Annotated in this window: 56 protein-coding genes and 5 tRNA genes (1 of these 61 cut by a window edge); 25 read left to right on the forward strand and 36 right to left on the reverse strand. The window is 72.7% G+C overall.

The genetic code is table 11. The features are described 5' to 3' along the window. Nucleotides 1–590 precede the first annotated feature (590 nt). The 3 genes from sigK to QSK52_RS03550 all read left to right on the forward strand — a co-directional run bounded on the left by sigK (nt 591) and on the right by QSK52_RS03550 (nt 3089). Nucleotides 591–1175 carry an ECF RNA polymerase sigma factor SigK gene (gene sigK / locus QSK52_RS03540; RefSeq protein ID WP_285733471.1) on the forward strand — a complete coding sequence of 195 codons (585 nt, stop codon included), beginning with the start codon at nt 591–593 and terminating at the stop codon, nt 1173–1175. Continuing rightward, nucleotides 1172–1915 (forward strand): anti-sigma factor, encoded by a 744-nt coding sequence (locus tag QSK52_RS03545; protein ID WP_285733473.1) that lies wholly within the window; start codon nt 1172–1174, stop codon nt 1913–1915. Before sigK ends, QSK52_RS03545 begins: the two co-directional genes overlap by 4 nt. 106 nt (nt 1916–2021) lie before the next feature. Continuing rightward, nucleotides 2022–3089: an SDR family oxidoreductase gene (locus QSK52_RS03550; RefSeq protein WP_285733476.1), complete on the forward strand. Its 1068-nt coding sequence runs from the start codon at nt 2022–2024 to the stop codon at nt 3087–3089. Here the strand turns inward: QSK52_RS03550 and QSK52_RS03555 are convergent. From QSK52_RS03555 to QSK52_RS03585, 7 genes are all read right to left on the reverse strand, one after another. Further along, nucleotides 2990–4093: a helix-turn-helix transcriptional regulator gene (locus QSK52_RS03555; protein WP_285733479.1), complete on the reverse strand. Its 1104-nt coding sequence runs from the start codon at nt 4091–4093 to the stop codon at nt 2990–2992. The genes QSK52_RS03550 and QSK52_RS03555 overlap by 100 nt on opposite strands. Nucleotides 4094–4526: 433 nt before the next feature. Further along, nucleotides 4527–4979: a hypothetical protein gene (locus QSK52_RS03560; RefSeq protein ID WP_285733481.1), complete on the reverse strand. Its 453-nt coding sequence runs from the start codon at nt 4977–4979 to the stop codon at nt 4527–4529. A 29-nt stretch (nt 4980–5008) separates the two neighbouring features. Next, a complete protein-coding gene (locus QSK52_RS03565) occupies nt 5009–5335 on the reverse strand; it encodes a ribbon-helix-helix protein, CopG family (RefSeq protein WP_285733483.1) in 327 nt (108 codons plus the stop codon). Between the two features lie 237 nt (nt 5336–5572). Continuing rightward, complete coding sequence (locus QSK52_RS03570; protein ID WP_285733485.1) at nt 5573–7807, reverse strand: Lsr2 family DNA-binding protein; 2235 nt, start codon at nt 7805–7807, stop codon at nt 5573–5575. A gap of 331 nt (nt 7808–8138) precedes the next feature. Then, nucleotides 8139–8211 (reverse strand) — tRNA-Lys (locus QSK52_RS03575). A 122-nt stretch (nt 8212–8333) separates the two neighbouring features. Continuing rightward, nucleotides 8334–9005 (reverse strand): nucleotidyltransferase domain-containing protein, encoded by a 672-nt coding sequence (locus QSK52_RS03580; protein ID WP_285733487.1) that lies wholly within the window; start codon nt 9003–9005, stop codon nt 8334–8336. A 212-nt stretch (nt 9006–9217) separates the two neighbouring features. After that, nucleotides 9218–9835 carry a transglutaminase-like domain-containing protein gene (locus tag QSK52_RS03585; protein WP_285733490.1) on the reverse strand — a complete coding sequence of 206 codons (618 nt, stop codon included), beginning with the start codon at nt 9833–9835 and terminating at the stop codon, nt 9218–9220. 100 nt (nt 9836–9935) lie between these two features. On the opposite strand from QSK52_RS03585, the gene QSK52_RS03590 reads away from it, so the two are divergent. Then, a complete protein-coding gene (locus QSK52_RS03590) occupies nt 9936–10712 on the forward strand; it encodes an SDR family oxidoreductase (RefSeq protein ID WP_285733495.1) in 777 nt (258 codons plus the stop codon). Between the two features lie 175 nt (nt 10713–10887). Beyond that, a complete protein-coding gene (locus tag QSK52_RS03595; protein WP_285733497.1) occupies nt 10888–11586 on the forward strand; it encodes a tyrosine-protein phosphatase in 699 nt (232 codons plus the stop codon). 41 nt (nt 11587–11627) lie between these two features. On the opposite strand, the gene QSK52_RS03600 is transcribed toward QSK52_RS03595, so the two are convergent. After that, nucleotides 11628–12872 (reverse strand): low temperature requirement protein A, encoded by a 1245-nt coding sequence (locus tag QSK52_RS03600; RefSeq protein WP_285733499.1) that lies wholly within the window; start codon nt 12870–12872, stop codon nt 11628–11630. Nucleotides 12873–12999: 127 nt separating this feature from the next. On the opposite strand from QSK52_RS03600, the gene QSK52_RS03605 reads away from it, so the two are divergent. Beyond that, the gene (locus QSK52_RS03605) at nt 13000–13299 is read left to right on the forward strand and encodes a hypothetical protein (RefSeq protein ID WP_285733501.1); all 300 of its coding nucleotides are present in this window, start codon (nt 13000–13002) and stop codon (nt 13297–13299) included. A 31-nt stretch (nt 13300–13330) separates the two neighbouring features. Here the strand turns inward: QSK52_RS03605 and QSK52_RS03610 are convergent, their stop codons facing one another. The 5 genes from QSK52_RS03610 to crcB (QSK52_RS03630) all read right to left on the reverse strand — a co-directional run bounded on the left by QSK52_RS03610 (nt 13331) and on the right by crcB (QSK52_RS03630) (nt 18257). Beyond that, a complete protein-coding gene (locus QSK52_RS03610; protein WP_285733504.1) occupies nt 13331–14149 on the reverse strand; it encodes a TIGR02452 family protein in 819 nt (272 codons plus the stop codon). Nucleotides 14150–14262: 113 nt separating this feature from the next. Further along, nucleotides 14263–16575, reverse strand: coding sequence for a DEAD/DEAH box helicase (locus QSK52_RS03615; RefSeq protein WP_285733506.1), 2313 nt, complete (start codon nt 16573–16575; stop codon nt 14263–14265). 226 nt (nt 16576–16801) lie between these two features. Beyond that, nucleotides 16802–17350, reverse strand: coding sequence for a hypothetical protein (locus QSK52_RS03620; protein ID WP_285733508.1), 549 nt, complete (start codon nt 17348–17350; stop codon nt 16802–16804). An 89-nt stretch (nt 17351–17439) separates the two neighbouring features. Next, entirely contained in the window at nt 17440–17799 is a 360-nt protein-coding gene (crcB, locus tag QSK52_RS03625) for a fluoride efflux transporter CrcB (RefSeq protein ID WP_285733509.1), read from the reverse strand. Further along, nucleotides 17796–18257, reverse strand: coding sequence for a fluoride efflux transporter CrcB (gene crcB / locus QSK52_RS03630; RefSeq protein ID WP_285733511.1), 462 nt, complete (start codon nt 18255–18257; stop codon nt 17796–17798). Before crcB (QSK52_RS03630) ends, crcB (QSK52_RS03625) begins: the two co-directional genes overlap by 4 nt. Nucleotides 18258–18361: 104 nt before the next feature. On the opposite strand from crcB (QSK52_RS03630), the gene QSK52_RS03635 reads away from it, so the two are divergent. The 4 genes from QSK52_RS03635 to QSK52_RS03650 all read left to right on the forward strand — a co-directional run bounded on the left by QSK52_RS03635 (nt 18362) and on the right by QSK52_RS03650 (nt 19132). Next, the gene (locus QSK52_RS03635; RefSeq protein ID WP_285734396.1) at nt 18362–18703 is read left to right on the forward strand and encodes a metallopeptidase family protein; all 342 of its coding nucleotides are present in this window, start codon (nt 18362–18364) and stop codon (nt 18701–18703) included. Between the two features lie 139 nt (nt 18704–18842). Next, nucleotides 18843–18915 (forward strand) — tRNA-Glu (locus QSK52_RS03640). Between the two features lie 42 nt (nt 18916–18957). After that, nucleotides 18958–19031: transfer RNA gene (locus QSK52_RS03645), tRNA-Asp, on the forward strand. Nucleotides 19032–19058: 27 nt separating this feature from the next. Beyond that, nucleotides 19059–19132: transfer RNA gene (locus tag QSK52_RS03650), tRNA-Phe, on the forward strand. A gap of 87 nt (nt 19133–19219) precedes the next feature. Here QSK52_RS03650 and QSK52_RS03655 read toward each other — a convergent pair. The 12 genes from QSK52_RS03655 to QSK52_RS03710 all read right to left on the reverse strand — a co-directional run bounded on the left by QSK52_RS03655 (nt 19220) and on the right by QSK52_RS03710 (nt 28746). After that, nucleotides 19220–20422 carry a site-specific integrase gene (locus tag QSK52_RS03655; RefSeq protein ID WP_285733513.1) on the reverse strand — a complete coding sequence of 401 codons (1203 nt, stop codon included), beginning with the start codon at nt 20420–20422 and terminating at the stop codon, nt 19220–19222. Next, on the reverse strand, nt 20422–20610 hold the full coding sequence (locus QSK52_RS03660) for a helix-turn-helix domain-containing protein (RefSeq protein WP_285733515.1): 189 nt from the start codon (nt 20608–20610) through the stop codon (nt 20422–20424). The genes QSK52_RS03655 and QSK52_RS03660 overlap by 1 nt, the downstream gene beginning before the upstream one ends. Nucleotides 20611–21046: 436 nt before the next feature. After that, complete coding sequence (locus tag QSK52_RS03665; protein ID WP_285733518.1) at nt 21047–22522, reverse strand: ATP-binding protein; 1476 nt, start codon at nt 22520–22522, stop codon at nt 21047–21049. Next, on the reverse strand, nt 22519–23379 hold the full coding sequence (locus tag QSK52_RS03670) for a bifunctional DNA primase/polymerase (RefSeq protein ID WP_285733520.1): 861 nt from the start codon (nt 23377–23379) through the stop codon (nt 22519–22521). The genes QSK52_RS03665 and QSK52_RS03670 overlap by 4 nt, the downstream gene beginning before the upstream one ends. Before the next feature lie 185 nt (nt 23380–23564). Then, nucleotides 23565–23837 (reverse strand): hypothetical protein, encoded by a 273-nt coding sequence (locus QSK52_RS03675; RefSeq protein ID WP_285733522.1) that lies wholly within the window; start codon nt 23835–23837, stop codon nt 23565–23567. After that, nucleotides 23834–24052: a hypothetical protein gene (locus QSK52_RS03680; RefSeq protein ID WP_285733524.1), complete on the reverse strand. Its 219-nt coding sequence runs from the start codon at nt 24050–24052 to the stop codon at nt 23834–23836. The genes QSK52_RS03675 and QSK52_RS03680 overlap by 4 nt, the downstream gene beginning before the upstream one ends. After that, entirely contained in the window at nt 24049–24243 is a 195-nt protein-coding gene (locus QSK52_RS03685) for a hypothetical protein (protein ID WP_285733526.1), read from the reverse strand. The genes QSK52_RS03680 and QSK52_RS03685 overlap by 4 nt, the downstream gene beginning before the upstream one ends. A gap of 56 nt (nt 24244–24299) precedes the next feature. After that, nucleotides 24300–24554, reverse strand: coding sequence for a hypothetical protein (locus QSK52_RS03690; RefSeq protein ID WP_285733527.1), 255 nt, complete (start codon nt 24552–24554; stop codon nt 24300–24302). A 138-nt stretch (nt 24555–24692) separates the two neighbouring features. Beyond that, entirely contained in the window at nt 24693–26918 is a 2226-nt protein-coding gene (locus tag QSK52_RS03695; protein WP_435053151.1) for a cell division protein FtsK, read from the reverse strand. Between the two features lie 100 nt (nt 26919–27018). Continuing rightward, nucleotides 27019–27390, reverse strand: a complete 372-nt coding sequence (locus QSK52_RS03700) for a hypothetical protein (RefSeq protein WP_285733528.1) — start codon at nt 27388–27390, stop codon at nt 27019–27021. After that, on the reverse strand, nt 27387–28364 hold the full coding sequence (locus QSK52_RS03705; protein WP_285734400.1) for a DUF2637 domain-containing protein: 978 nt from the start codon (nt 28362–28364) through the stop codon (nt 27387–27389). Before QSK52_RS03705 ends, QSK52_RS03700 begins: the two co-directional genes overlap by 4 nt. Nucleotides 28365–28473: 109 nt before the next feature. Further along, nucleotides 28474–28746 carry a hypothetical protein gene (locus QSK52_RS03710; protein ID WP_285733530.1) on the reverse strand — a complete coding sequence of 91 codons (273 nt, stop codon included), beginning with the start codon at nt 28744–28746 and terminating at the stop codon, nt 28474–28476. Between the two features lie 466 nt (nt 28747–29212). On the opposite strand from QSK52_RS03710, the gene QSK52_RS03715 reads away from it, so the two are divergent. Beyond that, nucleotides 29213–30007, forward strand: a complete 795-nt coding sequence (locus QSK52_RS03715) for a GntR family transcriptional regulator (protein ID WP_285733532.1) — start codon at nt 29213–29215, stop codon at nt 30005–30007. Then, on the forward strand, nt 30004–30660 hold the full coding sequence (locus QSK52_RS03720; protein ID WP_285733536.1) for a YdcF family protein: 657 nt from the start codon (nt 30004–30006) through the stop codon (nt 30658–30660). The genes QSK52_RS03715 and QSK52_RS03720 overlap by 4 nt, the downstream gene beginning before the upstream one ends. Before the next feature lie 305 nt (nt 30661–30965). On the opposite strand, the gene QSK52_RS03725 is transcribed toward QSK52_RS03720, so the two are convergent. Further along, the gene (locus QSK52_RS03725) at nt 30966–32219 is read right to left on the reverse strand and encodes a hypothetical protein (RefSeq protein WP_285733539.1); all 1254 of its coding nucleotides are present in this window, start codon (nt 32217–32219) and stop codon (nt 30966–30968) included. A 457-nt stretch (nt 32220–32676) separates the two neighbouring features. Between QSK52_RS03725 and QSK52_RS03730 the strand changes: the two genes are divergently transcribed. After that, complete coding sequence (locus QSK52_RS03730) at nt 32677–33390, forward strand: SMI1/KNR4 family protein (RefSeq protein WP_285733541.1); 714 nt, start codon at nt 32677–32679, stop codon at nt 33388–33390. A 143-nt stretch (nt 33391–33533) separates the two neighbouring features. On the opposite strand, the gene QSK52_RS03735 is transcribed toward QSK52_RS03730, so the two are convergent. After that, nucleotides 33534–34307: a TetR/AcrR family transcriptional regulator gene (locus QSK52_RS03735; RefSeq protein ID WP_285733543.1), complete on the reverse strand. Its 774-nt coding sequence runs from the start codon at nt 34305–34307 to the stop codon at nt 33534–33536. A gap of 110 nt (nt 34308–34417) precedes the next feature. Between QSK52_RS03735 and QSK52_RS03740 the strand changes: the two genes are divergently transcribed. Continuing rightward, nucleotides 34418–34804, forward strand: coding sequence for a VOC family protein (locus QSK52_RS03740; RefSeq protein WP_285733545.1), 387 nt, complete (start codon nt 34418–34420; stop codon nt 34802–34804). Between the two features lie 63 nt (nt 34805–34867). Here the strand turns inward: QSK52_RS03740 and QSK52_RS03745 are convergent, their stop codons facing one another. After that, nucleotides 34868–35497 (reverse strand): TetR/AcrR family transcriptional regulator, encoded by a 630-nt coding sequence (locus tag QSK52_RS03745; RefSeq protein WP_285733548.1) that lies wholly within the window; start codon nt 35495–35497, stop codon nt 34868–34870. Nucleotides 35498–35663: 166 nt separating this feature from the next. Here QSK52_RS03745 and QSK52_RS03750 point away from each other — a divergent pair, with 166 nt between their 5' ends. The 3 genes from QSK52_RS03750 (at nt 35664) to QSK52_RS03760 (ending at nt 38205) form a co-directional block, all read left to right on the forward strand. Beyond that, the gene (locus QSK52_RS03750) at nt 35664–35963 is read left to right on the forward strand and encodes a hypothetical protein (RefSeq protein WP_285733550.1); all 300 of its coding nucleotides are present in this window, start codon (nt 35664–35666) and stop codon (nt 35961–35963) included. A gap of 140 nt (nt 35964–36103) precedes the next feature. Then, on the forward strand, nt 36104–37960 hold the full coding sequence (locus tag QSK52_RS03755) for an N-acetylmuramoyl-L-alanine amidase (RefSeq protein WP_285734402.1): 1857 nt from the start codon (nt 36104–36106) through the stop codon (nt 37958–37960). A gap of 38 nt (nt 37961–37998) precedes the next feature. Then, entirely contained in the window at nt 37999–38205 is a 207-nt protein-coding gene (locus QSK52_RS03760) for a hypothetical protein (protein WP_285733552.1), read from the forward strand. Nucleotides 38206–38212: 7 nt separating this feature from the next. Here the strand turns inward: QSK52_RS03760 and QSK52_RS03765 are convergent, their stop codons facing one another. Then, nucleotides 38213–39244, reverse strand: a complete 1032-nt coding sequence (locus QSK52_RS03765) for a glycosyltransferase family 2 protein (RefSeq protein WP_285733554.1) — start codon at nt 39242–39244, stop codon at nt 38213–38215. Nucleotides 39245–39697: 453 nt separating this feature from the next. On the opposite strand from QSK52_RS03765, the gene QSK52_RS03770 reads away from it, so the two are divergent. Genes QSK52_RS03770 through QSK52_RS03785 form a run of 4 tightly spaced genes read left to right on the forward strand, consistent with a single transcriptional unit; the run spans nt 39698 to nt 42612 of the window. Next, nucleotides 39698–40135 (forward strand): helix-turn-helix domain-containing protein, encoded by a 438-nt coding sequence (locus tag QSK52_RS03770; RefSeq protein WP_285733556.1) that lies wholly within the window; start codon nt 39698–39700, stop codon nt 40133–40135. 14 nt (nt 40136–40149) lie between these two features. Next, on the forward strand, nt 40150–40707 hold the full coding sequence (locus QSK52_RS03775) for a hypothetical protein (RefSeq protein WP_285733558.1): 558 nt from the start codon (nt 40150–40152) through the stop codon (nt 40705–40707). Beyond that, a complete protein-coding gene (locus tag QSK52_RS03780; RefSeq protein ID WP_285733559.1) occupies nt 40700–41932 on the forward strand; it encodes an MAB_1171c family putative transporter in 1233 nt (410 codons plus the stop codon). Before QSK52_RS03775 ends, QSK52_RS03780 begins: the two co-directional genes overlap by 8 nt. Beyond that, the gene (locus tag QSK52_RS03785; RefSeq protein ID WP_285733561.1) at nt 41929–42612 is read left to right on the forward strand and encodes a DUF2236 domain-containing protein; all 684 of its coding nucleotides are present in this window, start codon (nt 41929–41931) and stop codon (nt 42610–42612) included. Before QSK52_RS03780 ends, QSK52_RS03785 begins: the two co-directional genes overlap by 4 nt. Before the next feature lie 284 nt (nt 42613–42896). On the opposite strand, the gene QSK52_RS03790 is transcribed toward QSK52_RS03785, so the two are convergent. From QSK52_RS03790 to QSK52_RS03800, 3 genes are read right to left on the reverse strand one after another with little or no spacing between them, the layout of a single operon-like run. Continuing rightward, on the reverse strand, nt 42897–43331 hold the full coding sequence (locus QSK52_RS03790; RefSeq protein ID WP_285733563.1) for a PGPGW domain-containing protein: 435 nt from the start codon (nt 43329–43331) through the stop codon (nt 42897–42899). Between the two features lie 59 nt (nt 43332–43390). Further along, a complete protein-coding gene (locus QSK52_RS03795; protein WP_285733565.1) occupies nt 43391–44506 on the reverse strand; it encodes a hypothetical protein in 1116 nt (371 codons plus the stop codon). Between the two features lie 43 nt (nt 44507–44549). Further along, nucleotides 44550–44894 carry a hypothetical protein gene (locus QSK52_RS03800; protein WP_285733567.1) on the reverse strand — a complete coding sequence of 115 codons (345 nt, stop codon included), beginning with the start codon at nt 44892–44894 and terminating at the stop codon, nt 44550–44552. Between the two features lie 215 nt (nt 44895–45109). On the opposite strand from QSK52_RS03800, the gene hrpA reads away from it, so the two are divergent. Both hrpA and QSK52_RS03810 read left to right on the forward strand, forming a co-directional pair. Further along, nucleotides 45110–49084 (forward strand): ATP-dependent RNA helicase HrpA, encoded by a 3975-nt coding sequence (hrpA, locus tag QSK52_RS03805; protein WP_285733569.1) that lies wholly within the window; start codon nt 45110–45112, stop codon nt 49082–49084. A gap of 128 nt (nt 49085–49212) precedes the next feature. Further along, nucleotides 49213–49286, forward strand: a tRNA-Asp gene (locus QSK52_RS03810). 348 nt (nt 49287–49634) lie between these two features. On the opposite strand, the gene bldC is transcribed toward QSK52_RS03810, so the two are convergent. Both bldC and QSK52_RS03820 read right to left on the reverse strand, forming a co-directional pair. Further along, complete coding sequence (gene bldC / locus QSK52_RS03815) at nt 49635–49841, reverse strand: developmental transcriptional regulator BldC (RefSeq protein ID WP_030459248.1); 207 nt, start codon at nt 49839–49841, stop codon at nt 49635–49637. A 484-nt stretch (nt 49842–50325) separates the two neighbouring features. Then, nucleotides 50326–51237: a hypothetical protein gene (locus QSK52_RS03820; protein WP_435053152.1), complete on the reverse strand. Its 912-nt coding sequence runs from the start codon at nt 51235–51237 to the stop codon at nt 50326–50328. Between the two features lie 161 nt (nt 51238–51398). On the opposite strand from QSK52_RS03820, the gene QSK52_RS03825 reads away from it, so the two are divergent. Continuing rightward, complete coding sequence (locus QSK52_RS03825; protein WP_435053153.1) at nt 51399–52541, forward strand: Glu/Leu/Phe/Val dehydrogenase dimerization domain-containing protein; 1143 nt, start codon at nt 51399–51401, stop codon at nt 52539–52541. A gap of 372 nt (nt 52542–52913) precedes the next feature. Next, complete coding sequence (locus QSK52_RS03830) at nt 52914–53153, forward strand: DUF3073 domain-containing protein (RefSeq protein WP_033217334.1); 240 nt, start codon at nt 52914–52916, stop codon at nt 53151–53153. A gap of 138 nt (nt 53154–53291) precedes the next feature. Here QSK52_RS03830 and purM read toward each other — a convergent pair whose 3' ends face one another. Beyond that, nucleotides 53292–54368, reverse strand: coding sequence for a phosphoribosylformylglycinamidine cyclo-ligase (gene purM, locus QSK52_RS03835; protein ID WP_285733575.1), 1077 nt, complete (start codon nt 54366–54368; stop codon nt 53292–53294). Between the two features lie 68 nt (nt 54369–54436). Next, nucleotides 54437–55153, reverse strand: the 3' end of a protein-coding gene (purF, locus tag QSK52_RS03840; RefSeq protein WP_285733576.1) for an amidophosphoribosyltransferase. The gene runs 864 nt beyond the window's last position; only the last 717 of its 1581 coding nucleotides appear in the window; its start codon lies beyond the right edge, outside the window; its stop codon occupies nt 54437–54439.

Consider the following 55153-nt stretch of genomic DNA (forward strand, 5'->3'; position numbering starts at 1 on the left):
CCGCTGCTGCTGCACGCGCCCAGGGTCAGGGCGAGGGCCCCGGCGGCGAGCAGGGCGGTGAGGGTGCGGCGGTTGCGGGTCTGCGCGGACATGGCGGATCTCTCCTCGGTGCTGGGGTGACGTGGTGGGTGGCTACGGATGGGGTGGCGGCCGGACGGTCAGGTGACGGTGGCGACGCCGGACGACCGCGGCAGTCCGCGGGACGGCGCGGCAGGAGGAGTCGGCCGGCTGCTCACACCCCCGGTTCGGGGCCTGGACGGACGCGGATTGGTGGCACCCTCCGACTCACCCGATCGGGTGAGGCCGGACATCGACGCCCGCACGCACCCGGCGACCGGCCGGAGCGACCTTCCCGCCCCCGGCCGCCTGCTCCCCTTCGATCGCCCCGGCGGTCGGAACCCCGCGGAAACGGTGGCGTCCCGTGCACGGAGCGACCAATCCGGGCACCGCGCGGCGTCGAACGCCGATCGGGAGCAGGTCCCTGCTCACCTGCCGCACGAGCCGCCGAACGCGGCCCTCCGACGGAAGGCGCCCATGTCACCCACCACCCCGGGAGCACTCCCCGCCCGACACTCCGGAGCCGCTCCGTGGTGAGCAGTGTCGTCCGCCTCCCCGATCCCGGCCGCCCCGGGCCCGACCTCGAGGAACTGATCGGCCGGGTCGCCCTCGGCGACCAGGACGCCTTCTCCCGCCTGTACGACGCGGTGGCCGGTCCCGTGCTCGGGCTGGTGCGCCGGGTGCTGCGCGATCCCGCGCAGTCCGAGGAGGTCGCCCAGGAGGTCCTGCTGGAGGTGTGGCGCACCGCCCCCCGCTACCGGCCGGAGCACGGGAGGGTCATGCCGTGGGTGATGACCATCGCCCACCACCGCGCGGTGGACCGCGTCCGGGCCGCCCAGGCCGCGGCCGACCGCGACCGACGCGCCGCGGCCGCCTCCCACACGACGGCCTTCGACGAGGTCGCCGAACAGGTCGAGGGCCGCCTGGAACGCGAACAGGTCCGCCGCTGCCTGAGGACGCTGACCGAACTGCAGCGGGAGTCCCTCACCCTGGCCTACTACCGGGGCTACACCTACCCGCAGGTCGCCGAGTCCCTCGGCGCCCCGCTCGGCACCGTGAAGACCCGCATGCGCGACGCCCTGATCCGCATGCGCGACTGCCTGGGAGTTGGCACATGAACGCCACCGCCGACCTGCACACCCTCACCGGCGCCTACGCCGCCCACGCCCTCGACGACACCGAACGCGCCGCCTTCGAGCACCACCTGGCGCACTGCGCCTCCTGCGCGCAGGAGGTCGCCGAGTTCGCCGCCACCCTCGCCAGGCTCGGCAGCGCCGAAGCCACCACTCCCCCGCCCCACCTGAAGGCCAAGGTCATGGCGGCCCTGCCCACCACCCGGCAGGACGCCCCGCGGGTCGCCCCCGCCTCCGTTGCCCGCCCGGGCGGCCGACTCTCCCGGCGGTGGCAGGGGTTCGCCCTGGCCGCCTGCCTCACCGTCGCGGTCGGTGCGGGCGCGGTGGCCGTCCAGCAGCACCGGGAGACCGAGCGGGCCCGGACGGAGGCGGCAGCAGCACGACAGCAGCAGGCCACCCTCACGGCCCTGCTCACCGCTCCCGACGCCCACCTCTCCACCGGCCGCGTGACCGGTGGCGGAACCGGCACCACGGTGTGGTCGCCCACGCTCGGCCGGGCCGGGTTCTGGGCCTCCGGGCTCCCCGCCCTGCCCGGCGACCGCGCCTACCAGCTCTGGTTCGACGACGCGGGCACCATGCGCCCCGCCGGACTGCTCCCCTCCGACGGCGCACTGGTCCTGGCCGGCCCCGTCGACGCGGCCTCTGGAGTCGGCGTCACCGAGGAACCGGCAGGCGGCTCCCCGCACCCCACCGGCGCCCCCCTCCTCCTGCTGCCCCTGACCTGATGCCCGGAGCACCGTCGGTGGCGGACGGTCCCGGCTCCGGAGCCCGGGACGAAACACCCGGAAAAGGTGACGTGTTCTGTCAGTTTTGCCGTGAACGATGGATGACATGAGCAACGAGGAGATCACCGAACGGAACACTTCGACGACCGCGGGAGCAGCCGCGGCGGGCCCGCTCGCGGGGCGGGTCGCGCTCGTCGCGGGCGCCACCCGGGGAGCGGGGCGGGCGCAGGCCGTGGAGCTGGGCCGGGCCGGTGCGACCGTGTACGTCACCGGCCGCACCACTCGGGCCCGGGCCAGCGAGGTCGGCCGGACCACCGAGACCATCGAGGAGAGCGCCGAACTCGTCTGCGCGGCGGGCGGGACCGGGATCGCGGTTCCCACCGACCACCTCGACGAGGCCCAGGTGCGCGCCCTGGCCGAGCGGATCGACCGGGAGCACGGGCGGCTCGACGTCCTCGTCAACGACCTGTGGGGCGGCGAACACCTGCTGGCCGCCTCGGTGTTCGGGAAGAAGAGCTGGGAGACGCCGCTCGCGGACGGCCTGCGGATCCTGGAGCTCGGCGTCCGCTCGCACGTGATCACGGCGGCGCTGCTGCTCCCGCTGCTGATCCGCTCCGACGCGCCCTTGCACGTGGAGGTCACCGACGGCACCGCGCGCTACAACCGCCGCTACCGGGAGAACATGTACTACGACCTGGCGAAGAACGCCCCGATCCGCCTCGCGTTCGGGCTGGGGCAGGAGTTGGCGCAGTACGGGGGCACGGCGGTCGCGGTCTCGCCGGGCTTCCTGCGCTCGGAGCAGATGCTCGCCCACTTCGGCGTGCGCGAGGAGAACTGGCGCGACGCGATCGCCCAGGAGCCGGCGTTCGCGATCGCGGAGTCCCCGCGCTACCTGGCCCGCGCGGTCGCGGCGCTGGCCGCCGACCCGGACCGCGCGAAGCGGTGGAACGGCGCGTCCACGTCCAGTGCGGAACTCGCCAAGGCGTACGGGGTGACGGACGTGGACGGCAGCCAGCCGGACGCCTGGGCGTACTTCGAGGACGTCGCCCGTGGCGGGGAGATCTCCCCCGAGGACTACCGCCGCGCCGCGCCCTCCGCGGGTTCCGCCGCCCCGGCTCCCGACTCCTCGGCTCCCGGCTCCGCGGGTTCCACCTCCGCGGAGTCCGCCCCGTAGAGGGCGGCCAGGGCGGTGGCGCGCTCGCGGAAGCGGGCGCGCAGGCGCGCGGGGGCCAGGACCTCGGCGTCCGCGTCGAGCCTGGCCAGCTGGTCGAAGGCGACGTCCTCGGACTCCACCGGCAGGTCGAGGGTGACCAGGCCGGCCGGGTCCGGGGCGCTCGCCGAGGCGAGCGCGTCCGCGACGGCGGCCCCGTCCACCACCGCGGGCAGCCGCCGCAGGCCCCGCTCGGTCAGCCGGACGGTGACGGTGGTGCGCAACAGGGCACGGGCGAAGGCGAGGGACCTGGCCTCCCAGTGGGCGGCCAGGTCGAAGGCCGGGTCGCGCGCGAACGGCCCCTCGGTTCCGGCAGCGGCGGCGAGCGCGGTGATCCGGTCGACGCGGTAGGTGCGCCAGCCGCCGTCGCGGTCCTCCTGCGCGCCGGGGACGCGGGCCACCACGTACCAGGTGCCGGCCTTCAGCACGAGCCCGTACGGCTCCACCACCCGCGCCACCACGGTGGGCGGCGCGCCGTCCCGGCCGGGCCGCGCGTACGACAGCTCGACGGGCCGGTCCGCCCACACCGCGCGGGCCAGCTCGGGCAGCAGGTCCGGGGCGGCGGGTTCGCGGAACCAGGCCGGGGCGTCGAGGTGGAAGCGGCGCACGGAGGACTCGGCGGCCCGGCGCACCGAGGGGAGCAGGGTCGCCGTCAACTTCAGCCGGGCGGTCTCGGCCGCGTCCGAGAGCCCCAGGTCCTGCAAGGCCGAGGGCACGCCGGACAGGAAGAGCGTCTCCGCCTCGCCGGGACGGAGCGTGGTGAGCCTGGTCCGGTACCCCGCGGCGAGGAAGTACCCGCCCACCCGGCCGCGCTCCGACCGCACCGGGACGCCCGCCTCCTGCAGGGCCTGGGCGTCGCGGATCACGGTGCGCTCGGAGACCTCCAGCTCGCGGGCGAGGGCGGCCGCGGTCAGGCCGGGGCTCGACTGGATCAGGAGGGCCATGCGGATCAGGCGGGCGGCACGCATCCCCCAAGGATCACCGACCCGGCGGACAACCGACACCTCCGCCGCCGGGCGGCCCGGAACCGGCCCCGCAGAGGAACACATCGGACGCGATTCCGGGTCGTCGTGGCCCATCGCCCGAGCGCCCGGTGGGGGAGGAGCCGGTCAGGCAGCGTCGGGCCTGGCTCTGGTGCGGTGGGCCGCCAGGGGTTCGAACCCTGAACCTACGGATTAAAAGATCAAGCCCGATCGTGCCCCGCACAGCTGTCATCGCTCACTACGTACTACCTCTGCAGGCTGGCATGTGGTGGCGTGCCGCTTGATCCGCCTGCGAGGCGGCTCTGCCGCGCGGTCCGCTCACGCACCGGCAGCGGGCCCGGACTCCTCATACCACCGATGACGCGGCCGGGCGCAGGGTCCGACGCCCTCCCTCCGCTGTTCTGTTCCGCGTTCGGGATCAGACCTGGACCACATGAACGTCCTGGGCGTCCAACGCCTTCAGGTAGGCCGTGAGGTCATCCGGGTCACTGGTGAGAACAACCGCGCTGCCATGCCGGGCCGCTGTCAACGCGACCAAGGCGTCCACGGCGTCCGGACGCTTCTTCGGAGGCAAATCGGCCACAGCAAGTGCGCTACCGATGCGTTGCCACTCCGCCAGATCCGGCCCGGTCGCGCACATGATGCAGACCGTCTGTCCAGCAGTGGTGGGGCGCATCGCCAGGGCCGAACTCCGTGCCTGCGGAACCGTACAGTCCTTGAGGGCCGCGGCCATGGCGTGCACAGTGGCCGGACTGGGCCTCCACACCTGGGCCAGTACCGGCCCGAGCACAACCGCGCGATGCGGCGTGTCCTTGAGGCCGTCGTGCAGCCGCACCGCCTTGGGCTTTCGGTCAGCAAGCGCGATCAGCATGCCGGTGTCGTAGACCGGTACCCGCGCGGTCACGCGGCGTTGCCCGGACGGGCCGTAGGAGCATCCGCGCCATAGATGAGCTCCATGGCGTCCGCGACCTCCCGGCGTTCCTCCTCCGTGAGGTCTTCATCGGCGACGTCGGGCAGCGGAGGCAGTTCGGCCGCCTCCGCCTCCGCTGCGGCGATTACCGCGTCGATCCGCGCGAACTGCGCCTCAGCGGCTTCCGCCTCGGCCATTTGCCGGGTAGCAGCGTTGACGAGATAAGCCGAAACATCCAGACCCGCCCGCTCGGCATGCTCCCGAATGCGCTCGGCGTGATCGCTGTCGAGGCTGATGCTGATCCTGGTCTTGGCCATGCCCTCAGCTTATTACGCGTATTACGACTCGCCAAGCGCCTTCCTCCCGACGGTCGCCTTCAGGGCCCGCCTTCGGTCCAGGCTCCGGGGCGAGGGACCCTCTCGTTGCCGGAAGCGGTTGCTCGGGCGCCTGGGACGTGACCGTTCCAGGGGCCCTGCACCGTCGAGCAGCACGACCGCCTTCGTGCCCCGACTCAGACTCGGCGAGCCGTTGAGCCAGTGCACCCACCAGCCGGATCACCCACCCCCGCGGCGTCGGTCACCCACCGGTTCATGGGCGCGCCGGTAGTCCTTGATCAGCCCGCTGGACAGGCGTCCACGCTCGCTGACCACCCGCCCCTGGCTCTTGGCCCACTTCCGGACCAGCCTCGGATCCACGCCCTCGGCCACCGCTGCGGCCGCGACCCCCCGCTCCCGTGGCGCTGGCACGGGGACGGGCTGCGGGGACGGCTCGGGCGGGTCCGTGACCGTCCCTTCCGCAGCGACGCCCGAACCACCAGCCGCATCGATCACCGCAGCCAGCGCCCGCAGCCGAGCGGCGACCAGAGCCGGCGGCACCGTGATGACGTGATCGCAGTGGTGCTGCGCTACCGCGGCCACGAACGGCGACGCCATGAACTCCAGGGCCTCTTCGATCTCTTGCCGCTCCAGCGGGGTCTCCAAGGCCCCTTTGGTCTCCCGCCAGATATCGCGCACCCCCAGCGCACCGGCGTTGTGCTCGATGTCGGCGGGGTCGTTTCCGCTCCGCCACAAGGCGAGCAGCACCTGGCTCAGCACGTCCTGCCGTCGCTCCGCCGCCTGCCAGACCGGTTCGAGCCTGCTCGCGTCCGTCACGGCCACCAGCCCGGAGATCTCGTGCGGTGCCAACGGGGTGCGACCGTGGCGCAGCACGGCATCCGCGAGTTGCTCCGCCGTCAGCAGGGCGACCCCGCCCTCGGCCGCCTCTCGCTGCACCCGGGCGTCGAACCGGGGCCCGACCAACAGGGTGTGTTGCGCTCCGTGGCGCGCCCGGCGCTCACCCAGCCGCAGGAACTTGACGTCCTGGTCCGTGACCAGCCCCGCTCCATCCGTCTTGGCCTCCACCGCAACTCTCAGCCGGTCGGTCGGCGACCGCCACAGGTCGATGACCACATCGGTCTTCTTCGGCCCGCTGTGAGCCTGGGTCTTCAGCCCGAGCGCACGGAAGGCCCCGGCAACCGCCCGCTCGAACCGCTGGTAGTCCGCACTGTCGGTGGCCGCCCTGACGATCTCGGCGGCCAGCAGCTCCCGCCGGTCCGGAACGTCGGCGATGCTCTCCGTCGTCCGTGGCGGATCGGGGTGCTCCCCGATCGCTCCGCCCGCTGGACCGGTGTCGTCCGCCGGGACGAGCAGCGGGAGCGTCCCGACCAGCGCGGTCCCCAACTGCGTCCTCCGGATGACCAGTCCGATCCGTTCCGCCAGCCCGGTCTCCAGCAGCAGCGCGACGCGACGCGTCGTCTCCTCCCGGGTGAGCTGCACACTGGGGTACCGGCGGGCCAACAGGTCCAGGAGCCCAGCGACCTTCACCCCGTCGGTGATCGCGTCCAGGGTCTCCCCAACCAACGCGACTTTCATGTGCAGGAACCGGATGAAGTCCAGTGCTTCGCCCGAAGCCAGGCAGCTCGCCCCCAGGTCACTCGCGGCGAACGCGTCGGCCCCCACCTGGGTCAGGAGCCCCAACGCTCGCAGGGTCTGCAAGGTCTGCTCCGCAGACGTTTCCGAAACGCCGAACTCCTCAACGCAGAATTCCGTGAAACCGCCCCGGTCGATCTCGGGAATGGCCGCATTCACCAGGCGGCTGATTCCCTCCACCCGCCACCCACCTGCGACATAACCCGTGGGAATCCTCCGCTCTCGTAGCGCCGCCTGGTCGAGGCACTCCAGGCCGGCCGCCAACAGGGCGGGAGGCGGCGGGAGTTCAAGATCCGCCACCGGGCTCTTGCGACGGTGCTGCAGGTCCTCCGGCTTCGCTAGCTCCAAGATCGGCAGGAACTGCCGGCCCCGTTCGGTCAGGACGATCCTGCCGTTGCTCCAGAATTCGACCAGCCCGGCCGCCCGGAGCCAGTACACACGTCGGCGCACTTGATCGAGCGACTCCCAACCGAGGCCGTACTGCTCGACCGCCACCCTGTTCAGCTCAACGTGGGTCGTCCCCTCCCCGACACCGGCGAGCGCCTCCCCGATGAACCTGACGTTCGCGTGGAGTACCCCGATGAGGTGGAGCTCGTCACCGGTGGCGAGGAAGTGACGGGCTGCCTCCGTGAGGCTCAAACGCGTCGGACGCCCCTCACGCACCAGCAGCCCACAGGTGCCTACAAGGTGCAGCACCTTGCGCAGTTGGGTCGGAGCGTCCGCCCCGGGCCAGGTAAAGGACCGGTCGTAGCCGGAGTCCCTCGCGACATCCTCCAGGAGCGCCCTGAGATTTCCGATGATCTCCGTCGGACCGCCCGGCACGTGCGGTGCGCCTCCGGCGCGAGCTGGCCACGGAAGAACCCTCGGAAAATCACCCGGAGTCGATTTCTGCCCTGAATTCACTGGCCGCCCTCATGATTTGCGCGATCACAAGCATCATCGGAGATGCCCTCATTGGCACAGGATGTGCGATGGACATCATCAATGAGTCCGGAAGCCCGAAATTCGACGAACTGTGATAAAAGGTGATCACGGAAGAACGGATCCGGCTCGTCTCCGCGAGCCGCCCCCGGCCCGAAACCACAACGGCACCCCGGCGCTTCGGTCAGCCAGGGTGCCGCACTACGGACGAGAAGAGCCCCTTCGTAGTAGGTGGGCCGCCAGGGGTTCGAACCCTGAACCTACGGATTAAAAGTCCGCAGCTCTGCCAATTGAGCTAGCGGCCCGCGGTAGGCGTGGTCCCGGTGGGGACAGCACCTGCCGGGGTGATCCTACCTGGTGCCCGGTGGGGGATGACCAGTGGATTGCCGGGTGGGTCGCGCAGGTCGGAGCGGGGACCGACGAGGGGTCAGGAGGCGGGCAGGTGGGCGGTTCGGACGCGGTGCAGCCAGGCTTCGACCGGGCGTTCGTCGGGGGCGGCGGGCAGGACGCCGGGGCGGCCGAGGCGGGTCTCGGCGTCGGCGAGGAGGGCGGTGGCCTCCTCGGGGTGGTCGGCGTAGCGCTCGCCGAGGGCGCGGACCCGTTCCGGGTCGGGGAGGCGGATCTCCAGGCGGCCGGTCTCGTGCAGGGCGACGCCCTGGCGGACCAGGCGGACCAGGTGCCGGGCGTTCTTGGCGGCCCTGGCGCGGCCGGTCGGGTCGGTGCGGTCGCGGGCGGTGAGCTTGCGGAACTGCTGCTCGGCGTAGCCCAGGTAGGCGCGGCGGACCGCCGGGCCGCACAGGAACGCCTCCCGCAGGCCGATCAGCTCCTCGCCGAGCGGCGTCCGGACCTCGTACAACTCCTCCGGCAGCCAGACGAGTTCGGTGGCGGTCGGGTTGCCGCCGAGGGCGAGCCGGCACCACTTGGCGGCCTCGTGGAGGGTGCGGTCGGGGGCGGTGGTGACGTGCGACTCGGCAGGGCGGTGCAGGCCGTGGAAGGCGACGGTGGGCGCGGCGAACAGGCCGAGCCGATCGAGGTCGGAGCCGGCGTGCGCCAGGCCGTACGCGGTGGAGCCGACGATGCCGGAGAGCAGGACGTTCACGGGCGGACGCCTCCTCGGCGGACGCGAGCGGGTGCGGGTGCGGTGCGGGTGGACGGGGGGGACGAGTGGGCGGGTGGGCAGTTTCGCCCGGGGAGGGCCGTCCGGGCGAACGATTTAACGGGGAGAGGGAGGGAGAGGACGCGGAGACAGAACCCGGCGTACCGGCCGACCCGCCCGCCGGGGCCCGCCGCCCTGCGCGCAGGCGGAGCGAACTAGCGCACTGCGTCCGGCATTTCGCGCGGGAGGTAGCCGTAGCCGGTCGCGTTCGGGACGGCCGTGCGCAGGGCGGCCAGCAGCGGTTCCGGCGTCGCCGCGTAGACGGTGGTGTAGTGGTGCTCGCCGAGCACCGGGTCGTTGGTCCAGGCGGGCCGCTCCTCGGCGGGGGTGGTGGCGAAGTGCCCGTCCGCGCCGTTCCGGTTGCCCCGGCCGTCCAGCCGGACCCACCACGAACTGCCGGGCAGCAGAACGCCGTTGAGCCCGTGCAGCACGTCCAGCTTCTGGTAGCACAGCCCGGCCGGGATGCCGTTGGCGCGCAGCAGCGCGGCCAGCAGGTGCGACTTGCCGTGGCAGATCGCGTTGCCCGCGGCGAGCACGTCGGAGGCCCGGTAGGCGGCCGACCAGCGGCCGATGTCCGCCGAGTGGTCGATCCGGTCGCGGACGTGCTCGAACACCGCCTCGGCGGTCCGCACCGGGTCGTCCTGCCGCAGCTGCGCGGCCAGGGCGACGATCGCGGGGTGGTCGTGGTCGACGACCTCGTCCGCGGCGAGGTACGCGGACAGGTCCGGCCGGTCGGCCCGCAGCGGGCCGTGGGGGGAGAGCGAGAGGTCCATGGCCGTGAATGCTCGGCCGCCGACTGCGCCGCCGCAAAGGGATTTCACCCCGTGGGATAGCGTCGGGGCGACACCGTCGTGGACGAAGGAGCTGACCGGCATGGCGCAGGGCGAGACGGACGGGGCGCTGGCGGACGAGGTGCTGGTGGTCACCGGCGGCGGTCGCGGCATCGGGGCGGCCACCGCGCTGCTCGCCGCCGAACGCGGCTACCGGGTGTGCGTCAACTACCGCAGCGACCGGGACGCGGCGGACGCCGTGGTGCAGCGGATCCGCTCCGCGGGCGGCACCGCGATCGCCGTCCGCGCCGACGTCTCGCACACCGCCGGGGTGACCGAGCTGTTCGACACCGTCGACCGCGAACTCGGCACCCTCACCGCCCTGGTGAACAACGCGGGCACGCTGGAGCGGCAGTGCCGGCTGGACGAGCTCGACGAGGACCGGCTGCAGCGGATCTGGGCCGCCAACATCACCGGCCCGTTCCTGTGCGCGGGCGCCGCGGTGCGCCGGATGTCCACCCGGTACGGCGGCCGCGGCGGCGCGATCGTCAACGTCGGCTCGGCGGCGTCCCGGCTCGGCTCGCCCAACGAGTACGTCGACTACGCGGCGTCCAAGGGCGCGCTCGACTCGATGACCACCGGCCTGTCGCTGGAGGTCGCGGCCGAGGGCATCCGGGTCAACGCCGTCCGCCCCGGCCTGATCCACACCGGCATCCACGCCCTCGGCGGCGAGCCCGGCCGGGTCGACCGGGTCGGCCCGAACCTGCCGATGGGGCGCGGCGGGCAGCCCGAGGAGATCGCCGAGGCGATCCTCTACCTGCTCTCCCCCGCCGCCTCGTACGTCACCGGCGCCTTCCTGGACGCGGCCGGCGGACGCTGACGGCCCGACCCGAGCCCCTCGGTAGACGCTGACGACCCGCCCCGGGCCCCTCGCCAGACGCTGGAGGCCCGCCCCGGCCCCCTCGGTGAACGCCGGCCGGCCCGCCCCGGGCCCCTCGGTACCGGTTCGGTGAACGCCCCGGCCCGCGTCGGGCCCGGCCCCTACCGTGGAGCGCATGACCGAGACCGAGATCGCCGCCGCGCCGTTCCTCGACATCCCCGACGTCCCCAACCTCCGCGACGCCGGGGCCGGCGTCTACCGCCCCGGACTGCTCTACCGCTCGGCCACCCTCAACCGCCTCACCGACGAGGGCCTGCAGCGCTTCGCGGAGCTCGGCATCCGCACCGTCCTCGACCTGCGCAGCACCCCCGAGGTCGCGGACTGGCCCGACCGCCTCCCGGACGGCGTCCACTACCTCCACCTGCCGCTGCTGCCCGACCCGACCACCACCGACCGGGCCTGGCCCGAGGACCAGGCGGCGCTCTACCCGTTCATGGCCGAGACCGGCGGCGTCGCCATCGCCGCCGCCGTCCGCGCCCTGGCCAACGGCGCCCCGCTGCTGGTCCACTGCGCCGTCGGCAAGGACCGCACCGGCCTGACCATCGCCGTCCTGCAGACCCTGGCCGGTCTGCCCCTCGAAGCGGTCACCGCCGACTTCCTCCGCTCCAACCCCGGCCTCGGCCTCGACCGCGGCCCCGTCCCCTACTACGACGCCGCCGGGGTCGAACGCCTCTCCCGCCCGGTCGAGGCCGCCCACCTGCACGCCGCCCTCGCCCACGCGACCACCGCCCACGGCTCCCTCGACGCCTACCTCCGCAACCACGGCGCCACCGAAGCCGACCTCGCCACCCTCCGCACCCTGGGCCCGGCGTGACGACGGTCGGCGACCGCACGGACAGGTGACGAGGATCGGCGTCACCCCGTTTCGTCGACGGCGAGAGCCACGGGGGCGCGCTGCTCGCCGATCCCGACGGGATCGTGCCGCCCCGCCCCCGGGGCCCCGCCCTCCGCGGCTGACGGCTGCCCCGCGGTCGGCTGTTGCCCGCTGCCCTGCCGCCGGGCCTCGGCGTGGAAGACGAGGGCCAGGACGGCGCCGGTGGCGGCGAGTTGGGCGAGCGGGCTGAGCCGGGTGCCGAGCGGGGTGGTGGCCAGGACGAGGGCGGCGGCGAGGAGGCGCAGGCGGGTGGGGCCGAGGGCGAGGATGCGGCGGACGGCGGTGTTGGCGCCCAGGAAGAGCGCGGTGCCGCCGGACAGGGCGAGCGCCTCGGGGAGGTGGACGGGCGAGGTGGGGTGGGCGGTGGCGGTCTTGGCGCCGGTGGCGAACAGGATGACGGCCAGCAGCAGGGCGTAGTGGCCCAGGTTGTAGACCTTGATCGCGGCCAGGTTGCGCCGGGCGTCGTCGAGCCGGGCCATCGCGCGGACGGCCCGCTCCTCGTCGTCCGCGCCGAAGTACGCCCACCACAGGCCGACGCAGACCGCCAGGGCGAGCATCGCGGCGGCGGCCGGGGCCGCGGTGAGTTCGTTCTCGCCGATGCCGACGCCGAGGGCGATCACCGACTCGCCGAAGGCGACGATCACCACCAGCCCGTGGCGTTCCACGAAGTGGTCGGAGCGGAGCTGGAAGCGCGGCAGGTCGACCAGGTACGGAATGGCCAGCTGGAGGCCGAACGCGGCCGTCCAGAGCAGGAGTTCGGACCCGCCGCGGAGGTAGCCGCCGGTGATCACCAGCCCGGCGCCCAGCAGGTTGAGCGCCCCCATCCGGGCGACCGCCTCGGGCCGGACCCCGGCGCCGACGAACATGCCGGTGTGCACGGCGATGACCAGCAGGTACGCCCAGCCGAAGACCTCGCCGCCACCGTCGAAGGCCCGCGGCACGCTGAGCGCGATGACCAGGAAGCAGCCCATCCCCAGCAGCATCAGGGCGCGCCGCCCGCGGGTGCGCGGCGGGACCGCGTTGGCGACCCAGATGTAGGCGTCGTACATCCACCAGATCACCGCCAGCATCACCAGCACCCGGGCGAGGCCGCCGGGGGTGAGGTGGTGGGCCAGGCTCGCGGTGAGCTGGGTGATGACGAAGACGAAGACCAGGTCGAAGAAGAGCTCCAGCGGGCTCGCCCGCAGCTCCCCGTCCCCCGTCGGTGCAAGCTCTCGATCGGTCACCGCCCGAGTATCCCAATCCCCGTTCCCCGCAAGGCGGGCGGCTCGTTAGGAGCGTTACCGTGGACGGGCCGTGGACGGCGCGTGCACCGGAGCCGCGCAGTCCCGAAGTCGTGAAGGAGTACGTCCGATGGCCCGTTTCCCCGCCACCGCCGCCGTTGCCGCCACCGGGCTGATCGGCGGGTACGCGACCGCGCGGTTCAGCGGCCGTCGCGAGCTGGGCGGTGCCGTGCTGGCCGCGGCGGGGGCGACCGCCGCGGTGCGCTGGGGGCGGCGGTCGGGGGTCCCGGCCGCGGCGGGACTGACCGCGCTGTACCTGGCCGCGTTCGGCGGCTCGCACCCGTTGGCGAAGAAGATCGGCGCCTGGCCGGCCGTGCTGACCGTGACGGGCGTGGTGACCGCGGCCTCGGCGCTGGCCACCGGCGACTGAGCCGGAGGCCGGGGCCGGGGCCGGGGCCGGTTCAGCCGCCGAAGCGCGCCTCGAAGGCCGCCCGGTTCGCCGAGGGGAGGCTGCGGTCCCAGACCGCGAACACCACCCGGTCGAAGGCCGCGCCCCAGTCGTCCAGGGCCTGCCCGAACGCGGCCGCCACCTCGGCCGGGTCGTTGCGGAACACCCCGCACCCCCAGGCGCCCAGCACCAGCTCCCGCGCCCCGTGCCGGGCGGCGACGGCCAGCACCCGCCCGGCCCGCTCGGCCAGCACCGGACCCAGGTCGAGCGGACGGCCGGGCGAACGCAGCGCCAGCTGGCCCGCGTTGGGCGCGGGCGAGGTCAGGAAACCGACCCGGTGGGTGCGCTCCAGCAGCTCTCCCCGGTCGTCCCGGATCACCGGCACGCCGGGCGACCAGATCACCCGGTGGCTGTAGCGCAGGTCGGTGGAGGCCCGGTGCGCCTCGTAGTAGTCGGGCGCCTCCAGCAGGCAGCGGTACAGCAGCGAGGAGCGGCAGACGTCCTCCTCCTGGGCCCGCGCGCCGCGCAGGTAGCCGCCGCCGGGGTTGCGCGCGGACGCGAAGTTCAGCACCGCGACGCCCCGCCCGCCGTCCGCCACCAGCCGCCGGGCGGCCTCCATGCTGCCCTCGCCGGTGACCTCGACCGCCGCCCCGGCCGCCAGCGGCCCCGGGCCCGGCCCGAACTCCGCGTCCGCCCGGTACGAGACCGTGCCCGCCCGGGCCTCGGCCAGCTCCTCGGCGATCCGCACCACCGCCCCGGTCGGACTGCGGTACTCGCCCCGGTCGGCGATCTCCTCGTTCTGCGCGGCCATGGCCCGCTGCCTACTGCTCATGCCTCGGCACGCTAATCCCCAACTCCCGCCCCCACCAGCGATTTTCGCCGCCCCGGGAACGCGGACGGGCCCGCCCCACCGAAGTGGAGCGGGCCCGACGGCCGGTCTGCGCGTCAGTTCTTCCAGCGCGGCTTGCGGTCGCCGCCGTTGTAGCCGCCGCGGTCGTCGCGGTTGAAGCCACCACGGTCGCGGTCGCCACCGAAGGAACGGCCGCCGCGGTCGTCGCGGTTGAAGCCACCGCGCTCACGGTCACCGAACGAACGGCCACCGCGGTCGCCGCGGTCGTCACGGTTGAAACCGCCCTGCGGGCGCCCACCGGTGCGGTGGTCGTCACGCCGCGCGAACGGACGGCTGCCGCCACCGGCCTGGCCGCGGTCGCGGTCACCGCCGAAGGAACGGGCCGGACGGTCACCGTACGAGCGGCCGCCGCGGTCGTCGCGGTTGAAGCCGCCACGCTCACGGTCACCGAACGAACGGCCACCACGGTCGTCACGGTTGAAGCCACCGCGCTCACGGTCACCGAACGAACGACCACCACGGTCATCGCGGTTGAAGCCGCCACGCTCACGGTCACCGAACGAGCGGCCACCACGGTCGCCGCGGTCGTCACGGTTGAAGCCACCGCGCTCACGGTCACCGAACGAACGGCCACCGCGGTCGCCGCGGTCGTCACGGTTGAAACCGCCGCGCTCGCCGCGGTCCCGGTCGCCGTACGGGCGGCTGCCGCGGTCGTCACGGTTGAAGCCGCCGCGCTCACGGTCACCGCGGTCCCGGTTGTTGTACGCCGGACGCTCGTTGCGGGCCTCGCGGTAGGACGGGGCGCGCTCCTCGGCCACCGCGACCGGCTCGGCCTCGGCGGCGACCGCCGCGGCGACGGGGGCCTCGGTCTCGGCCTCGGCGGCCGGCTCCTCGTCCTCGATGCCCAGCTCGGCGCGCTCGCGGGCGGCGCGGGCGGCCAGGCGGTCGGCCTCCTCGCGCAGCTCGGTGGCGCGGCGCTGGGCGCGCTCCAGCTCGCGGGTCAGCTCGGCGACCTCGCGCTCGGCGGCACCGGCGATGCCGGAGGCGCTCTCGGCCTGGACCTCGACCAGCGAGCGGGCACCGGTGATCCGGGCCACCTCGGCGTCGAAGGCGTGGTCGAGGATGTGGCGCGAGGCGTCCACGCCCGCGTCCTCCATCAGGCGGAACACGCCGCGGCGCTGGTGCGGCAGCACCAGGGTGACGACGGTGCCGGAGCGGCCGGCCCGGGCGGTGCGGCCGGAGCGGTGCAGGTAGTCCTTGTGGTCGCCCGCCGGGTCGACGTTCAGCACCAGGTCGATGCCGTCGACGTGGATGCCGCGGGCGGCGACGTCGGTGGCGACGACCACGTTCAGGTAGCCGTCCTTGAAGTCGCCGAGGACGCGGGTGCGGGCGCCCTGGGTCATGCCGCCGTGCAGCGCGTCGGCCTTCACCCCGGCCTCCAGCAGCTGCTGGGCGACCCGGTCCGCGCCCATCTGGGTGCGGACGAAGATGATGGTGCGGCCCTTGCGGGCGGCGATCGCGTTGGTGATCGGCGCCTTGTCCTTGGGCTTCACGACCAGGATGTGGTGGGTCATGGTGGTGACCGCACCGGCCGACGGGTCGACCTCGTGGGTGACCGGGTTCTTCAGGTAGCGCTTGACCAGGGTGTCGATCTCGTTCTCCAGGGTGGCGGAGAACAGCAGGCGCTGGCCGCCGGCCGGCACCAGGTCGAGGATCTCGGTGACCTCGGGCAGGAAGCCCATGTCGGCCATCTGGTCGGCCTCGTCCAGGACGGCGATCTCGACCTCGTCCATCTTGGCGGAGCCGCGGTTGATCAGGTCGCGCAGGCGGCCGGGGGTGGCCACCAGGACGTCGACGCCGCGCTCCAGGGCGTAGATCTGGTTCGACATCGAGGTGCCGCCGCAGACCACCTTCAGGCGCAGGCCGAGCACCGAGCCGAAGGGCTCCAGCGCGTCGGCGACCTGCATGGCCAGCTCGCGGGTGGGAACGAGGATCAGGCCGCGCGGGTGCTTGGCCTTGGTGCGCTCGCCGCCGGCCAGGCGGGTCAGCAGCGGGAGGCCGAAGCTCAGGGTCTTGCCGGAGCCGGTGCGGCCGCGGCCGAGCACGTCCTTGCCGGACAGCGCGTCCGGGATGGTCGCGGCCTGGATCGGGAACGGGGTGGTGACGCCGCGCTTGGCGAGCGCCCGGACCACGTCCTCGTGCAGGCCGAGGTCGCCGAAGGTGACGGTGGGCTCGGCGTCGGTGTCGGTGTCGTCCGCGGCGTCGGTGTCGGCGTCCGCGTCGAAGTCGGTGTCCACGTCGGCGTCGGTGAGCTCGGCGAGCTCCGCGTCCAGCGTGTCGGTGTCGAGGGAGTCGGCGTCGGACCCGTTCGCGGGCATGGCGAAGCGGGCGTCGTCAACGAGAGACATGCAAAACCTTCCGGAAGTGGCACGCGCCAAAGTCCGGTGGGTCTGTTGAAAAACCGCCTCTATGCGGTCAGCCACGGATCGCCGGAACGCGCCAAGGGCGCTCAAAGGTGTATGAGGAGCGCCAGCCAAATAGGATCAAACGAACGATCTACCACCATAGGGGAACCTCGGGATCAGAGGCAAATCCCCTGGTCATCGCCTTCGAACGAAGGTGTGGACCGCTCCCTCAGTGTACCGAAGACGGGTCGCTCGGCCCCTCCGACCCCGAACCGCTGGGCGTCGCCGACGGCGAGGCCGAGTGCGCGGGCGCCGACGGGCTGCCCTGCGGGGTCGGCGAGGCGGTCGTGCCGCTCCCGCCGGTGGGCCGGCCGGTCGGCGGCGCGGCCGGCCCGCTGGTCGCCCCGGACGGGGGCGTGCTGCTCTCCGCGGGGGCGGGCACCTGCACCGGCGCGCCGGGCACCCCCGTCGACCCGGGCGGCGGCGTGGACCCGGGCGCCGGGGCGCCGGCCGGGGGCGACGCGGCCGGTGACGCGCCGTCAAGGCTCAACGAGCCGCCGTGCTCCCCGTGCTGGCCGCCCTGCCGCCCGCCCTGGCCGCCGCCCGGCCTGGTGCTCGCCGCCGCCGTGCCGCCCGTCCCGGACGGCTTCACCTCGACCGTCCCGCCGGGGGCGTCCGCGCCCACCGACATGCACCCGCCCAGCCCCAGCACGGCCAGCGCCGCCGCCACCGAACCCGCCGCCGCACGCCGCCGACGCGCCGACCAACCCGCCACCATCGAGCCACCTCCCGCACGGCCCGCCGGGGCCGCCGCCTTTTCCGGTGCCCAACGCGCGGCCGCCCACCGGGACACGGGTGGCGCCCCACTCACCCCCAGAGCGCACGTCCGACGGCCGCCCCCGCGTACACCGCCGCCAGGCCCGCGCCCAGCGACAGCGCCACGTTGCCCAGCGCCGCGCCGCGGGCACCGTTCTGGGCCAGCCTCAGGGTCTCGAACGAGAAGGTCGAGTACGTGCTGAGCGCCCCGCACAGGCCGGTGCCCAGCAGCAGCCGGACGTCCGGCGGGGCGACCGCGGTGAGCAGGCCGAGCAGCGCGCAGCCCCCGACGTTGACGGTCAGCGTGCCCCACGGGAAGCCGAAGCCGACCCGGGCGTGCACCGCACGGTCCGTCAGGTACCGCAGCGGGGCGCCGACCGCGGCCCCCGCCACCACCAGCAGCCAGTTCACCCCGCCGCCCCCCGCCCGCCCGTCCCCGCCGCCCGCTCGCTGCGCGCCATCAGCACCGCCCGGGTCGCGCCCGCCGCCGCCCAGACGGCCGCCATGGCGGCCAGCAGCGTCCCGCCCAGGTAGAGCAGCGCCTCGCCGGGCAGCCCGTGGTCGAACAGCTGCTGCGCGTCCACCGCGTACGTCGAGAAGGTGGTGAACCCGCCGAGGATCCCGGTCGCCAGGAACGGCCGCAGCAGCGGGTGCGGCGTGCGCGGCCCCTCGGTGAGCAGCACCAGCACCACCCCGATCACCGCGCAGCCGAGGACGTTGACCCCCAGCGTGGTCCACGGGAAGGCGTCCCTCGCGGTCGGCCACAGCAGCCCCGCCCCGTACCGGGCGACCGCCCCGAGCACCCCGCCCGCGGAGACCGCCGCCACCACCCGCCCCTGCCCGCGCAGCACCGGTTCCCTCGTCGTCATGCCGCCAGTCAAGCACCCGCCGCGACCCCGCCGACCCGGCCCCCGACACCCCGCCGGTGGCCTGGCGTCCCGTCAGCGGAACTCCGACAATGGGCCCCGTGGAGATGACCCGGGACGAGTTCGAGGCGCTGGTGTCCGACGCACTGGACCAGATTCCGCCGCAGCTGGCCGCGATGATGGACAACGTCGCCGTCTTCGTCGAGGACGAGCCCGCCCCCGGCACCCCCGACCTGCTCGGCCTCTACGAGGGCATCCCGCTCACCGAGCGCGGCGAGTGGTACGCCGGCGTCCTCCCCGACCGGATCATGGTCTACATGGGCCCGACCCTCCGCCTCTGCGAGACCCGCGAGGAGGCCGTCGACGAGGTCCGCACCACCGTCATCCACGAGGTCGCCCACCACTTCGGCTTCGACGACGACGAGCTCCACGAACTCGGCTGGTCCTGACCCCCGCCCCCACCGCCGCGCTCCCGGCCGCCCCCACCGCCGCGCCGACCACCGGAAACCGTTTTGGCGTTCCCGCCCGGCATCCCATATGCTTCTCGACGTCCCCGAACGCCGGATGATCCGGCCGGAAGGGCCGCAAGCCCTCATCGTCTAGTGGCCCAGGACGCCGCCCTTTCAAGGCGGTAGCACGGGTTCGAATCCCGTTGGGGGTACGCAGTACCGTAGTAAGGTCCTGTGCGGAGCGATCCGCATGAGGTCCCGTGGAGCAGTTGGTTAGCTCGCCACCCTGTCAAGGTGGAGGTCGCGGGTTCAAGTCCCGTCGGGATCGCTCGTCTCGCAAGAGACGGTGCAGTACGGCCAGGTAGCTCAGTTGGTACGAGCGTCCGCCTGAAAAGCGGAAGGTCGCCGGTTCGACCCCGGCCCTGGCCACAGCTGCTGAGATGCAGAAAGACCCCCGGTGAGTCCGCTCACCGGGGGTCTTTTGCTGTCGGCTACACCAACGCGTACGCCAACGGTTCAGGAGAGGCTGTCGCTGAGCGACCCGAGCGCCTTGCGCTGCTCGTCCAGCGAGGCATGGGCGTAGACCTTCATCGTCACCCCGATGTCGCTGTGCCCGGCGATCTGCCGCACGATGTGCGGCGGCACCCCGAGGTCGAGCAGCAGGGTCACGCAGGTGTGCCGGAGGTCGTGGAACCGGAGCGTCAGCCCGAGCCGGTCCCGCAGCGGGTACCAGCTCCGCCGGAGGTTGTCCGGCTCGATCGCGGTCCCCACCCGGCTCGTGAACACCAACCCGGTGTCCTTCCATCGCTCACCGGCCGCCACCCGCTCCTGGGCCTGCCGCTCCTGGTGCTCCCGGAGCGCGACCGTCACGACGGGCGGCAGGGGCAGCGTCCGGAGCGAGGACGCCGTCTTGGTCGGCCCGAGCTGCAGCACCCCGTCCACCCGCTGCAGGTTGCTGGACACGATCAGCGTGCCGCGCTCCAGGTCGACCGCGGCCCAGTGCAACCCGAGCAGCTCACCGCGCCGGAGCCCCATCGCGAGCGCCAGCACGTACAGCGCGTGCAGCCGGTCCGACGCCGCGGTCTTCAGGAGCAGCCGGGCCTGCGGCACCGTGAGCCCCTTGCCGGTGCCGTACTCCGGGGTGGGCACCTGCACCAGCTTGGCGACGTTCCGCAGGATCAGCTCCTCGCGGACCGCGTTCTCCAGCGCGTTCCGGAGCACGGCGTGGATCGACTGGACCATGCGGCGCGACAGCCGACTGTCGCAGCACTCCCCCGCCGCACAGCACTCCGGCTTGGCCCGGGCCTTGTCCCACCCGTTCTTGCAGCACTGGCATGCGGAGGCGACCCGAGCGAGCCACGTCCGGACGTCGGCGGCCCGCAGCGTCCGGAGCTTCTTGGTGCCGAGCCCGGGGACCAGGTGGACCCGGACGACGCTCTCGTACCCCTGGTAGGTCTTCGGGCGCCGGTTCACCTTCACCACGGCGGCCAGCCAGTACGTCAGGTACTCGGCCATCTTCACGTTCGTGTCGGGCGTCGGGATGCCCTGGTTGTCCTGTGCCCGGAGAGCCGTGATCTTCTCCAAGACCTCCTCGCGCGTCTTGCCGTAAACGGACACTCGCTTGGGCAGGCCCGACGTCGTGGTGACGTAGACGCGACCGTGGTAGAGCCCGTCCTTGCGGCGGGTGATGCTGCCTTCTCCGTTGGGGCGCTTGGCCATCAGCGGTTCTCCTCGGTCTGGGTGCGGATGTAGGTGGCGAGGCTGTCGACGGAGACCCGCCGACAGCGGCCGATGGTGAAGCTGTTCAGGGTCCTGGCGCGGATCAGGTCGTAGACCTTGCTGCGGCTGAGCCGGAGCGCGGCCATGACCTCGGGCACGGTCAGGGCTTCGGGGAGGGCGGTGGCCAACGGAGTCCTTCCGGTGCGGGTTGGGGGATGCGCGTGCTGTCCGAGGTGGGGATTTCTGCGTCACTGCGACACCTGCGTCACGCAGGTGCTTTGAGCTGGTGTTTTGCGTGACGCAGTGCTGTTGGGCTGCGTCACGGGTGCGTCGCGGGCTGCGTCATCGCGTGACGCACGTGTCGCAGGGTGACGCAGCGTCCGTCATCTGCGTCACGGCCTTCGTCGCAGGTCAAGGGGCGTTTTTCGGCCCGCGTGACGCACGTGACGCAGCGTTCCCCTACTTAGGAAAAAGGGAGGGCGGTTCTGTTGGTGGCTGGGTGCGCCTCAGGGCGAGAAGGAGGAGCCGCTGCGCGGCACGCTCTGGGGCGGCGCCGCCGCCAACTGCAAGAGGAGCACCCGGTCGCTGAGCGTGGCCGTGCTCTTCTTGCTGTTCGGGGCGCGGTCAGTGCAGGTGGGGCTGTTCGGGCGTGGCCGGGGGTGCGGGGCGGGCCATCTCCAGGTAGCGGCCTTCGTGGGCCCGGCCGCTGTCGATGAGGACGCCGCGGGCGGCGAGGGTGGGTTGGAGGCGCTTGAGCCGGTCGGAGAGCACCTTCCCGGTCGTCGGCCACCCCTTCGGGAGGGGCCGCAGCTCGTCGCCCGCGTAGAGGCGGCTCAGGTGCGCCAGCCACTCCGTGGACGTCATCCGCTGCGCCTCACCAGGGGCCATGGTGTCGGCATGCTTGAGGACGGTCTGCGCCAGCAGGTCACCCTCGATCACGTCGTCGTTGAGGTCGTCGAGGCTAGCCCGGTAGGCGGGCAGCGCGCCCCACCCGGTGGCGGCGTCGAGCTGCGCGCACAAGTGCGCGAAGTCGGCCATCCGCAGGTCGGTCGGCGTCTCCGCCTCCGCGGCCCGGACCTGGACAGTGAGGTCGAGCAGGGAGCCGAGGACGACAGGGAGCACCTGCTCGTACTCCGCCCACAGCTCGGCCTCGGTGCGCCGGACGGCGGGCCGCTCCAACCGCAGCGGCAGCAGGCGCTCCGCCAGGTCGGGGCGGATCACGCCGACGTCGATGCCGGTCAGCAGCAGCGGACGCCGGTAGCTGGATCGGTGGACGTCCCCGTCGGTGAACAGGGCCCGCTTCACACTCTCCGCCCCGGTGACGATGCAGCACATCGCGTCCGACAGGTCCGGGGTCATGTGGCTCAGGTTGTCCAGGGCGGTGACCCACCCGGCTGCGACCGCGGCCACCAGGTTCTCCTCGTCCTTCGGGGCGCGGCGCAGGTCTCCGCTCATGCCTTCGATGATCCGCACCAGCATCCGGCCGCCGGTGGACTTGCCCGCGCCCTGCGGCCCGGTGAGAAACGGCGCTGGGACGGGCACGCTCGGGCCGAGGCACCCGATCAGCCAGGCCAGGGCCAGGCACTCGGTCGCGGCGGTGGCGAAGTTGCACAGCCCCAGCAGCAGGTCGATGCCCTTGCCGTCGGTGTCCTTGACCGGGACGGGCAGTTCGCCGGTGAGCTGGGTGCGCCGCCAGCACACCTCCCGCGGGTCGGGCGTGGTGACGTCCCATCCGTTCGGGTGGATGCGCACCGACAGACCGTCCGCCCGCCCTAGGTCGAGCCAGGTGGCACCGTCGAACCCGGGCGCCACCCGGATGTGCACCGCCTGGACGTCCTCGGACAGCGCGAGGGCCTCGATCAGGTCGAGCGCCTCCTTCAACGCGGTGCCGTTGAACACGCCGACGCCGTCCCGGAACAGCCCGACCATGAGTTCCTGGCGGTGGCTGCCGGTGGTGCCCTGCGAGCGGATCGGCCGGGCCACCGGGTGCCCGAGCTTCTGCGCGTAGACGGTGCCGTCGGCGGTGCGGAAGTACCTGAAGTGCGCTTGGGCGTAGTCGGCGATGATCTCCCGCGCCGGGGTCTTCTCGTCGTCGCTCACGAGTTCATCCCCAGCCTGTGGACAGCGTTCGCCCACGCCTCGGCGCAATGCCGCGGGCTCTCGCCCTTCGCCCCGGCCGCGGCGAACAGCCGGGCGACGTGCGCGTCGGTGAGACAGCCGCAGCGGCCGTGGGTAGCCAGCACCGCGAGGAACGCCGCGAACACGGTCGCGTGGATCCCGGTGGTCGCCGCGGCGATGCGCTGCTCCGCCATGGCGATGCCGCGCTCCAGGAACCTGGGGCTGCGGTGCGGGCACACCCCGCCCCGGGCCCCCAGGGGCGCCGTGGCGGGCCTCTGGCGGCCCGGGGAGGGCTGCCGCACCAGCAGGGCCCCCACGGCGTCCGGCAGGGGCTGCATGGGGCCGTTGCCGGGGCCGAGCCAGCGGGCGTAGGACATCAGCGACTTGACGTCCACACCGGGCCGCACGGCGTTGGCCGACGGCATGGTGCCACGGTAGAGCCAGTGCTCCCCGCGGGTGGTGCGCACGGTCCGGGTCGCGGGCAGGTGCTCCCGCGCCCAGGCGATGGCGCCTTCGTCGTCCAGGTCTACAACCGTGATTCCGGCGCCACCCGGGTGGTAGGCCACGACGGCGGCCTGCTGCCACGCCCGCGTCCACTCGGGGGAGTTGAGCACGGCCAGGTCGGTGGTGGCGGCGGCCCAGCCGTGGCATGGGGCCGGGCAGGTGCAGGGGCCGGGGGTCTTCATGTTCGGCCGCCCCCCGCACCGGTTGTCGGTGCAGTCGAGGCAGTTGCCGAACGGCACCTTCCCGGCGCGCAGCGGCAGCACGGGCACGCCCGCGGCGGCCAGGGAGAGCGCCACGGCCAGGTGCTCTCCCCGGACCAGGGCCTGTTGGGTCATGCTGGTGTCTCCAGTTCTCTAGAACGGTTCTGGATTGGCGGCGGCCCCGGTTCTTGGCAGAGAGGGGCCGCCGCTTTGGCGTTTCTCCTTGCGAGGGAGAGCCGGGCTGTCCGGCCCCCGCACCGCCCACCAGCCCGCCGCGGTGGCGGGTGCTGGGCGGAACGGCGGCGGGCACAGGCCGAAGGTCAGGCGGCCTCGCGCCAGGCGGCGAGGTCGACGACCGGGGCGAGGTGGACGACGGGGGCCGGTTCGGGCAGGGGCTCGCCGCCGTCGGGCGGGGTGGCGGTGTCGTCCTGCTCGGCGGCCTGGGCGCGCTCGTAGGCGGAGAGGGCGAGGACGGCGCGGACGCCGGCGGATTCGGCGGCGGCACCGCGGATGCTGAGGGCGTAGGCCGCGGTGGCGAGGGCGGTGGGGCCGAGGATGGCGGCGGCGGTGATGAGGTCGGTGGTGGTGCTCACGAGGCGGCTCCGTTTCGGGCGCAGTGGGCGAGCAGGTCGAGGACGGTGGTGCCAAGTTCGGCGGTGCGGTGCTGGATCGCCGTCCAGGAGGCGGGGTCGATGTTCATCAGGGCGGCGAGGGCGGCGGCGGGTTGGTGGTCGGCGGCGGCGGTGAGGGCGTCGCGCAGGTGGGCGGCGGCCAGCGGCCGGATCGCCGGGGCGCCGGGGGTGTTCATGCGCGGACCTTGCCGATCGCGTCGAGCACGGCGTGCAGGAGGTTGTTGATCGGCCCGGCCATGCCGGTGGAGGCGAGCAGGAAGCCGAACAGCACGGCGACGGCGGCGGAGCCGACGCCGATGGTCTTGGTCTTGAGCAGGAGGCCGAGGAGCAGCCCGAAGACCACGACCAGCGAGACGGTCAGGAGCATGACAGGGTCCTTCGTTCGACGGCCCGGGGGCCGGAGCGGGACGGGCGGGGGAGGGTTCAGCGGGTGCCGGAGCGCCAGGTGCGGTAGGCGAGGTTGTAGGCGTGGCGGCCGAGGCGGATGCGCTTGCCGACGCCCTTGCAGCGGCGGCAGGTCTTGCCGCGCTTCGGGATGCCGTGGCGGTCGTTCCTGAGGGCGAAGCCGAGGCCGCCGCAGCGGCGGCAGTCGCCGAACGGGCTCGCCGCACACACCATCGCGTAACCGAGGGTGACGAGGATGGTGGCGGCTATCGCGGGCAGTATGAGGGGGGTCAACGGGGCCTCCAGGGCGGTTTCCGGGGGTTTTCGCAGGTCGCTCGCTAGAAGCTAGGTTCCTGATCAGAAGCGGTTTGGGTCGCTAGCGGGGTCGCTAGGTCTAGCGAGGGTGCTTGCTAGACCTAGCGACCGTTTCGGCTAGCTGGCGTCGCGCTTCTTGTCGCGCTCTGTGACTGCCTTGGCGATGTCGGTGCGCTCGATGCCGCGACGGTTGGCGCCCTTACCGCCCTCCGGCGGGGTGCCCCAGACCTGCCCGGTGGTGATGCCGTAGGGCTTGAGCGCGGAGGCGAGCTGGTCGGCCTTCGCCCGGCCCTCCAGCGCGGCCCACGGCCCGTAGACGTCCGGCCGCAGCTCCGCCAGCCGGGACACCACCGTCTCGGACCACAGCTTCGGCTCGTCCGGGCCCATGACGGCGAGGACGTCGGCGAGCAGGTCGTAGGAGACCGCGGCGGCCGGGGTCGCGTCGGCGTGTCCGGCGGCGAAGCCGGTCAGCAGCCCTGCCTGCTCGCGGGCCCGTCGGCCGCGGGCGGCGATCGCCTCGGCCATCGGGGCATCGGCGAACACGGCCCGCACGATCTGCGCGTCCGCGCCCTCACCGCCGACGAAGTACGCGATGCCGCGGTCCTCCCGGCTGAAGGTGGTGGCCCGGATGCCCCGCTTGTAGCTGGACGTGCCGAGGACCATGTCGTTCTCGACCTGGCCCATGACCTTCAGGCACAACCTGAGGATCGCGTTCGCGCTGATGCCGGTGGGCAGGGACTTGGCGTCGGGGCGCTGGGTGGCCAGCAGCAGCACGATCCCGGTCGCGGGGCCGCGCTTGACCAGGTCGGTGCAGATCTCCTCGAACTCGGCCCCGTACTTGGGGTGTTCGAACCACACCTGGCACTCGTCCACACCGACCACGATCGGGTGCAACCGCAGCGACTTGTTGTCCGCCAGGGCGCTGGTCACCTTCGACTCGGGGCAGATGTCGCGGGGCAGGGAGCGGATCACTTTCGTGCGGCGCCGCAGTTCCTCGCGTAGCTCGCGCATGTCGGCAATCGCGTACTCGATGTCCTCTTCGTCGTCACCGGCGCGGTGCCGGTGGGAGACCTGGTTGCCGACGGGGTCCAGGTCGCCAGTGCCCTTCAGGTCGTAGGTGTGCAGCTCGGCACGCGGGTCGAGGGCGGCGATGAGCAGCAGCAGCCGCAGCAGGAAGGTCTTGCCCATGCGGGGGACGGCGCCGATGATCCCGGAGATGAACATCAGCGTGGCCGTCACCCAGTTGCCGCGCTGGTCGGTGGCGAACGGGACCGGGTCGAACAGGTCCACGGTCCCGGAGTTGGCCAGCGGCCAGGCGGGCATCTTGGCCTTGGCCATGTCCTGATCGCCCACCCACAGGATCATGCGGCCGGGGTGCTCGCCCTTGGCCTGCTCCGGCCACACCGTGCCCACCGGGCGGCGCAGCCCGGAGGCCAGGCGCCCGCGGCGCTCCATGACGTCGGTGACCTCCACACCGGGCGGGAGTTCGACGTCCGCGCGCCAGCCGGGGCCGTCGCGGGTGATCGGCGCGGGGAAGGTGATCCCCGAGTTCTTCGACTTCGCCGAGGTGATCGCGCCGATGCCCAGGGACTCCAGGGCGGCGACGACCATGTCGGAGGTGAGCTTGGGCGCCTTGGCCTTGACCACCGCGCGGGTGATCAGCGGCTCGTCCGCCGGAGCACCCACCGCACCCAGGGCCAGCACCACACCCACGGCCAGCGCCAGCAGCGTGGCCGTGGACGTCATCACCAGCAGCACGACGGCGGCGGCCAGGCCGAACACCGAGCCGAGCAGCATGACGGCCCCGCGCAGGCGCACCCGGTTGTCGCGCTGCCGCGACAGCTTCAGGTACAGCTCGGCGTCCTCGCGGCGCGCGGCGGCCGCGCGCAGAGGCTGCCCCTCCGCATCCGACGTCCACCGGCCCAGGAACCTCAGCGTCCGGGCCGCACCGCGCGGCGAGCGGGCGGCCAGCTTCGCCGCGTAGAGCGGGGTGCGGACCGCGTGGTAGGCCACGGAGTGACCGACGTACCCGGTCGCCCACCGGGCCTGCTTCGCCAGCTCCGACGTCGACAGCGCCCACACCGGGAGGATCGGCCGGCGCGCACCGACCGGGGCCGGGAGCGGGACAGCGGGCACCTGGTCGACGTAGACGGACGGCAGGTCGTCCCCGTCCTCGCTGCCGTCGTCGGCGAGCGCGGTCGGGGCGGCGGGGCGGCGCTCGGCCCGGGCCTTGTCCAGGTCGAGGACCTCGCCGCGGGCGACCGCCTCGGCGTCGGCGGCCATGGACGCTTCCAGCAGCATGAACAGCTCGTCGTCCGGGCCGGGGGGTTCGTGGTGGTTCACTGGTGCTTCCTTCCTCACTGCGGTCGTGGTGCGGAAAGGGGCCCCGGGGCAGCCGTCGTGCCGCCAAGCTGGGCGGCCGCCCCGGGGATGTTGCTGCTGGTCAGGCGCGCAGGTCACCGGTGGCGCGGAGCGCGTCGGCGATGATCTGGGCGTGGTCGAACGCCAGGCCGTTGGTGTCGCGGATGAGGTCGGCGACGGGCACCCAGCGGACGCGGGCGGCGTCGTCGGCGGCCACAGCCTGGGTGTGGGAGGCGACGGTGACGACGTAGGCGGTGGAGGAGTAGGTGCCGCGCGGGGTGGTGGAGCGGCGCGAGCGCCACAGCACTTGGGCGGCGACGGGCTGGCCGCCGGGTCGCAGTCCGCAGGCGCGGAGCTGGCGGCGGGTCTTGAGCCCGTCCGGGGCCAGGCGCCAGGGGTAGGTGGGGATGCCGAACCGCTCCCCCGTCGGGTCCCAGAACCGCGGGCGGCTCATGCGGCGTGCCTGAACGGGGCGTCGGTGAGCAGGGCGTGCAGGTTCTCCAGCTCGCGGTAGCGGGCGGCCACCCACCCGGTGGACCAGCCGGTCAGCTCGACCGCGCGCCGCTGCGGCAGCTTCTCCAGCACCGCGGCCCCGACGATCTCCTTCGCCAGCTCCTCCGAGACCTTCTCGGTCGCGGGCGGCCCAGACAACAGCTCCTCCGTCCGCGCCCGGATCGCCGCGGCCCGCTGCTGCTCACGCTCACGCTCGACGCGCTCACGCTCGCTCACCTCACGCTCACGACGCTCACGCTCCGCCTTCTCCGCAGCCTCCCGACGGGCCTGCTCGGCACGCTCGGCAGCCTCCCGCCGCTCCTGCGCCTCGCGTGCTTCGCGGGCCATCCGCAGCTCGTGCTCACGCTGCTCACGCAGACGCCGCTCCTCACGCTCGGCCTCCTCACGGCGGCGACGCTCGGCCTGCTCGAACTCCTCCAGCCGCTCCGCCCGCGCCCGCTGCCGCTCCTGCTCGGCCCGCGCCTGGCGTTCCTCGCGCTCGGCGCGCTCAGCAGCCTCCCGGGCGGCCACGGCCCGGGCGATGGCGCTCCGGTAGGCGAGGGAGGTCTCCGCGGTGACGATCAGCAGCAGCGGCGCCACCGCGTGCACCGCGACCCCGACCCTGTCGCCGTCCAGGGCGGACTGGCCCACGTTGAGCAGCAGTGTCGCCAGGCCGGTCATCCAGCGCAGCACCAGCGGCCACCGGCCACCACCCGCACCGAGACGGGCCAGGATGCCGTCCATCCGCACCACGATCACCACCGCCCAGTCCACGACCAGCGGCAGGATCGGCGCCGTCCACTCCCACCCCGCAGGGGTGTGACCGGACATCAGCGGCGTCACCGTGAGCATGCTGTACAGCACCGCCCCGAACGTGATCGCCCACGTCCCCCAGCTCAGCACCCGCTCCGCGGAACGGATCTGCTGCGGCGTCACCAGAGCACTCACCGCGCACCCCGCTTCCCGCCCCACGAACGGGCGATGAGCACGAACACGTACTTCGTGAGCGCCAGCGAGCGGCGGTGAGCACGCCGCTTGAAGCCGCTCACGCCGCCACCGCCGAACCGCGCATCCCACGGGCGCCGACCGGGCGACGGGACGCGCGCAGCGGCACCGGCGCGAAGGCCATCAGCCGCCGCGCGTACGCGGCCAGCTCCGGCTCCTCCCGCTCCAACTCCGCCAGCACCGCCGACGCCACGTCCAACCGCGCCTCACGCTCGACGGCCGACTCACCCGGCACACCGGCGAACAGCTCCTCGTCCACACCCAGCGCCAGCTCCGCGAACTCCTGCGAGTCCGCGGCCACTTGGCCTGCCACAATCGACCTCACGGGTCTCTACCTCTCTGATAGGTGAGCAGGCCCGTAGGGGCTGGCGTGCGCCCGGCCAAGGAATGCGCGCCAGCCCGCCCACGGGCCCGAGGAAAGACAGCAGCCCGGCGTACTTGGCGCCGGGGCTGTCGGCGAACGGGGAGGGAATCGCACCCTCGCCCCCGCAGGGGCCCACTACGGGCCGTCCGTTCGGTCTGCCTCCGCCTCACCCCAATCACCTCCTCACGTGGGGTTCTCGGCGGGACCAATGGAGTTGTCAAAGAGCTGTCGCTTCCTTCAGGGGGATGTCACCCCACCCCTCCGGGCACGTTCGCGCAGGTCAGGGCAGCCACAGAAGAATCAGTCTCCGCAGTCCTAGGACTGCTGCCCGACACGGAAGACGATGCACCACGCGACGGCAAGATGTCAACAGTCCTAGGACTGTGCTTCACTTGTCGTGGTGAGAGGAGCCCCTATGGCAGCGAAGTGGCGAGAGCTGGCAGACGAGCTGGCCGAGAAAATCCGGAGCGGGGAGTACCCCCCGGGGAGGCAACTGCCGCACATCCGGAAGCTGGTGGAGGAGGGCAAAGGGTCGAAGGCCACCGTGCACGCGGCCTACAAGGCTCTAGAGGCCGAAGGTCTGGTCACGTCCTCCCGAGGCCACGGCACCCGCGTCCGCGCGCAGTCTCCGCTCAAGCGTCTGGGCATCGAGCGGTACGACAAGGCGAAGTGGCGGGACGGGGACGAGGTAGCGTTCATCGCCGACCGCGTCGCCTCAGGCCGGGCGTACCAGCGGGGCGACCAGACCCAGACGGTCAACCTCGTAGCGGCGCCGGCCGCCGTCGCCGCGGCGCATGGCCTACCCGAGGGGGCACAGGTCTACGCCCGCGCGCGTCTCGTCAAGGAGGGCGAGCAGCCCACCCACAGCCTGACCAGCTACTACCGGCCCGAACACGTCGAAGGGACAAGGCTGGTGGACCCGACCCCTGGCCCCGCCGGACGCGGCGGAGGCTACCGCGTGCTGTACGACGCGGGATACGAGATCGACCACATGACCGAGGAGCTGTTCGCCCGGGTCGCTACGGCAGAGGAGGTCAAGCTGCTGCAGCTCCCGGCCGGGGAGCCCGTAGTCGAGATGCACAGGACGGCCTTCACCGCGGACGGCACCGTGGTGGAGTTCGCCGTTGGGATCCACGCTGCTTCTCGCTTCGCGTGGCGCTACGACTTCCAGGTCCCGGACTCCGCGAAGGATGGAAAGCTGGAGGCATGACTTCACCCCGGGCGCTCGCCGATGCTCAGCTTCTATGGGACTTCCACCAGATGCACCATGAGCTTCGGCCATGCTCGGTCGCTATTGGGCTCGGCAGCCACGACCTAGGAGTGGCAGACACCACCGCCGGGCTGTACCGGCGCGGGATGGCACCGCTGATCGTCTTCACCGGTGCCACCAGCCGAACAACCCAACACCTGATGCCCCGCGGCGAAGCAGTGCACTACCGCGAGCGGGCAGTCGAGCTGGGGGTACCGTCCTCGGCAATCCTGGTCGAACCGAACGCCCGCAACACCGGTGAGAACATCCTCTTCTCGCGCACACTGCTCGAAAACACTGCCACCCCCGTCTCCTCGGTCCTTCTGGTCAGCAAGCCGTACGAGGAGAGGCGGGCGTACGCCACCGCATGCAAGCTGTGGCCTGAAGTGGAGTTCGTCAGCGCCTCCACTCCACTCTCGTTCGAGGAGTACGTGGCATCCATCGGAGACGCACGCCTGGTCATCGACATGCTGGTCGGAGCCCTGCAACGCCTTCTGATCTACCCTCGCGAAGGCTTCATGATCAGCCTTCCCGTTCCTGACGACGTAACGTCCGCCTACAAACGGTTGATTCGAGACGGATTCACAAGCCGTCTCGTCACTGAAGCGGCGTAGGGCCATCCTCGTCAGCTTCTGCGTCGATCTTTTCTCTACGGGTTCAAGGGCGCTTCGCGCCCAGGGCGCGGCCCGACCGCCCGCCCCCGCCCTTGTCTTCGCCTGGGCGAGGGGCGGCCAGCCGCGCACGGCGGACGGACGGAGGTAGGTGGTTGCGGCCCAACGCGCCGTCGTGGCTGAGGCGGGCGGCTCCACGGTTTTACCCACCTGCCAGGACCGGGCCCCGCACCGAGCAAGACCAAGCAGGAACCGATCAAAACCGCTCCACCACCCGTGAGCTTGCGGCAGCATTTTCTGCAGTGCCTTTACTCGCCCGCTTCAGATGCTGATTGGCTTCCTTCGGCCCCACTCACATCGACTCCCGGGGCGGAGGAGGCCTCCTCCGAGTCGGGCGCATCCTCTTGTTCGGTGGCTAGTTCAGAATTTACTACTTGGGCCTGACAGTCGATCCCGTGAAGAATGGCTGAAACCATAGGCCAGTTGATCCGCTTGATATAGGCCTCTACGTCAAACTCTTCGCGAAGGCTGTCGATAAAGGATTCCACCCAAAGGTGGTTATTCCATCCTCTGCCGCCAAGAATAAATGATCGATTGGCGGAGACCTTCACGATCAGAGAAACGCTATAGCATTTGATTCTTCTCGGGTCGGGATTCCCGGCTTGATATTTAAGCAGGTCGAATGGAATATATTCGTTTGTTCCATAGAAGCCGACGCTGATGCTGGCCTTAAATGCTGGACATGAGATTCTCAGGCTCCCGTCATTGCCCCGGGTAACCGTGCTCTTATGGGGAAGTGGGAGACCGAACCTGCTGTAGTAGCCGCCAGAGCGAGACCATGCCGTCACCGTCCGGGTATTGGCGGGGCCACCCTCCTCGGGGAAGTCAGGCCTGTCGGACCTGTCCCGGGAGAAGAGTTCCATGAAGCGGTTGCTGAGAAGAACATCCGGGATGTCTGCGCGACCGCGCGTCACAAGTAGGTTTTCTGGAATGCCTGCCTGATTGAAATAGTCAGTTAGATGCGTTGCCATCCGCTCTAGTGTCATGTATTCGACAAGCTCGCGCGTCAGCTTTGCGCCAGAATTATCAACCAGCCTAACCCCCTCGTCCGTAAGTTCCAGCATGGACGAGACGGGCTCCCGGTCCCACTGTCGGGCGAGTGCTGGATTTTCGCTGAACGCAGATACGATTAGGCTGGAAAATTTTTCCGAAAAGCGATAACCTCTCAGGTCAATCGGCCGATTCTCTGGGCCAATGATGAATGATGCACCGATCCTTCCATCGAACTGGCGATCTTTTGTTTGTCGGATCGTCGAATATGCGAGACAGAGGGTGATTGTGCCAATGGAGGCAAAATAGAAGAACCTCCTGCCCGCCAGATCGAAGATGAGTGACGATAGGATATTGATAGAGAGTGATAGAATTACGGCAAGGACAATGATCTCTAGAAGGCTCCATTTTGCTTCCCTTAAGCGGGACAGGAACCTCTCTCTGGAATCCAATTCCCCTCCGGGGCGGTTGCGCGTTGCTTGGGTGGCAAGTACGTCGAGCCTACGGGCCACCGTATCGATTAAGTGGTGGTGTTGGTGGGGAGTTGCGACATATAGCGTTGTGGGAGATCTGACGCTGTGCCCGGGCTCGGGCGCCTCTGGAGGGCAAGATCCGGACTGGAGGCGGACCAAGGACAAATAGTTGGTGCTTCGTCACTGGTCAACGCTGGCGCGACTGGCAGACTGTAAATCTGTCGGCGATCCGCCCAGCTCAAGCCTCGCGGGAGGCTACGCCACCGCGTACGCCAACAGCCCCGGACACAAGGGCACCTCAGCCTCCGCCCACCGACCTGATCCATACTGGGGCCCGGGCAGGAGCCGCCCCTCGCGCGGCCTGAAAAGCGGAAGGTCGCCGGTTCGACCCCGGCCCTGGCCACATCGCCTGAACAGGCACGATGCCCTCGAAGCAGCTCGCTTCGGGGGCATTTTCGCGTTCCGGCACCGCCGGGGCGCCGAGTCGGGGGCGATCGTGGCGAACGACGCGGGTGGGCCGGGCGGGCGGGGGGCCGACTGGGCGGGGGTGCGGGAGCGGGTGACGGCCCTGGGGGAGGCTCCGTTCGCGGGGAAGGTCTTCGGGGCCCGCTTCCAGGGCTTCGGGCACGACTACCGGCTGCGGCCGCCGCTCACCGAGGCCGAGGTCGCGGCGGCCGAGGAGGAGTTCGGTGTCCGCTTCCCCGCCGACTACCGCGGCTTCCTGCTCCGGGTGGGCGCGGGCGGGGCGGGGCCGCACTACGGGGTCTTCCCGCTGTGCCGGGACGAGCGGGGCTGGCACTGGCTGGACGGCAAGGTCCGGAACGACGGCGCGCTCCTGGCGGACCCGTTCCCCTCCGCGGAGCAGCGGGCCCGCTGGCGGGCCGAGTTCGACGCCGCCGAGCCGGTCGCGGCGGACTTCCCCGACGAGGCGTCCCACCGCGCGGCGCACCGTGCCTGGGACGACGGGTGGGACCTGCTCGACGAGCGGATGACCTCCGGGGCGTTCTGCCTCGGCCACCAGGGGTGCGGCTACTACACCTGGCTGGTCGTGACCGGGTCGGAGCGCGGCACCGTCTGGAACGACCTCCGGGGGTGCGACCGGGGCATCGAACCGGTCACGCTGCCCGACGGCGGCTCCGACCGGACCACCTTCGGCGAGTGGTACCTGCACTGGCTGGAGGAGGCCGTCCGCGAGGCCCACGGCCGCTGAATCCCGGCCACCGCTCCGGTGGGCCCGCCCGGACGGCACGCGGTACCACCGGCGCGAGGACGTCGACTTCGGCGGGGCACTGCACGCCCCGGAGCCGTTCGGGTTCGGGCTGGCGACGGCCGGGCTGCTGCCCCACCGACCGGTCAGTCGGCCTGCTGCTCGATCAGGGCGGCGAGGCCGTCGAGGACGCGCGGGAGGCCGAACTCGTAGGCGCGGTCGGCGTTGTAGGCGCCGCCCTGGGCCTGGCCGGCGGCGGCGCCGACGCGGGTGGCGACGGGGTAGCGGGCGGGGTCGAGGACGCGGGCGAGGAGTTCGGCGTTGGCCTCCCACCACTGCTGGTCGTTCATGGCGCTGTCCTGCTGGGCGGCGCGTTCGTCGGCGGCGGCGCGGGCGCAGGTCTGGACGAAGCCGAGCAGGTGGGTGAGGGCGGCGTCGAGGCGGACGTCGTCGAGGCCGGTGCCTTCGAGGGCGCGGAGCTCGTACTCGTACTTGGCCATCAGGCCGGGGCCGAGCGGCGGGCGGGTGGTGGGGACGGCGGCGGTCCAGGGGTGGGCGGCGTGGAGGGCCCGGTTGTCGTCGGCGACGGCGGCGGCGCGGGCGCGCCAGCCCTGGTCGGCGGGGGTGGTGCGGGGCATCGCGGCGTAGAGGGTGTCGAGCATCAGGTCGAGGAGCTCGGCCTTGCCGGGGACGTAGGTGTAGAGCGCCATCGGGGAGAGGCCGAGCTCCTGGGCGACGCGGCGCATGGTGACGGCGTCCAGCCCTTCGGCGTCGGCGATCCGGATCGCGGCGGCGGCGATCTCGGCCGGTGAGTGGGCCTTCCGGGGTCCGCGGCGGCCCGCGGCGGGGGCGAGGGGGACGCCCCAGAGCAGGGCGAGGGTGTGCGCGGGGTCTCCGGCGCTGCTCCGGTTGCTGGCCATGCGGGGGATTCTCCCACGCAGAAATCTCCGTACTGTGTATACTGTACGACGTACAGAGATTCTGGCGCCCTCTGTGCGGCCCGACCCACACGATCCGGGAGGACCCCGCCTTGAAGATCAACCGCTCCGCCGTGTCCCTGACCGTCGAGGACGTCGCGGCCTCCGCCGCCTTCTTCTCCGAGCACCTCGGCTTCCGCGAGGAGATGTCCGCCGACGGCTTCGTCTCGCTCGGCCACCCGGACGCCGGGATGAACGTGGTGCTGCTGCGCCGCGGCCTGGAGGTGCTGCCGGCCGACTTCCGCGACCAGCACGCGGCCGGACTGATCCTGGCGTTCACGGTGGACGACGCGGCCGCCGCCGAGGCCCGACTGAAGGAGGCCGGGGTCGAGATCACCATGCCGCTGCTGGACGAGCCGTGGGGCGAGCGGCTGTTCCAGGTCACCGACCCGAACGGGCTGGTCGTGCAGTTCGTCCAGTGGCTGACCCCCCAGGCCTGACGGGCGCAACGCGGTGGTGCCCCCGGAGCGGACTTCGCTCCGGGGGCACCGCCGCGTTGCGCCTCAGGCGTCCGCGCCCGCCGGGAGGGCACCCGCCGGGAGGGCATCCGCGACCGCCCGCCGGGCGAACTCGACCAACTGCGCACGCAGGTCGGGCTCCGGGCCCGCGCCGAGGATCAGCCGGGACATCTGGGGCACCGCGCTGGGCCAGGCGGCCAGCGCGATCAGGCTGAGCAGGCAGGAGGTCACCTGCGGGGAGACCTCGGTGCCGAAGGTCTCGGCGAGCGCGGCGACCTTGCGCTCGTAGTGGGTGGCCCGGTGCGCCTCGTTGGGCAGGGCGTCGTCGCGGTAGTGCAGGCCCTCCCAGAGCGAGAGCCGGACCAGGACCGGGTTGGCCCGGTGGAAGTCGTACACCCGGCCGACGTACTCGGCGGGGTCGTCGCCGGGGCGCAGCGGGACGGCTTCGGCGAGTTCGTCCAGGGCCCGGGAGACCACCTGGTCGAAGAGCTTCTGCTTGCTGCCGAAGTAGCCGTAGATGCGCTCCTTGTTGACGCCCGCCAGTTCCGCGATGCGGTCCACCCGGGCGCCGGCGATGCCGTGGGCGGCGAACTCCTCCCGGGCGGCGGCGAGGAGCCGTTGCTTGGTGGTGGCGGCAGCGGCGGTGGCGGCAGCGGTGGCCGGGTCCTGGGTCATGCGGCCAGCGTAGGACGGAACGGCCCGGCTGCCAACCAACTGGATAGTTGACGCCAACCAACCGGTTGGATACCTTCGAGCAGCCGCACCGTCCACCCGCACAGTCCACCCGCACCGTCCACCCGCACCGCTCCCCGCCGCTCCTCGACCGAACAGGACGTGCCCCGTGTCGATCACCGCCCTCGAAGCCGACGCACCCGCACCCACCCCCATCACCGCCCCCGCCGAAACCACCGAGGCCGCGCCGCCCGCCGCCCCCTCCGTGCACGTGCGCGCCCTGCTCACCTGGCTGGCCGTCTACCCGGCGATCACGCTGGCCCAGGTGCTGCTCGGCCCCCCGCTGGCGGGGCTGGCCGTGCCGCTGCGGGTGCTGGTGATCACGGCGCTGGTCGTGCCCACCGTGGTCTACCTGCTGGTCCCGGGGCTGCTGCGGGCCCGGGCGGCGCTGCTGCGTCCGCGCCGCTGAGGGCCGTCAGCGGGCCGGGCGGACGGCCACCCTTCCGGAGGCGGGTCGCACCGCCGTCCGCCCGACCCCGGCCGGTAGCGTCGCGACCGCCCGGGGAGGTCCGCGGGCGCACCCACGTGCAGGAGGTCCCGGTGTTCCGGATGCCCAGGGCCGCGACCGCGGCCGCCGCGACGGCCCTGGTCGCCACCGTGCTGGGAGCGGCCCCGGCCACCACCGCCGCCCCGGACGCCGACCCGCTGCAGCGCCGGTTCGCCGCCGCCGCGGCCGAGTTCGGCGTCCCGGAGGACCTGCTGCTGGCGCTGGCCTACCAGCAGACCCGGTGGGAGTCGCACGGCGGGGCGCCCAGCACCACCGGCAACTACGGGGTGACCGGCCTGACCCGGGTCGACCCGGCCGCCGTCCCGGCCGGGGCGGACGGCCCGCAGCTGCACACCCTGGACGCCGCCGCCGCGCTGATCGGCCGCCCCGCCGGGGAGTTGGCCGTCGACCCGGCGCAGAACCTGCGCGGCGCCGCCGCGCTGCTGGCGCACTACCAGCGGGAGTCCGGCCGGGCGGTGGGGGGCGATCCGGGCGACTGGTACCGGGCGGTGGCCCGGTTCGGCGGGAACGCGCGCGGTCCGTTCGCCGACCGGGTGTTCGCGACCCTGCGCACCGGCGCCGAACGCACCACCGCCGACGGCCGCCACGTCCGCCTGGCCCCCTCCCCCGCCCTGCGCGTCGACCGGCCCGCCGACACCCCGGACACCGCCGGGCCCCGGGGCGCCACGGCCGCGGCCGACTGCCCGGCCGGACTGGACTGCGACTTCCGCCCGGCCGCGTACGCGCTGACCGACCCCGCGGACCCGACCTCGTACGGCAACTACACCGAGGCGGACCGTCCGGCCGACGGCCAGCGGATCCGGTACGTCGTGCTGCACGACACCGAGGGCGGCTACGACGGCTCGCTCGCGACCTTCCGCAACCCGAAGAGCCAGGCCAGCGCGCACTACCTGGTGCGCTCCTCGGACGGGCACGTGACGCAGCTGGTGGACAACCGGGACGTGGCCTGGCACGCCGGGAACAAGACCTTCAACATGCACGGCATCGGGATCGAGCACGAGGGCTACGCCTTCCCGAAGGACCGGCCGACCTGGTACTCGGAGCAGCTGTACCAGTCCTCCGCCGCGCTGGTGCGGCACCTGGCGGCCCGCTACGGCATCCCGCTGGACCGGGAGCACGTCCTGGGGCACGACGACGTGCCGGGGCCGGTGCAGGCGAACGTCGCCGGGATGCACTGGGACCCGGGCACCTTCTGGGACTGGGCGCACTACCTGGAGCTGCTGGGCGCCCCGCTGCCCGGCCCGGCCGGGCCGCCCGCGGTCGGCGACACGGTCGTGGTCTCGCCCGCGTTCGACACCAACCGCCCCGCGGTGAACGGCACGTCGGACCGTCCGGAGAACTTCGTCTACCTGCGCACCGGCCCGTCCCCGGACGCCCCGCTGCTGAACGGCGGCACCCGGGACGCCGCCGACTGGCGGGACAAGGCCGTCACCGGCGCCCGCTACGTGGTCGCGGAGGTCGCGGGCGACTGGACGGCGGTCTGGTACGACGGGCAGAAGGCCTGGTTCGCGAACCCGGGCGGCTCCGCCGCCGTCCGCGACCCCCGCCCCGGCCGGACGGTGCTCACCCCGCGGCCCGGCGCGGCCTCGATCCCCGTGTACGGCCGCGCCTACCCGGAGGCCGCCGCGTACCGGGACCACCCGTCGATCCCGGTGCAGCAGGTCGTCCCGCTGTCGGCGACCGTCCCGGCCGGGCAGGCGTACCCGGCCGCGGACCCCGAGCCGGTGCGGGGCGACTTCTACTACGCCCGGAACATCGACGGCGACGCCCCCGAGGACCGCACCCTGGTGGTCGGCTGCGACACGTACTACCCGATCCGCTACAACCACCGGCTGGCGTACCTCAAGTCGACCGACGTGCAGGGCGGTTCGGCCGCCCCGGCCTGCGCCGGGAACTGAGCCGCCGACCGGCGGACGGGCCGCCTGGGATCCGCCGCATGACGGCGGGCTCGGTGCAGATCGGCGAGCAGGGCTGCGGCCACTCCTCCTGGCCGGTGGTCTCCGGCCCGCACCGGGGCAGCGTGTGGGTGGACGGGTTCGCCGGGGACGGCCTGATGGTGCAGTCGGCCCCGGACTTCCGCACCTGGTGCCCGGGCCGGCCCGCCCGCGCCGAGGCCGAGGCCGAGGCCCGCGGGCACCGCTGAGGCCCGGTCAGCTGCGGCGCAGCGCCTTGCGGGTGGTGCGCACCCGCCGGTGCAGCCGCTGGACGTTCGCCAGGGTGTGCACCCGTCCGGCCACGGTCAGCCGGTACTTGAGGCGCAGGAACGGCGGCAGGGCGTCGATCCGGTCGCCCCCTATCGCGCTGACCAGCCGGGTGACGTGCCGGTGGTAGGCGTGGCGGTAGTCGCGGTCGCCGTCGGGGAGGGTCCAGAAGAACATCGGGACCTCCTCGACCAGGGTGTTGTGGTCGTAGGCCCGCAGGTGCTCGCGGAAGACCGGTTCGGGGCGGTCGAGCAGCCAGCCGCGGACGAGCTCGATCGAGCGGATCCGGTCGGCCAGGCCGCGCGGGTCGGTGCGGCGCTGGGTGATCGAGCGGTCGCCGTCCTCGCGGATCCGCCAGTGGTAGACGGGCTCGGACAGCACGTCGACGCTCTTCGCCAGGAAGTGGTGCGGGACGCTGACCGGGGCGTCCTCGTAGAGCATGCCCTCGGGGTACTCCAGGCCCGCGGCCTCGTAGAAGGAGCGCCGGTAGACCTTGTTCCAGGCGGTGCGGTCGGTGACCAGCGAGGGCAGTTCGCCGACGTGGGTGCGCAGCCGGGTCTCGGCGAACGGGCGGCGGTGCACGTGCGAGGGCTCCAGGCCGGTCGAGCGCAGCCGCAGCACGTTGCCGGCGGCGAAGTCGGAGCCGGTGCCGTCCAGGGTGTCGACCATCAGCCGGTAGGCGTGCGGCGGCACGACGTCGTCGCTGTCGACGAAGGCCAGGTACTCGGTGCCCGGGGCGAGGTGGCGCACGCCGGTGTTGCGGGCCGCGCCGAGGCCCTGGTTCCGCTGCCGGACCAACCGGAACCGCGGGTCGCGCGCGACGTACTCCTCGGCGACGGCGGCGCTGGAGTCGGTGGAGCCGTCGTCGACCACGACGCACTCCAGATCGGCGAACGCCTGGGCGGCGATCGAGTCCAGGCAGGCCGCGAGGTAGCGCTCGACGTTGTACACCGGGACGACGACGGAGAGACGGGGAGCCATCGGCTGCGCGGGCCTTTCGGGCTGGGCGCCCGGAATGGCGGGTGGAAATGCCGCCGGGCACGGACACGCGAAGCGTATCCGAGCAGAACTCCCCTGCGGGGAACGGGGGGTGAACGGGAAGTAGCGGAATTCCGCACTCCGAATTCACGACGGACGAGGGCGCGGCGGAACAGCGGCGGGAGAAAGCACCGCGGCGGGAGAACGGCACCGCGGCGGGCGCGGGAACAACCGAGCGCCGCTGCCCACCCCCGTGGGGCAACGGCGCCCGAGCATCCGGATGCCGATCCTGCCGACCTGGTCCACGGCGTGTCAACTATCGTGGATTCTCCGGCGCCACCCCGCACCCCGTGCACGAGCGACCCCCACGCTTTCCGCACGATTCCACCAACGGTCGTGCAGAAGGGGACGGACGAGGGATACGCCCGGGGGTAAGGAGCCTCTATGATCCGGCACATGCCCCAGGACACCTCCCGCGCCGGAGCCCCGGACTTCGCCAGCCGCTTCCGGCGCCTGATAGCGGTGATCTACCCCAAGGACCTCGGCCGTCCCTGGCGCGACACCGAAATCGCCGAAGGCACCGGGCTGAGCGGCACCTACATCGGCAACCTGCGCAAGGGCACCCAGAAACCGAGCCTGGAGAACGCCGTCCGGATCGCGAAGTTCTTCGGCGTCCCGCTCGACTACTTCTCCGATTCCGAGACCGCCCGCGCGGTGGAGCAGGACCTGCGCAAGATCGAGGCGCTGCGGGACGCCCGGGTCGAGCGGATCGCGATGCGCGCGGCCGGACTGCCCCCCGAGATGCAGGACGCCGCACTCACTATTGTGGAGCAGTTGCGGCGGGCCGTGGGCCTGACCGACGGGCCGCCGGACGCGGCCGGCCCGACGACGTGACGGAGCGTCAGCAGGTGCCGCTGGGACACTGGCGGCTGCCGGAGGAGGTCGACGTGCGGGGAGCGGGCAGCGGACTGGGGCGGACCCGCCGCCGGATGCGGGCGGTCGCGCGCGACCTGCGCCTGCCGCCGCTGAGCACCGTCGAGGAGCTCTGCGACGCGGTCTCCGCCCACCTGGGCCGGACCATCCGGATCGCCCCGCGCCGGATGCGGGTCGGCGAGCCCTCCGGCTTCGTCGAACGGCTCCCCGCCGAGGACGTCGTCCACGTCGAGGAGGAGACCTCCGGCCTGCACCGGGCGCACATCGTCTGCCACGAACTGGCCCACCTGCTCTGCGGCCACCTGCCCGTGCCCGCCGCGCACGACCCGGACGCCGCGCGGGTCGAACTGCCCACCCTCGACCCGGAGATGGTCCGGCTGGTGCTCGGCCGCTCGCACTACGACGACGACGCCGAGGAGGAGGCCGAGGTGCTCGGCGCCGAACTGATGCGCGTCCTGGTGCTGGCCCCCGGCGCCGGGACCACCTCGCAGCTCGCCCCCGCGCTGGAGCACCGCAAGGGACAGCATGTCTGAACTGCCGTACGACCTGGTCTACCTGGGCATCGGCGGCGGCGCCTGGCTGGTCGCCGCGCTGAAGCTGCGGGCCTGGCGGCGCGACCCGTCCTTCGGGCTGCTGGTGGTCGCCCTGGCGATCGCCTCCCCCGCCACCGCCTTCCTGCTCGCCTCCCCCGTGCTGTACCGGGCGATCGGGCACCTCACCGGCGTCGGCAACCTCGCCACCCTGTTCGTCTACCTCGGCATCGTCGGCTTCTCCGCCGCCGCCGTCGTCCTCGCCCTGGTCTGGACCCCGCCCGAGGAGCGCACCGGCAGCCGGGTCTGGGCCCCGCTGGACGAGCGGCTGCGGCAGCGGGTGCGCCACCGCACCGCCGTCTTCGCCGCCCTCGTCCCCGTGCTGGTCGCCCTGTTCCTGGCCGGCGGCCCCTACCGGCCCGAGACCCCGCTCACCTTCGACACCACCTTCGCCCCGCGCACCGCCACCGCCCTGTTCCTCGCCCTCTACCAGGGCCTGTTCGCCTACGCGCTGGTCGACATCGGCCGGGTCTGCCTCGGCCACGCCGCCCGCCTCCCGCTCGGCCCGCTGCGCCGCGGCATCCGGCAGATCGCCCTCGGCGCGCTCACCGCCTGCGGCTACGTGCTGTGCAAGATCGCCGCGATCGGGCTGGCCCACGCGGGCGTGGAGGGCGCCGAGTGGCTCAGCACCGCCCTCGGCCCGGCCTTCGCCGCCCTCGGCGCGGTCGGCATCACCTGCGGCTTCGCCGGGCCCGCCGCGGCCGCCTGGGCCGCCCGCCGCCGTGACTTCCGTGCCCTGCGCCCGCTCTGGGAGCTCGTCTACCGGGCCGACCGCCGCCTCGCCCTGGAGGGCCCGCCCTCCCCCGCCTGGCGCGAACGCCTGGCCCTGCGCGACCTCGAATGGCGCACCACCCGGCGCGGACTGGAGATCCGGGACGGTCAGCTGACCCTCCGTCCGTTCGTCGACCCCGCCGCCGTCCACGCCGCGCAGCGCCTGGCCGGACGCGCCTCGCTCGCCCCCACCCACCGCGACGCCCTGGTGGTGGCCGCGGCGCTGCGCTCCGCCGTCACCGCCCTCGCCGCCGGGGCCGTTCCCCGCCCCCGCGAGGAGCAGCCCGTCCTGCCCGGCCTGGACACCGCGCCCGACGAGGAGCGCACCCACCTCGTCCTGGTCGCCGCCTACCTGCGCTCCCCGCTGCTGGGGCGCGCCCTGGAACCCCCCGCGTGACCCTCCCGCCGCCGCCCCCGCGGGACGCCTTCGCCGCCCTCGTCCTGCACCGGCGCCCGCAGCGCGCCCGGGTCGGCCTGACGCTCGGCTTCGTCCGCACCTTCGCCGTCCCCGAGATCGCCGAAGTCCTCTCCGGCACCGGCAGGCTGACGTCCGCGCCGAAGGCCCGGGCGAAGGCCACCGGCGCCATGATGTTCGCCCTGATCGGCCACGGCGTCGACAGCCCCGCCGGGCGCGGGATCGTCGCCGAGCTCGCCGCGATGCACCGGCTCCCCGGCGTGGACGAGGAGTTGATGCGCTACGTGCTGGCCTGCTTCACCGTCTGCCCGGTCGAGTTCGCCGCCGCCACCCCCGCCGAGCGCGAAGCGGCCGCCGCCTTCGCCGCCGACCTCTCCGCGGCCCTCCGGCTCCCGCCGCCGCCCGGGCCCACCCTGGCCGGGACCGCCGCCTGGATGCGGGAGTTCGAAGCCGCCAGGTTCGCCCCCAGCGCGGCCGGACGCCACCTCTGGCACGCCGTCGCCCCGCTCTTCGCCGCCCGGCTCCCCGGCCCCCTCGCCCGCCACGCCCCCGCCTTCGCCGCCGCCCTCCTCGACCCCCCGCTGCGCGCCGCCTTCGCCCTCCCCCGCCCCGCCCTCCCCCTGCGCGCCGCCGCCCGCCTGGCCTTCCACCTCACCCGCTAGCGCCTTCGGCAGGATGCCCCTTCAGGGGCTCGGGAAGAACGGCGGTAGCCCCGTCAGAGGGCTCGGGAAGAACGGCGGTGGCCCCGTCAGGGGCTCGGGGAACGGCGAGTCCGTGCTGCTGACGGCCGGAGCCCATCGAAGGTCCGTGCTGCTTCGGGCCGCAGTAACAGAACCCGAAGCCACCGCACGCACCACCAGTGAACCGTGAGCAGCCCCGAGCCCGCCGTTCCCCGGGCCCCTGATGACGCGCCTCGCCGTTCTCCCCGGGCCCTGAGGTCTCAGCCCTACCGGCCCCCGTGCACCCGGCGGTAGCTCCAGCCCAGCAACCCGAGCAGGATCAGCCCGGAGAGCACCAGGCTCGCCCCCGTGGGCCAGCCCGCGAACGGCAGCGAGGGGACGAGCCCGGCGACCACGCCCGCGCCGATCAGGCCGAGCCCGGCGAGGACGGAGCCCGCGATCCGCCAGCCGGAGGCGACGCTCGCCTCGACGCCCTGCATGGCCTTGGCCCGTACCGGCTCCACGAAGCGGGCGAAGGCCGGCACCGCGCGGGCGACGAGCACCAGGCCGGCCAGCAGGAGGAGCATGCCGGGGCCGGGCAGGATCAGCAGCACCACGCCCACCGCGATGAGCACCGCCCCGGCGACGCCGAAGGCGACCCGGGCCACCGGATGGACCGAGGTGGGGTCGGCTTCGTACCCGGGGCGCTGCTGCTCGCTCATCGACCCACCCTAACCGGACGGCCCGCCGTTCCCGCCGCAGCGCGGCGTCGCACCGCCCGTCACATGCCGTTCTTGCGGATCGGGGTGTACTCGGACAGCTTGGACATCTGCACCTCGTGCGAGATGCAGCCCTGGCTGCCGGAGTCCTCCAGGATGATCGCCCGGGTGTGCGCCGCGTCCGCCCAGCCGCCGAAGAGCACCACGTGCTGCTCCCGGCGGTTGTCGACCACCAGCGCGTCGCCCGGCTGGAGGTCGCTGCGGGCGATGTGGTGGGCGATGCCCGAGGACTCGCTGATCAGCGGCCCGGTGGTGGTGCCGGGACCGGGCAGGCCCCAGGCGGCCGAGACGAAGCCGGAGCAGTCGACCCGGTAGCCGTTGGTCACGGCGCCCTGGCTGTAGCCGAGCCTGCGCTGGACGCGCTCCATCGCCCGCTCCACCATGGCCCGGCGCTCGTCCGACACCCCGTCCAGCTTGGGCTCGGCCTTCACGCCGACGCCCTCGCCGTTGCGCGGGTGCCGGTGGTCGGACCAGGCGTCCCAGCTGTTGCCGTTGACGATCTTGGTCTTCCAGTCGCCGGTCGAGCGGTCCTTCAGCTTGGGGCCGTCGTGCTTGCCGCCCGGGCCGCTGATGACCCCCGTCCCGTCGTTGCCGCTGGTGTCGGTGCCGCCGTGGTGCGGCGAGGAGGGCTGCCCGGCGTGGCCACCACCACCACCGCCGCCACCACCGGTCCCGCCGCCGCCCCGGCCGCCGCCCGCGCCGTCGATGCCGGTGCTGGGCGACTTGGGCGAGGTGGGCTGGGCCTGGCCGCCGTCGTGCTTGCGCTTGAGGTCCTCGGCGATCTTCCGCTCGACCGCCTCGTAGTCGGCGATCAGCTTCTTGATCTTCGCCGCGTCCTCGCCGAGCTCCTTGGTGAGCTTCTCCTTGGTCCTGGCGAGCGCCTCGGCCCGGGCGCTGATCTCGTGGACGTCCCGGGTGACCTCGGCCAGGATCTTCCCCGCACCGAGGACGCCCATGATCCAGCCCGAGAACACGTCGGTCGCCGCCGCCTTGGCCACGGTCGCCTTGATGTGCCCGAGTTGGCCGGACATCTCCTCCATCCGCTGGTTGATCTGCTCGAAGTCCCGCTGGATCTTCAGCAGTTCACCCGGCTGGAAGCCGAACTGGTTCCCCGCCATCGCGGTGTTCCCCCTCTTTCTCCGTCACCCCGACCGGGACGTGCTACAGGACGTTGGCGAGCTGCTTGACGGAGTCGCCGAGCTGCCCGAGCTCGTCCGCCACGGAGTTCAGCTCGCGCACCCGGCCCTGCGCGTGCGCGATGAACGCGTCCGCGGCCGCGCCGTGCCAGGTCAGGCTGCCGAGCAGGCTGTTGACCTCGCGGCCGAGGCCGTCGACCTGCTTGCCCAGTTCGGCGAGCTCCTGGGCGATCTTGTTCAGCTCGGCGTCGGCGTCGCCGAACATCTTGCCGAGCGCCCAGTGCGCGATCTCGGCCGGTGCCATGACGATGTCCTCGGCGACCTTCGCCGCGTCACCGACGAGGTGCTTGACGTCTCCGATCAGGTCCATGACCCGTCCCCCTGTTTCCCCGTGCGACTCTTCCCCGAAAGCCTGTTCCCCCCAGGCTAGTCAGTCCGCCGCCCGGACGAAATGGGTGGGTACCCGGTCGATTCCGCCCGCGGGCCCGGCGGCGGCTGTTCGCGGTCGGCCCGCCGTGCCTGTGACACTGGACGTGCTCGAAAACCGAGGTGCGCCCCGGCCCCCACTTTTTGCAACCTAGAGGGATGCCCGCAGTGAGTTCTCCCGTAGCCCCGCAGCCCGCCCCCACCTTCGCGGAGCTGGCCGCCCGGCTGCCCGGCGTGATGCTGCGCGACGCGCAGCGGCTCGGCCGCCGCCTGGAGGGCACCCGCAAGGTCAGGTCGGCCGAGGGCCGGCAGAAGGTGCTGACCGAGCTGGCGTCCGACTTCGACCGCTCCGAGGCCCGGGTGGCCTCCCGCCGGGCGGCCGTCCCGGTGATCAGGTACCCGCAGGAGCTGCCGGTCGCGCAGAAGAAGGACGAGATCCTGGCCGCCGTCCGCGACCACCAGGTGGTGATCGTGGCGGGCGAGACCGGCTCCGGCAAGACCACCCAGATCCCGAAGATCTGCCTGGAGCTGGGCCGCGGCGTCCGGGGCCTGATCGGCCACACCCAGCCGCGCCGGATCGCCGCCCGCACGGTGGCCGAGCGGGTGGCCGAGGAGCTGGGCACCCCGCTGGGCGAGGCGGTCGGCTGGAAGGTCCGGTTCACCGACCAGGCCGGCCAGGACACCCTGGTCAAGCTGATGACGGACGGCATCCTGCTGGCCGAGATCCAGACCGACCGGGACCTGCGCCAGTACGACACCCTGATCATCGACGAGGCGCACGAGCGCAGCCTGAACATCGACTTCCTGCTCGGCTACCTCAAGCAGCTGCTGCCCCGCCGCCCCGACCTCAAGGTGGTCATCACCTCCGCGACCATCGACCCGGAGCGCTTCGCCGCGCACTTCGACGACGCCCCGATCATCGAGGTCTCCGGCCGCACCTACCCGGTGGAGGTCCGCTACCGCCCGCTGGTCGAGGACGACGAGCTCGACGGCGAGGAGGACACCGACCGGGACCGCGACCGGGACCAGGTCCAGGGCATCTGCGACGCCGTCGAGGAGCTCCAGGCCGAGGGCCCCGGCGACATCCTGGTGTTCCTCTCCGGCGAGCGCGAGATCCGCGACACCGCCGACGCGCTGACCAAGCTGAAGCTGAGGTCCACCGAGATCCTGCCGCTGTACGCCCGGCTCTCCTCGGCGGAGCAGCACCGGGTGTTCCAGCGCTCCTCGCAGCGCCGGGTGGTGCTGGCCACCAACGTCGCCGAGACCTCCCTGACCGTCCCCGGCATCAAGTACGTGATCGACCCGGGCACCGCCCGGATCTCCCGCTACAGCCACCGCACCAAGGTCCAGCGCCTGCCGATCGAGGCGATCAGCCAGGCCAGCGCCAACCAGCGCAAGGGCCGCTGCGGCCGCACCTCGGACGGCATCTGCATCCGGCTGTACTCGGAGGAGGACTTCCTCTCCCGCCCCGAGTTCACCGACGCCGAGATCCTGCGCACCAACCTGGCCTCGGTGATCCTGCAGATGACCGCGGCGGGCCTGGGCGACATCGCCGCCTTCCCGTTCCTCGACCCGCCGGACTCCCGGAACATCAAGGACGGCGTCAACCTGCTGCACGAGCTGGGCGCCCTCGACCCGGACGAGAAGGACCACCGCAAGCGGCTGACCCCGCTGGGCCGCAAGCTCGCCCAGCTCCCGGTCGACCCGCGGATGGCCCGGATGGTGCTGGAGGCCGACCGCCTCGGCTGCGTCCGCGACGTGATGGTGATCGCCGCCGCGCTCTCCATCCAGGACCCGCGCGAGCGCCCCGCCGAGAAGCGCCAGGCCGCCGACGACCGGCACCGCCGCTTCCAGTCGGAGACCTCCGACTTCCTGTCCTACCTGGCGATCTGGCGCTACGTGCGGGAGCAGCAGAAGGAGCTGTCCTCCTCGGCGTTCCGCCGGATGTGCAAGTCCGAGTTCCTCAACTACCTGCGGATACGGGAGTGGCAGGACGTCTACGTCCAGCTGCGCACCATCGCCAAGCAGCTCGGCGTCACCGTCGACGAGCCCGCGGACGACGCCGAACCCGACGCGGACCGGATCCACCAGGCGCTGCTCTCCGGCCTGCTCTCCCACCTGGGCCTGTTCGACGCGGAGAAGCGCGAGTACGCGGGCGCCCGCGGCGCCCGGTTCGCGGTCTTCCCGGGCTCGGGGCTGTTCAAGAAGCCGCCGCGCTGGGTGATGTCGGCGGAGCTGGTGGAGACCTCCCGGCTGTGGGCGCGGATCAACGCGAAGATCGAGCCGGAGTGGGTGGAGCCGCTGGCGGCGCACCTGATCAAGCGCACGTACAGCGAGCCGCACTGGGAGAAGAAGGCCGGCGCGGTGCTGGCGTACGAGAAGGTGACGCTGTACGGGCTGCCGATCGTCGCGCAGCGCAAGGTCAACTACGGCCGGATCGACCCGGAGCTGTGCCGGGAGCTGTTCATCCGCACCGCGCTGGTGGAGGGCGACTGGGAGACCCACCACCGGTTCTTCGCGGAGAACCGCAAGCTGCTCGACGAGGTCGAGGAGCTGGAGAACCGGGCCCGCCGCCGGGACATCCTGGTGGACGACCAGACCCTGTTCGACTTCTACGACGCCCGGCTGCCCGAGGACGTGGTCTCCGGGCGGCACTTCGACGCCTGGTGGAAGAAGGCCCGCCGCGAGCAGCCCGACCTGCTCAACTTCGAGAAGTCGATGCTGATCAACGACTCGGCGGACGGGATCACCGAGGAGGACTACCCGGACTTCTGGCAGCAGGGCAAGCTGCGCTTCCCGCTGACGTACCAGTTCGAGCCGGGCAGCGACGCGGACGGCGTGACGGTGCACATCCCGCTGGCGGTGCTGAACCAGGTGGTGTCGGAGGGCTTCGACTGGCAGATCCCGGGCCTGCGCGCGGAGTTGGTGACGGCCTGGATCCGCTCGCTGCCCAAGGCGGTGCGCCGCAACTTCGTCCCGGCCCCGGACTACGCCCGGGCGGCGATGCGCGAGCTGACCGACCGCCAGGAGCCGCTGCTGCCCACGCTGGAGCGGGTGCTGCACCGGATGTCGGGCCTGCCGATCCCGCCGGAGGCGTGGGACGAGGAGCGCGTCCCGGACCACCTGAAGGTGACCTTCCGGGTGGTGGACGGCAAGCGCAGGCTCGCCGAGTCCAAGGACCTGGAGGAGCTGCGCCGCAAGCTGCAGCCGAAGCTGTCGGCGACGCTGTCCAGCGCCGCGTCCGGCCGCGGCATCGAGCGCACCGGCCTGACCGCCTGGCCGGACGACCTGCCGGTCCTCCAGCGCACCTTCGAGCAGCGCTCCAGGGGCCACTCGCTGCGCGCCTACCCGGCGCTGGTGGACGAGGGCACCAGCGTGGGCATCAAGCTGTTCGACACCCCGGAGGCCCAGCAGCGGGCGATGTGGGCGGGCACCCGCCGCCTGCTGATGCTGCGGGTCAACTCCCCGGCCAAGTCGATCCAGGGGCGGCTGGGCAACCAGGCCAAGCTGGCCCTGTCGTACAACCCGCACGGCTCGATCCCGGCCCTGTTCGAGGACGTGGTGGCGGCCGCGACCGACCGCCTGATGGAGTTGAACGGCGGCGTGGTCTGGGACGCGGAGGCGTTCGGCGCGCTGTACGACAAGGTCCGGGCGGACCTGTACGAGCTGTCGGCGGACACCACGCTGAAGACGGCCTCGGCGCTGATCGCCTTCCACAAGGCGTCGACCCGGCTGAAGTCGGTCTCCAGCCCGGTGCTGCTGTCGGCGGTGAACGACGTGCGGCTGCACCTGGCCTCGCTGGTGCACCCGGGCTTCGTGTCCGAGACCGGCTGGCAGCGCCTGGGCGACCTGAAGCGCTACCTGCTGGCGGTGGACCGCCGCCTGGAGGCGCTGCCCAACCACCCGCAGCGGGACCTGCAGAACCTGCTGAAGGTGCAGGCGGTGCAGCAGGCGTACGGGGAGCTGCTGGCGCGGGTCCCGGCGGGCCGGGAGCCGTCGCCGGAGGTGAAGGCGGTGCGCTGGATGATCGAGGAGCTGCGGGTGAGCTTCTTCGCGCAGGGGCTGGGCACGCCGAGCCCGGTGTCGGAGAAGCGGATCCTCAAGGCGATGGAGGCCGCCGCGGCGACCCTCTGAAGCCCTGGTCGGGCCGGGTGGCGGGCCGGCTCCGGGGTGCTCCGGAGCCGGTTCGACCTGGGGGGTCGCGATGCAGTACAGTCTGTCTTGTTCGCAGGCGAGAGCAGGCGGGCAAGGATCAGAACACTGGTCCCGTGGAGCAGTTGGTTAGCTCGCCACCCTGTCAAGGTGGAGGTCGCGGGTTCAAGTCCCGTCGGGATCGCAGTAGCGCAAGGCCCGGAACCGTGAGGTTCCGGGCCTTATCGCGTTCCCGGGGTGCCGCGCAAGATAACGTCGCTGTGATCACCGTCACTGGAAACCTTTTGAGATGTGACGCGGGGAGCATCTCCGCAAAGTGCCCTGATTTAATATGTAAAATTGTACTGGCTTTCCCAGTAATCCCCCCCTCCCCAGCCACCCCAAAGGGAATCACGCGTTCCGCGCCGGACCGCCCGCCGAACGCGACCGAGGGCCGCCCCTTCCGACCCGGCGGAGTCGGAGGGAGCGGCCCTCGGCCTGTCGGCGGCGCCCCGACCCGGCGGAGTCGGGGGGCTGCCCGGAAGAACGGGGATCAGACCTCGGTGCGCTGGGCCGGAATACCGGCCAGCAGGGCACGCACCTCCGCCTCGCGGTAGCGGCGGTGGCCGCCGAGAGTCCGGATCGACGTGAGCTTGCCTGCCTTGGCCCAGCGGGTCACGGTCTTCGGGTCCACGCGGAACATCGTGGCGACCTCTGCCGGCGTCAGCAGGGGCTCGGCGTCAGGGGTACGAGCGGTCATGAGCGGCCTCCTCGGGAGAACCGAACCAGGGCGGTTCTATCCTTCAAATTCTGCACCTTGGCCCGCGATGCCCGAAATGGCACGGACGGGCCGAGTCGGTTATAGGACGAACGGCTTGTCCTGGTGTCTACAACTACACCATCCGTCCAGCCCCATCGGCCAAACCGTCAAAATTGACCCCTCACGGGTTCAAGAGCGACGGAAGGCCCCGGACCACCCCATAGCGGACAGTCACGCGGTGGTGACGTCCGGTCACGGTGCGACACGCCTGCATGGCCTTGGGCTGGTTGTCCCATTTTGGCACATAGGTCTGAGTTCGCGTCAACGGTGAGTAGTATCACGTTCCATGGGGATTGACCCGATCCGGGACCATGGTCCCGAAACCGCGGCAATGGTACGGACCATCCTGGCCCCTCGCACCGACATTCGGCCAGGGGAAATTTCCTGACGGCCCGTCGCCTCCCCCGCGCCGCCCCCGGCCGGTTCAGGACGCCTGCCGCAGCGCCAGCACCCGCCGCCAGCGTGCCGTGAGCCCCTCGTAGGCCCGCAGCGCCGCGCCGGTGTCCCCGGCCCGCAAGGAGCCCAGCCCGTCCGCCAGTTCGCCCACCGAGCGCTCCCGGGCCAGCCCCTGCGGGCCCAGCAGCCGGGCCAGGCCGCCGTAGTCCAGCTCCACCAGCGAGCGCGGGTGGAACTCCTCCAGCCACCGCCCGACCTCCTCCGCGCCGTCCCCCAGCGAACCGCCCGGCGTCCGCTCCCGCAGCACCCGGTACGCCCGGGCCACCCGGCGGCGGGCCTGCACCATCGAGGTCAGGTAGAACAGCGCGGCCGGTTCCGGCCGCTCGCCCTCCCCCGAGGAGCCGTACTCGCCCTCCGGCACGTGCTGCCGGTCCTCCTCGCCGAACGGCAGGAACCAGCGCAGCGGCACCTCCCAGCGGCTGGTGGCGATCCACGGCCGGGCGTCCGGGTGGTCCAGCTGCCACTGCGCCCGGTCCGCCTCCGCGGCCGCCCGCAGGGCCGGGGGCAGCACGGTGTCCACCAGGTGCGCGGGCAGCGTCCGCTGCAGCTCCTGCAGGGCCAGCCAGCCGCGCAGCCGGGTCGTCCACGGGCAGACGTAGACCACCCCGTCCAGCACCCGCACGTACGCCCGCTCGTCCTCCTTCTCGGGCAGCGGGCGGGGCGTCAGGGCCGCCAGGGCGGCCAGCGCGGCCCGCTGCTCGGCCAGCGCCGCCGCGGTGACCGGCTGCCCCGGCCCCTCCGCGTCGGGCCCGTGCTCGGCGGCGTACGCCTGCCAGCGGGCGCGGTCGGGCTCGGGGAAGGCGGCCAGCGGCTCGTAGACCCGGAGCTGCGCGGTGTACGGAGGAAGCACGGTCGTGCGCCAGGCGGTCACGCTCCGCATCGTCGCACGCGCCCGCGGGAGGCGTCAGGGTGTCGTGCGAACGGCTTCGGTCGTTGTGTTTCCGGGGCCTCCGGGGGCAGATTCGAAGGCGACCCCGGCACTAGGCTTCTGTCCAGACGCCCGCACCACCGCCGCGGGCCATCCCTACTGGAGTCACCACAGTGACCGACGTACACACCACGCACCCCGCACCAGGCGTGCTGGGCCGAGTCTTCGGCACCGACCCGGACGGCGAGGGGCACGAGCAGGTCGTGCTCTGCCACGACCGCTCCACCGGCCTCAAGGCGATCATCGCCATCCACTCCACCGCCCTCGGCCCCGCCCTGGGCGGCACCCGCTTCTTCCCGTACGCGACCGAGGAGGAGGCGCTGCAGGACGCGCTGAACCTCTCGCGCGGGATGAGCTACAAGAACGCCCTCGCCGGGCTCGACCTCGGCGGCGGCAAGGCCGTCATCATCGGCGACCCGGGCAAGGACAAGAACGAGGCGATGCTGCGCGCCTACGGGCGCTTCGTGCAGTCCCTGCGCGGCCGCTACGTCACCGCCTGCGACGTGGGCACCTACGTCCAGGACATGGACGTGGTGGCCCGGGAGACCGAGTTCGTCACCGGCCGCTCGCCCGAGCACGGCGGCGCCGGGGACTCCTCCGTCCTCACCGCCTTCGGCGTCTTCCAGGGCATGCGCGCCTCCGCCCGGGCCCGCTGGGGCCAGCCGACCCTGCGCGGCCGGCGGGTCGGCGTGGCGGGCGTCGGCAAGGTCGGCCACTACCTGGTCGGCCACCTGCTGGAGGACGGCGCCACCGTGGTCGTCACGGACGTCTCCGAGGCCGCCGTGAACCGCGTCCGGGCCGCCCACCCGGAGGTCGAGGTGGTGGCCGACACCGCCGCCCTGCTGAACGCCGCACTGGACGTCTACGCCCCGTGCGCGCTCGGCGGCGCGCTCACCGACGAGACCGTCGCGGCGCTCGGCGCGGCCGGCACCGCGATCGTCTGCGGCGCGGCCAACAACCAGCTCGCCCACCCCGGCGTCGAGAAGGACCTCGCCGACCGCGGCATCCTCTACGCCCCCGACTACCTGGTGAACTCCGGCGGCGTGATCCAGGTCGCCGACGAGATCGAGGGCTTCAACTTCGACCGGGCGAAGAACAAGGCGACGAAGATCTTCGACACCACGCTGGAGATCTTCACCCGCGCCGCCGCCGACGGCGTGCCCCCGGCGGTGGCCGCCGACCGGCTCGCCGAGAAGCGGATGCGGGAGATCGGCGCGCTCCGCTCGGTGCTGCTCCCGGCGGCCCGCCGGGGCTGACCCGCGACCGCCCGTGCGCGCGGGGCCGGCACCGCCCGGCCCCGCGCATCACGATGTGGAACCGGATTCTCAGTCCGTCCCCCGATCGGGCGATGCCGCGCCCCCTTCGGGGGATAATCTCTGCAGGAACGACGGGTCCGGCCACGTGCCGGACAGCCTGCGAAAGCCGCGTAATTCCCCTCTGACCTGGGCGGACCCGGTTCGGGGGGGCGAGGGTGCGCGCCACGTCACACCGGCGACGTACCGTCCGGCGGCGGAAACAGGTACCGTTAATGCTCCAAGGGACGGTTTCCCACTTCGGGCAGGCCGGACCTGATCATCAACACGTGTCAGACTCGGGGCCGTGAGCCCCACCGTTGAGGGGGTCGACCCATGGGGCGCGGCCGGGCCAAGGCCAAGCAGACGAAGGTCGCCCGCGAGCTGAAGTACAACAGCGGCGGGTTCGACGCTAACCGTCTGTCTCACGAGCTGGGTGTATCTCCGTCCACCGCGATCGAGCCTGAACCGATCGAGGACGACGACGAGGACGACCCCTACGCGGCGTACGCCGACAGGTACAACGACGACGACGATGACGACGAGGACACCCCTCCGGCTCGTCGCCGCGCCTGACGTTCTCCGACCGGGCCGGTCCGAGCGCTCCCCGTGAGCGCCGGGCCGGTTTTCGGCGTCCCCGCACGGGGCGTCGGCCGGAGGACGGACGCGAAGGGCCCCGCCGCAGCGCGACGGGGCCCCTCGACGTGCCTCGGCTCAGAACGCCTCGTAGGCGTTGTACAGCGCGGCGCCGCCCTCGTGCCCGTCGGTGCGCTCGACCACGTCGCCGAGCAGCCAGGCCTCCACGTCGCGGTCCTCCAGGACGGCGAGCACGGTGTCGACCGACTCCGGCGGGACGACGGCGACCATGCCGACGCCCATGTTCAGGGTCTTCTCGATCTCCAGGGTCTGCATCGCGCCGACCTCGGCGACGGTGCGGAAGACCGGCAGCGGCGTCCAGGTGCCGCGGTCCAGGCGGGCGTGCAGGCCGTCCGGGATGACCCGGGCCAGGTTGGCGGCCAGGCCGCCGCCGGTGACGTGCGAGAAGGCGTGGACCTCGGTGGCGCGGGTCAGCGCCAGGCAGTCCAGCGAGTAGATCCTGGTCGGCTCCAGGAGTTCCTCGCCGAGGGTGCGGCCGAACTCCTCGACCCGGCGGTCCAGCGACCAGCCGGCCTGGTTCAGCAGCACGTGCCGGACCAGCGAGTAGCCGTTGGAGTGCAGGCCGGAGGCGGCCATCGCGATCACCACGTCGCCCGCGCGGACCCGGTCCGGGCCCAGCAGCGCGTCGGCCTCGACCACGCCGGTGCCCGCGCCCGCGACGTCGTACTCGTCCGGGCCGAGCAGGCCCGGGTGCTCGGCGGTCTCGCCGCCGACCAGCGCGCAGCCGGCCAGCGTGCAGCCCTCGGCGATGCCCTTGACGATCGCGGCGACCCGCTCCGGGACGACCTTGCCGACGCAGATGTAGTCGGTCATGAACAGCGGCTCGGCGCCGCACACCACCAGGTCGTCGACGACCATGGCGACCAGGTCGTGGCCGATGGTGTCGTGCTTGTCCATGGCCTGGGCGATGGCGACCTTGGTGCCGACGCCGTCGGTGGCGGTGGCCAGCAGCGGGCGCTCGTAGCGCTTGAAGGCGGAGGCGTCGAACAGTCCGGCGAAGCCGCCGAGCCCGCCGACCACCTCGGGCCGGTTGCTCTTCTTCACCCACTGCTTCATCAGCTCGACGGCGCGGTCGCCGGCCTCGATGTCGACACCCGCGGCGGCGTAGGTCGCCCCGGTCTCGTTGCTGGTCACCTGGTGTGGCCCTTTCGAAGTGGTGGTACCGCCGCCCCCGGCACCCGGGCCGGGGGCGGTGCGCACGGTTACGGGCGTCGCAGCGCGTCCGCCGCGCCGGCGCCGCCCAGCAGCGACTGCACGCCGTCGAGGTCGCTGGTCTGCTTGCTGCCGCGGACGGGCTGCTTGGCCTGGCCGCCGGCGATCTCCGCTTCGAGCAGGAGCTTGCCGAGCAGCGCCGGGTCGGGCAGCTCCATCGGGTACTCGCCGTCGAAGCAGGCCCGGCAGAGCTGGTCCTTGGGCTGCTTGGTGGCCTCGATCATCCCGTCGATGGAGATGTAGGCCAGCGAGTCGGCGCCCAGCGAGCGGCCGATCTCGTCGACCGACAGGCCGTTGGCGATCAGCTCGGCGCGGGTGGCGAAGTCGATGCCGAAGAAGCACGGCCACTTCACCGGCGGCGAGGAGATCCGGATGTGGACCTCGGCCGCTCCGGCCTCGCGCAGCATCCGGACCAGTGCGCGCTGGGTGTTGCCGCGGACGATCGAGTCGTCCACGACCACCAGGCGCTTGCCCCGGATGACCTCCTTGAGCGGGTTCAGCTTGAGCCGGATGCCGAGCTGGCGGATGGTCTGGTTCGGCTGGATGAAGGTGCGGCCCACGTAGGCGTTCTTCACCAGGCCGGAGCCGAACGGGATGCCGCTGGCCTCGGCGTAGCCGATCGCGGCGGGGGTGCCGGACTCCGGGGTCGCTATCACCAGGTCGGCCTCGACCGGGGACTCCGCGGCCAGCCTGCGGCCCATCTCCAC

This window comes from Kitasatospora phosalacinea (assembly GCF_030268885.1).
In the GTDB taxonomy this organism is placed as follows: domain Bacteria; phylum Actinomycetota; class Actinomycetes; order Streptomycetales; family Streptomycetaceae; genus Kitasatospora; species Kitasatospora phosalacinea_C.

What these genes read in the sequence shown, in the direction of transcription:
- QSK52_RS03545 (WP_285733473.1), top strand. Translation starts at nt 1,172, where the DNA reads ATGAACGCCACCGCCGACCTGCACACCCTCACCGGCGCCTACGCCGCC.
- QSK52_RS03550 (WP_285733476.1), top strand. Translation starts at nt 2,022, where the DNA reads ATGAGCAACGAGGAGATCACCGAACGGAACACTTCGACGACCGCGGGA.
- QSK52_RS03555 (WP_285733479.1), bottom strand. Translation starts at nt 4,093, where the DNA reads ATGCGTGCCGCCCGCCTGATCCGCATGGCCCTCCTGATCCAGTCGAGC.
- QSK52_RS03560 (WP_285733481.1), bottom strand. Translation starts at nt 4,979, where the DNA reads ATGCTGATCGCGCTTGCTGACCGAAAGCCCAAGGCGGTGCGGCTGCAC.
- QSK52_RS03565 (WP_285733483.1), bottom strand. Translation starts at nt 5,335, where the DNA reads ATGGCCAAGACCAGGATCAGCATCAGCCTCGACAGCGATCACGCCGAG.
- QSK52_RS03585 (WP_285733490.1), bottom strand. Translation starts at nt 9,835, where the DNA reads ATGGACCTCTCGCTCTCCCCCCACGGCCCGCTGCGGGCCGACCGGCCG.
- QSK52_RS03590 (WP_285733495.1), top strand. Translation starts at nt 9,936, where the DNA reads ATGGCGCAGGGCGAGACGGACGGGGCGCTGGCGGACGAGGTGCTGGTG.
- QSK52_RS03595 (WP_285733497.1), top strand. Translation starts at nt 10,888, where the DNA reads ATGACCGAGACCGAGATCGCCGCCGCGCCGTTCCTCGACATCCCCGAC.
- QSK52_RS03605 (WP_285733501.1), top strand. Translation starts at nt 13,000, where the DNA reads ATGGCCCGTTTCCCCGCCACCGCCGCCGTTGCCGCCACCGGGCTGATC.
- QSK52_RS03610 (WP_285733504.1), bottom strand. Translation starts at nt 14,149, where the DNA reads ATGAGCAGTAGGCAGCGGGCCATGGCCGCGCAGAACGAGGAGATCGCC.
- QSK52_RS03615 (WP_285733506.1), bottom strand. Translation starts at nt 16,575, where the DNA reads ATGTCTCTCGTTGACGACGCCCGCTTCGCCATGCCCGCGAACGGGTCC.
- QSK52_RS03620 (WP_285733508.1), bottom strand. Translation starts at nt 17,350, where the DNA reads ATGGTGGCGGGTTGGTCGGCGCGTCGGCGGCGTGCGGCGGCGGGTTCG.
- crcB (WP_285733511.1), bottom strand. Translation starts at nt 18,257, where the DNA reads ATGACGACGAGGGAACCGGTGCTGCGCGGGCAGGGGCGGGTGGTGGCG.
- QSK52_RS03635 (WP_285734396.1), top strand. Translation starts at nt 18,362, where the DNA reads ATGACCCGGGACGAGTTCGAGGCGCTGGTGTCCGACGCACTGGACCAG.
- QSK52_RS03655 (WP_285733513.1), bottom strand. Translation starts at nt 20,422, where the DNA reads ATGGCCAAGCGCCCCAACGGAGAAGGCAGCATCACCCGCCGCAAGGAC.
- QSK52_RS03670 (WP_285733520.1), bottom strand. Translation starts at nt 23,379, where the DNA reads ATGACCCAACAGGCCCTGGTCCGGGGAGAGCACCTGGCCGTGGCGCTC.
- QSK52_RS03680 (WP_285733524.1), bottom strand. Translation starts at nt 24,052, where the DNA reads ATGAACACCCCCGGCGCCCCGGCGATCCGGCCGCTGGCCGCCGCCCAC.
- QSK52_RS03685 (WP_285733526.1), bottom strand. Translation starts at nt 24,243, where the DNA reads ATGCTCCTGACCGTCTCGCTGGTCGTGGTCTTCGGGCTGCTCCTCGGC.
- QSK52_RS03700 (WP_285733528.1), bottom strand. Translation starts at nt 27,390, where the DNA reads ATGAGCCGCCCGCGGTTCTGGGACCCGACGGGGGAGCGGTTCGGCATC.
- QSK52_RS03715 (WP_285733532.1), top strand. Translation starts at nt 29,213, where the DNA reads ATGGCAGCGAAGTGGCGAGAGCTGGCAGACGAGCTGGCCGAGAAAATC.
- QSK52_RS03720 (WP_285733536.1), top strand. Translation starts at nt 30,004, where the DNA reads ATGACTTCACCCCGGGCGCTCGCCGATGCTCAGCTTCTATGGGACTTC.
- QSK52_RS03735 (WP_285733543.1), bottom strand. Translation starts at nt 34,307, where the DNA reads ATGGCCAGCAACCGGAGCAGCGCCGGAGACCCCGCGCACACCCTCGCC.
- QSK52_RS03745 (WP_285733548.1), bottom strand. Translation starts at nt 35,497, where the DNA reads ATGACCCAGGACCCGGCCACCGCTGCCGCCACCGCCGCTGCCGCCACC.
- QSK52_RS03755 (WP_285734402.1), top strand. Translation starts at nt 36,104, where the DNA reads ATGCCCAGGGCCGCGACCGCGGCCGCCGCGACGGCCCTGGTCGCCACC.
- QSK52_RS03760 (WP_285733552.1), top strand. Translation starts at nt 37,999, where the DNA reads ATGACGGCGGGCTCGGTGCAGATCGGCGAGCAGGGCTGCGGCCACTCC.
- QSK52_RS03765 (WP_285733554.1), bottom strand. Translation starts at nt 39,244, where the DNA reads ATGGCTCCCCGTCTCTCCGTCGTCGTCCCGGTGTACAACGTCGAGCGC.
- QSK52_RS03770 (WP_285733556.1), top strand. Translation starts at nt 39,698, where the DNA reads ATGCCCCAGGACACCTCCCGCGCCGGAGCCCCGGACTTCGCCAGCCGC.
- QSK52_RS03780 (WP_285733559.1), top strand. Translation starts at nt 40,700, where the DNA reads ATGTCTGAACTGCCGTACGACCTGGTCTACCTGGGCATCGGCGGCGGC.
- QSK52_RS03790 (WP_285733563.1), bottom strand. Translation starts at nt 43,331, where the DNA reads ATGAGCGAGCAGCAGCGCCCCGGGTACGAAGCCGACCCCACCTCGGTC.
- QSK52_RS03795 (WP_285733565.1), bottom strand. Translation starts at nt 44,506, where the DNA reads ATGGCGGGGAACCAGTTCGGCTTCCAGCCGGGTGAACTGCTGAAGATC.
- QSK52_RS03800 (WP_285733567.1), bottom strand. Translation starts at nt 44,894, where the DNA reads ATGGACCTGATCGGAGACGTCAAGCACCTCGTCGGTGACGCGGCGAAG.
- hrpA (WP_285733569.1), top strand. Translation starts at nt 45,110, where the DNA reads ATGCCCGCAGTGAGTTCTCCCGTAGCCCCGCAGCCCGCCCCCACCTTC.
- bldC (WP_030459248.1), bottom strand. Translation starts at nt 49,841, where the DNA reads ATGACCGCTCGTACCCCTGACGCCGAGCCCCTGCTGACGCCGGCAGAG.
- QSK52_RS03820 (WP_435053152.1), bottom strand. Translation starts at nt 51,237, where the DNA reads ATGCGGAGCGTGACCGCCTGGCGCACGACCGTGCTTCCTCCGTACACC.
- QSK52_RS03830 (WP_033217334.1), top strand. Translation starts at nt 52,914, where the DNA reads ATGGGGCGCGGCCGGGCCAAGGCCAAGCAGACGAAGGTCGCCCGCGAG.